The following is a 57671-nucleotide window of genomic DNA, read 5'->3' as shown; positions in this document are numbered from 1 at the left end:
CCTGGTCGCCAACTGGATGGACAGCGAGAGCGGCGCGGAAAAGGGCGTACTGACCCTGCTGAAGCCGACCACCCGGCGGGAGCGGCAAGGGCGCAGCGCGCAGCACGACTTTCTGGGGCTGCAGCAGCAAACCTATATCGAAATTGCCGGTGTGCTGCGCAATATGGGGATTGAGGCCGACGTGATTGAAGACATCAAAATCTGGTACTGGCCGGCAGGTTTGGTGACCTCCGTGATTGGGCAACAGGCGCAGGGCGTGTTCAGCGACGCCAGCCAGCCGGTTGAAAATATTCACTTCGCCAATCAGGACAGCATCGGTATCGGCAATATCGAGAGCGCGGTGCAGGCCGGCATCCAGGCCGCAGGGGCGGTGCAGGCGCGTTTGAACGCAGAGCTGCGGCTGACGGCTCCCGTGATGGAGGTGGCGCGATGAGCAACGCGTTAGTGGTTGAACTGTCTGGCGACCAGGCGCTGGAACAGCATCGCCTGGGTGGTAAAGCCTACTCGTTAAATCATTTGATTCAGGCGGGTCTGCCGGTACCGCCCGCCTTCTGCGTCACCGCGCAGGCTTACCGGCAATTTATCGACGATGCGGTGCCCGCAACGCTGCTGAACGCCGGTGAATCAGGCAACGTGCGCGATATGATTTTAAACGCCAGCATGCCTGAACCGCTCAGCCAGGCGATCCGGGATGCCTGCCGGCGGCTCGGCGGCGATGTCTCGCTTGCCGTGCGTTCCTCGGCGCTGGAAGAAGACGGCCTGAGCCAATCCTTCGCGGGTCAGTATGACACCTTCCTGCATGTTAACGGCGCCGAAGACGTGCTGCGCAAAGTACGCGCCTGCTGGGCGTCGCTGTGGGCTGAACGGGCGGCGCAATACAGCCGGGTTAATGCCGCGCACAGCGACATTGCCGTTGTTTTACAGGTGATGGTCGACGCCGACGCGGCGGGCGTGATGTTTACGCAGGACCCGCTGACCGGAGAGACGGACCGCGTGGTGATCGACAGCTGTTGGGGGCTGGGCGAGGGCGTGGTGTCCGGGCAGGTCACTACCGACAGTTTTATTCTGGATAAGGCGAGCGGCGCGCTCCGTGAACAGCAGGTTCGCCATAAGTCCCACTATTGCCAGCGTGATGAACAGGGGCAGATTGTGTTGCTGCACACCCCGGAAGCGCAACGCGATGCGCCCAGCCTGAACGCGGAACAGCTGCAGCGTCTGGCCACCCTCGGCAGGCAGGCGCGGCTGATTTACGGCACCGAGCTGGATATTGAGTGGGCGGTCAAAGACGATCAGGTATGGCTGCTGCAGGCGCGTCCGGTCACGGTACAGGCCGGGCCGGCGCAGGGCATTTACGCCAACCCGTGGGAAGAAGACCCGGCGATCAGGGATCGCGCCTTTTTCTCGCGTATGGATACCGGCGAGATCGTGACCGGGCTGATGACGCCGCTGGGGCTGTCGTTTTGCCAGTTCTATCAAAAGAACATTCACGGCCCGGCGATCAAAACCATGGGGCTGGCCGATATCAGCGACTGGCAAATCTATATGGGCTATATCCAAGGCTACGTGTATCTGAATATCTCCGGTTCGGCTTACATGCTGCGGCAGTGTCCGCCGACCCGGGATGAAATGAAGTTCACCACCCGTTACGCCACCGACGATATCGACTTTAGCCAGTACCGCAACCCTTACGGCGCCGGTGTGCAGGGCTGGGGCTATATCAAGAGCAGCTGGTACTGGCTGAAACAGCAGGTGCATAACCTGCGCAGCGCCGCCGGCATCGTGGAACAGATGATTGCGCTGCGCCAGCGTGAAACCCGGCGTTTCCTGAATCTTGATTTAACGGCCATGTCGTTGCAGGAGCTGAACGATGAGCTGCAGCGCATTGACGGTTACTTTCTTGAAAGCTGCGCGGCCTATATGCCCTTTTTCCTGCAGTCATTCGCCCTCTACGATGCGCTGGCGCTGACCTGCGAACGCTATTTAAAAGGTGAAGGGCAGGGGCTGCAGAACCGTATCAAGGCTTCAATGAATAACCTGCGCACTATTGAGGTCACGCTGGGCATTATCCGTCTGGTGGAAAAGATTGATCGGCAGCCGGCGCTGAAAGCGCTGTTCGAACGGCACAGCGTCGCTGAACTGGTGGCTATTCTGCCGGAACATACGCTGTCGCGTGACTTTTGGCAGCAGGATTTCAGCGACTTCCTGTTTGAGTTCGGCGCCCGCGGCCGTCAGGAGTTTGAACTCAGCATTCCGCGCTGGAGAGACGACCCCAGCTACCTGCTGCAGGTGATAAAAATGTATCTCCGCCACCCGGTCGACCTGCAGAAAAAGCTGAAAGAAACGGAGAAACTCCGCCACCAGGACAGTGAAAAACTGCTGCGGGGCATGCCGTGGGCGGGGCGGTTTAAACTGAAAACCCTGACCAAACTGTATGGCGTGATGGCGGAGCGGCGCGAAGCCACCAGGCCGACCTTTATTACGGAAACCTGGTTCTACCGCTGCATCATCGTGGAAGTCCTGCGGCGTCTCGAGGGGCAGGGGCTGGTCGGCGCGGCCGATTTACCTTACCTGGATTTTGAGCGCTTCCGCGCCTTTATGGCGGGAAAAATGTCTGCGCAAGAGGCGTTTGCCCCGTCGTTGATTGACCGCAACCGCCACCAGCATCTGCTGAACCTGCATGCGGAAGAGCCGCCGATGGCGATCATCGGCGCCTACACGCCAAAAATGAAGACGCATGCGTCGGGCGATGCGGCGACCGGCGCCTTAAGCGGGCTGGCGGCCAGCCCGGGCAAAGTAGTGGCCAAGGCGCGGGTGATCACCGATTTGCAGGCCCAGGTGGCTGAGGTACAGCCCAATGAGATCCTGGTGGCGCGCTTTACCGATGCCAGCTGGACGCCGCTGTTCGCCCAGGCGGCCGGTATCGTCACCGATATCGGCTCGACCCTGTCGCATAGCTGTATTGTCGCGCGTGAGTTCGGCATTCCCGCGGTCGTTAATCTGAAAGTGGCGACTCAGGTGATTAATAGCGGTGACACGCTGATTGTCGATGGTGACAGCGGGACGGTCATCATCCAGCCCGGGGAGCCACCCGATGCTACTGCATAACCCGCTCCAGGCCGGATCCGGCTGACGTCGTAGAGCGGCAACAAAAAAACTGACTCAACGATGGTGATGCACCCGGCCACGGCCGCGGGCAAACCGTTGCGGGTTCTCTCGCTCTGCGTTTGGCCCGCGACGCGTCGCCGCAACTCCCATTTGTGCATTAAGGAATTCGAGCATGACACTCATGACAGGACAAGCAAGACCCGCCAGCTGTGCTTCCTATGAGCAGGTGTGGCAGGCAGAACAACGCGCTGACGCGGCCATGGCGGCGGATACCCTCACGGTCGGCGTGGTGGTGGTGACGCGCAATCCGACATTTTTTCAAACCGGACTCAGCGTGCTGAATGATATTCGCGATTACGTCTTCAACCGCGTCCATATCCAGTCGGAATTACCGCTGCAATTGCTTGAATTGGCGAATGCGCCGCTTTATCTGGAAGCGCGTGAAAAAGCGCTGCATTTCCTGAAGCGCCAGAATAAAACCATCAATGTGCGCATTATTCAGTGCGCCAGCCTGGCCGAGGCGACGGGCAAGATCATCTATACCCATGCGCTGGAGCAGCGGCCCGAATTCCAGTTGGGGATGCTGTTTTACGATCAGACCTCGCCTGCCGGCACTGACGACAGCATTGAACAGATCGACCGCGATCTGGACGCGTTCTACAGCGCGTTGCAGCACAGCGGGATCCCGGCGTTTTACACCACCTTTTCGACCGTCGCCTTTATCCGCGAGCTGCGCTCGCCGATCCGTTACCTCCCTCAGCAGTACCGGGAGATTGTCCGCAGCGACGACCCCGCCATCTTCCAAACCGAACTGCTGTGTTTGTGGATGGACTTTTTCGAGATGAATTACACCAACCGTCGGGTTAAGCCCGTCGGGGCGCAGGCGCTGCATAATACGCTCGGCGAACAGCTGATCCGGTTTTTCGAACGCGCCACCGCGAGCCGCTGGCTGGTGTCCTACTACACCGGCTCCATCATTTCCAATCTGGTCGGCTATCTGGATCGGCATGCGGAAGCGCGCGGCGCGCTGATTCTGCGCGGCCCCAATGAGCATGCCATCGCCTGCGGCGCCATGGCGAACTGGCAGCTGTACCGCATGCCGTTTTTAGGGGTAGTGACGTCCGGCATGATGGATGAATTCAAAGGCACGCTGGCCAACCTGAAAGAAACCGCGGCCCAGGGGATAATCATTGCCGCGGAGAACCGCAACGCGCAGTGGTACAGCTTCCAGGGTACGCAAACGCCGACGGAGGATATGCGTGAAGTGCTGGCCGCCCGCCGCATTCCTTACGTCTATATCGATGAGGTTGAGGGCATCGCCGACGGCCTGACGGAGGCGTTCCGCTATTATCATCAGGGGCAGGGGCCGGTGGTGATTCTGGCGACGCAAAACGTGCTGGAGTCGACCCTGTCGCTGGAGCATGAGATCGCGGATACGTCGCCGATGCCGTCGCTGGCGGCAGATGACCTGCCGCCGATGAGCGACAGCCTGGAGCAGGCGCTGGCGTTGATCAACCACGGCCCGGAAAAACTGGTGTGGCAACTTGGCCCGGTCAGCGACGATGAATACGCCCTGATCCATGAGATTGCCGATGCCGCCGGCATTGCCCTGGTGGATTCCCTGGCGCATCCCGGTTCGGCGCCGAAATACTATCAGGGTGAGCGCAACCCCCACTATCTGGGCACGCTGGCGATTTACGGCTACAGCCCACGGGTCTACAACTTCTTACATACCAACGACAAGCTTAACCCGATGAGTGAACAGAGCCTGTTCATGATCAAGAGCCGGGTCGCCCAGATTACGACGCCGTTCTCCGACGGGCGGCTGGAGCGCAAGGTGCATCTGGTACAGCTGACGCATGATGAGCGCCATCTCTCGCCTTACGCCGATCTGCATCTGCCGATGAACTGCCTGGCTTTTTTACGCGCGGTCAAAGCCCATCTCAATGTCGACCCGGCGCTGCGGGATAAACGCAAGGCGCTGATTGCCGCCTATCTGGACTCGCCGTCCGACGTGGTCAGCCAGCTGCCCAGCCTGCCGATGTCGGCCAACTACTTCTTTTGCCAGCTGAACCGGGTGATTGAGGATCTGATCGAAACGGAAAACTATGATTTTACCGGCGTGTATGACGTAGGGCGCTGCGGCATTTCCGCCGCGCGCAATGTGGCGAAAACGCGGCGCGGGTTTTCCGGCTGGTATGGCCGGGCGCTGATGGGCGATGCGCTGCTGGCCACCGGCTATCTGGCGTATACCAGCCCGGGGCACGTGGTGGCGTTTATCGGCGACGGCGCCAGAGGCATTGTGCCGGATATTCTGCCCGCTTTTATCGACAACATCCTTACGCATCCGCAGCTGCTCGATAAAAGCATCTCGGTCTTCTATTTCTGCAACGGCGGCCTGTCCGTCATCAATACCTATCAGGAACGCATTCTCTTTAACCGTACCTCGCGCCAGATGCGGCTGGTGAACGTGGAGCAGCCTGACTTCACACAGACGGTTAACAACTTCCAGATCCAGAGCAAGACGCTGACGCACTTTGACGAAGCGGCGATCCGCCAGGCGCTGACGACGCGCCGACGGCTGAACCTGTTTTCCGTGGTGCTGGGGCACAACAACGAAGGGGACGGCATCTCGCTGGCCACCGCCAAAGGATGGCAGCGCGACCCTTGCGATTGGGAAGAGTTACAAGAGCGCAAAGCCTGGGCGGCGTTACAGCCTGAATCTACCAGCACTGCTTTTGACCAAGATCAGACACAGGAAACCACATCATGAAGTTCGGATTCATTGCACATCCCACCTCGGTAGGGCTGAAACGCTACGTTAAAATGCTGGACCTGCTGCATCGCAACTCGACCGAGCTGCACAGTGGTTACAAACGTGAGCTGTGGCGCCGGGAGAATCTGGTGCCGTTTATGAACTTCGCCAAAATCACCTCGGCCACCGGCGCCACCTGTGAAGGGGTGATTAAATACATGCCGCTGGTGGCGGACGAAATGCTGGCCGATGCCCGCACCATCGCCGGGCGGGTGCTGCAGGGGATTGACGAGCTGGTGGCCGACGGCGCCGAGCTGGTGGGTCTGGGCGGTTTCACCTCCATCGTCGGCCGCCGCGGCGAAGCCACCGCCGAAAAATCGCCGGTGCCCGTCACCTCCGGTAATTCGCTGACCACCTATGCCGGCTACAAAGCGCTGTTGCAGATCCAATCCTGGCTGGATATTCAGGCCGACCGTGAGCCGGTCGCCATCGTCGGCTATCCGGGGTCGATTTGCCTGGCGCTCAGCCGCCTGCTGCTGGCGCAGGGTTTTTCTCTGCACCTGCTGCACCGGCCCGGCCATGAGCGCGCCGAGCTGCTCAGCCACCTGCCCGAGCAGTACCACTCGCAGGTGACGCTGACCGGCGATGCCGGCGAACTCTATGCGCGCTGTAAACTGTTTATTGCCGCCACGTCGGCCGGCGGCGTGATCGATCCCGCCAGGCTGCAGCCCGGCTCCATTTTTATTGATGTCGCCCTGCCCAGGGATATCCAGGCGGACACCCGCCCCGACAGGGACGATATTCTGATTATTGATGGCGGCTGCGTCACGGCGAGCGATGCGGTCAAACTGGGCGGAGAGTCGCTGAACGTCACCATCAAGCAGCAAATGAACGGCTGTATGGCGGAAACCATCGTGCTGGCGCTGGAAAACCGCCGCGAGAATTTCTCGCTCGGCCGCTATCTGGCGCCGGAAAAAGTGTTGGAAATCGGCGAAATTGCCGAACGACACGGCTTCTTCGCCTACCCGCTGGCCTCGTATGGCGAACGTATCGACCGGCAGACCGTCAGCCACCTCAAACGTTACTACCACCATGAGATTTATGCCGGTGAACGCGGCGAAGCGACGCAGAATTCATCGCGGCTGGCGTTTGTCGACGCCATTATCGCTCAGGAGCCGGCGCGGGAAGACACGCTCGACCGCTACCACCAGTATGTAAACCCGATGATGGTGGATTTTTTAAAACTGCAGCACTGCGACAACGTGTTTCGTCATGCGGCAGGCACCCAATTATTTACCGGCGAGGGGGAAGCCTTCCTGGATATGGTGGCCGGCTACGGTTGCCTCAACCTTGGTCACAATCCGCAGCCGGTTGTCGACGCGCTGAAAAGTTACCTGGATGCGCAGGGCCCCAACTTTATCCAATATATTTCGGTGCCTGAACAGACTGCCAAACTGGCCGAAGTGCTCTGTCACCTGGCGCCCGGCAAGATGGGCAGGGTGTTTTTCAGCAATTCGGGAACCGAAGCGGTCGAAGCCGCGATGAAGATCGCCAAGGCGGCGACCGGAAAACCGGGCATCGTCTATTTGCAAAACAGCTACCACGGCAAAACGCTGGGGGCGCTGTCGATTACCGGACGCGACAAACACCGCCGCTATTTCAAACCCCTGCTGGAAGCCATGGTGGAAACGCCGTTCGGCGATCTTGATGCGCTGCGGCAGGCCCTGACGCGTGACGATATCGGCGCGGTGATGATCGAACCGATTCAGGGGGAAGGCGGGGTGCATATTCCCCCTGAAGGGTATCTGCAGGCGGTGCAGCAACTCTGCCGGCAGCATGGCGTTCTGCTGATGGTCGATGAGGTGCAGACCGGTCTTGGGCGCACCGGCAAACTGTTCGCCTGCGAATGGGAAGGAATTGAACCGGATGTGCTGATGCTGTCGAAATCGCTGTCCGGCGGCCTGATCCCGATCGGCGCCACGCTGTGCCGCGCCGATATCTGGCAGCAGGCTTATGGCACCGCGGATCGTTTCCTGGTGCACAGCTCCACCTATGGCGGCGGCAATGTGGCTTCGGTGGTCGCGCTCAGCGCATTGCGCGAGATCCTGGCGCAGGATCTGGCGGGGCATGCCGAGCGGATGGGCGCCTATTTTAAACAGGCGTTGAGCGAGGTGGCCGCCCGCTATCCCTTTGTGGCGGAGATCCGCGGCCGCGGCCTGATGCTGGGGATCCAGTTCGATCAAACCTTTGCCGGCGCCGTCAGCGCCTCCGCCCGTGAGTTTGCCACCCGCCTGCCCGGCGACTGGCACACGACCTGGAAGTTCCTGCCCGACCCGGTACAGGCTCACCTGCGCGCCGCCATGGAGCGTATGGAGCAGTCGCTCGGCGAAATGTTCTGCATGAAGTTTGTCACCAAGCTGTGTCAGGACCACAAGATCCTGACCTTTATTACCGCCAACAGCTCGACGGTGATTCGTATTCAGCCGCCGCTCATCATCAGCAAAGCGGAGATCGATCGCTTTGTCACCGCCTTCGCTGCGGTTTGCGATGAATTGTCCACCTTTTTGAAATAGGAACCAGTGCGATGTCTTTAACCAAGCAAGATGCGGTCAATCAGATGATGGGTTTTTTTCAGGCCAAGGCGCTGACCGCCGCGCTGGCGCTGAACCTGTTTGATTACCTGCGTGATGAAGATCTTGACGCGGCGCAGTTGGCGACGCGGCTTGAGGGGCCGGTCCGTTCGACCGAGCAGCTGCTGATTGCGCTGCAGGCGATGGGTTACCTCGAAAAGCGGGACGATCGCTATCACTTACCCCCAGAACACCGTGAATTTCTGGTGAGCGATGAGCCGCAGTGGCTGGGCTGGCTGGGGCGCCATATCGATACCTTCCTGTATCCGCTGTGGGGCGAGTTGAAAAGCGCGGTGCAAACCGATACCCATCAGCGTCGCGCCGTGTTCGGCGACGATCGCAGCTGGTTCGACATTTTGTACCAGAACCCGAGCGATGTGGCGGATTTTCAGGAGTTTTTGGGCAAATTCGCCATGCCCTTTATCGAAGGCTTTGTCCGCGACTATGACTTTGCGCAGCATCGCGCCTTTCTCGATATCGGCAGCGGGATCGGCAGTTTGCCGATGGCCGTCGCTGACGCTTATCCGCAGGTTCGGCTGGCGATCTGCGAACTGCCGCAGGCATCGGCATTTTTGCGCGATCGTCTGGCGCTGCAAGGCTACGGCGAAAGGATAGACGTGGTGGAGGGCGATGTGATCGCCGGCGATCTGCCGCTTGAGGATTACGATCTGATCCACCTGGGATGGATGCTGCACGACTATGCGCCGGAAACCCAGCTGGCCATTTTGCGCCATATCTATCAGGCGATGCCGGTCGGCGGCCGCTTTATCGCTTCTGAAACGCCGCTGAATGCGGACAAGTCGGGGCCGGAGTTTACCGCCTTGTTGTCGCTGAACATGTTGGTTTCCACCGACGGCGGCATTGAAAGCAGCCCGCAAGAGTACCTGGAAAGATTTCACCGCGCCGGATTCAGCAATGCCCGCATTGTGACGATATCCGGTCCTCGCACACTGATCGTCGGCGAAAAACGTGCCGCCGAGTAACGGGAGCTCATCATGCTAGAAAGCAAACTGATAAATCATATTGCCGATCAATTCCTGGATGGCGAACGGGACGGTCTGAATGCGCACACGCCGTTGTTTGAGCTGAACGTCGTCGATTCAGCCGCTATTTTTGACCTAGTGGATTTTTTGCGCCAGGAGTCTGATGTGACGATCGGCATGCAAGAGATCCATCCGGCCAACTTTGCCTCCGTGCAGGCGATGGTGACGCTGGTGCAACGGCTGCAGGGAGGTGAAGCATGAGCATGCAAGGTGTTGAGAGCGCCGCTGAGCGGCAGGCACTTCTTCGTCAGTCCGTCTTACAGACTTTCGCCCGGCTGACCGAGTATGAACCCGCGGCGCTGGCGATGAACAGCCATCTGGAGCATGACCTGGGCGTTGATTCCATTGCGCTGGCGGAGATTGCCGCGACGCTGAATCGCCAGTTTCAGCTGAACACCCCGCTGCAGGTGCAGGAAATAAAAACCATTCAGGACGCGCTGGACGGTATTTTACAGCGCGAGCCTACGCTGCCTGAAGCGCAGAAGACGGCGCCAGCTACGGCGACGCCGCAGCAGTGGCTGGGTGCTTTGTTGCGCCGCGTATTTGCCGCCCATAGCGGCTATGACGCCGAAGTGCTGACGCCGGACGCCGCCATTGAAGGCGATCTGGGTATCGATTCGGTCGCGGTGGTGACCGCGCAGAGCGAGATCTTAAAGGCGTTGCGCCTCAGCGATGACGTCGCCTTGGAACGCAGCGCGACGCTGGCGGAGCTGCAGGCATGCCTGACGGCGCGTCTGACGCAGGAAAAAGGCGCGGACTGGTTCCGCCAGCTGGCGACGAATGACGCCAGCACGCCGTCTGATGAGGTATCTGATGATGCGGATGCGCCGGCCTCCGCAGCGGCAGCCGGTGCAGCATCCCGGCTTGCCGAGCTGGGCGATTCGCGCACCATGCGCGACTTTGTCGGCATCGAACATCCGGACCTGTTCCACAAGGCGCGTGAATTCAGAGCGTTTTATCGCGACAAAAAAGAGCGTGAGCTTTACTGGTACGGCATGCCGTTGGAAACGCCGTGTAAAAACCGCGCCGTGATGTTTGACGATATCACCGGTAAAAGCCGCGAATTTCTGATGTTCGGCTCCAACAGCTATCTGGGGCTGTCGAATCACCCGGAGGTGATCCAGGCCATTCAGGACGCGGCGGGAGCCTACGGCGCCACCAATACCGGCTGCCGCATTATCGCCGGCAGCAACGTGCTGCACCTGGAGCTGGAGCGCAAACTGGCCAAGCTGAAAGGGCGCGAAGATTGCATCGTCTACCCTTCCGGCTATTCGGCCAACCTGGGCTGTATCTCTGCCCTGACCAGCCGCCATGACCTGGTGTTTACCGACGCCATCAACCATATGAGTATTCAGGACGGCTGCAAGCTGGCGGGCGCGCAGCGTAAAATTTACGACCACTCTCTGACCAGCCTGGAGAAGTCGCTGGCCAGGTACGCCGACCATCCCGGCGGCAAACTGATTGTGACCGACGGCGTTTTCAGTATGCACGGCGATATCGTCGACCTGCCGCGCCTGATGAACCTGGCGGAGCGTTACGGCGCGCGGGTGCTGGTGGATGATGCGCACTCGACCGGCGTACTGGGCAAGACCGGCTCGGGGACGGCGGAGCACTTCAATATGAAGGGCCGGGTGGATCTGGAGCTGGGCACCATGAGCAAGGCCCTGTCGGGGCTTGGCGGCTTTGTCTGTGCTGACGGCGACGTGGTTGAGTTCCTGCGTTTTTATTCCAACTCTTATGTGTTCGCCGCCACGATCCCCGCGCCGGTTGCCGCCGGCGTTATCGCCTCCATTGACGTCATGCTGCGGGAGCCGGAGCGTCTGACGATGCTCTGGGACAACATCTATTACTTCCGCACTCTGTTGCTGAACGCCGGCTTTGACCTTGAGCATTCGGCGTCGGCCATTGTGCCGATCGTCGTGGGCGATGATGCAAAGACGCTGCTTTTCGGCCGGGCGGTGCGCGCGCGCGGCCTGTTTTGCCAGACGGTGGTGTTCCCCGGCGTCAGCGTGGGGGATGCGCGCCTGCGCATCAGCATCACCAGCGAACATACCCGGGAAGATCTGGACGAAGCCTATGCCATCCTGGTGGCGGCGGCTCAGGAGGTTGGCGTTCCCGTCAATGCCTCATCGGTTCGGGAAGCGCGCCTGCACGTCGCGGAGGCCTGACCTATGGCAATCTTCTCCTCGTTTATTCTGGACGGCCTGTTCCGGCATGCGCAGCAGACGCCGGACAAAACGGCGCTGCTGTGCGGTGAAGGGCGCTGGAGCTTTCGTCAGCTGGCGGAAAATGCCGGCGCGATGGCCGCCGCTTTACGGCAAAGCGGCGTTGCCGGGCAGGCGGTATTAATCAACCTGCCTAAAAGTCTGGAGGCGGTTGCCGCTATCTATGCGACCTGGCTGAGCGGCAACCATTATATCCCTATCGATTACAGCCAGCCGGCCGCACGGCTGGAGCGTATTATCACCGCGGCCGAGCCGGCGCTGATTATCGATGAAGATTGGTTGCGCAGCTTTGCCGCCTGCGCGGACGGCAGCCCGGAATGGCCGGCGCAGCCGGTGATGTTAAGCGATCCCATTGCTGCGATCCTCTATACCTCCGGTTCGACGGGCACTCCGAAAGGGGTGCAAATCAGCCATGGCATGCTGACCTTTTTTATTCGCTGGGCGGTGGGCGATACGCAGTTGACGGCGCAGGATACTCTGGCGAACCATGCGAGTTTTGCCTTCGATCTGAGCACCTTCGATCTGTTCGCCGGCGTCAGCGTCGGCGCTGCGGTATGGATTATCCGTGAAGACGAACAGAAGGATTGCCGCGCCATTGCGCAGGGGTTGCAAACCCACGGCGTCAGCGTGTGGTACAGCGTGCCTTCCATTCTGGCGATGCTGGAAAAAAGCGGTCAGCTTACCGTAGACGGCTGTGCGGCGTTACGTCAGGTGATTTTTGCCGGTGAGCCGTATCCCGTTGCTGCACTGCGACGCCTGCTGCCGCATCTGCCTGCGCAGTGCCGCATCAGCAACTGGTATGGCCCGACGGAAACCAACGTGTGCACCGCTTACCCGATAGCGCGGGCCAGTCTGGAGCGGTTGGAGCACGTGCCGATCGGCTATCCGCTGGCGGGCGTGGATGCGCAGCTGCTTGATGAGCAAGGCCGGCGCTATCCGCTCAATCAGGCGCTGGGGATGCGCGGTGAATTGCTGATTGGCGGGCCATGCGTTACGCCCGGTTACAGTAATGTGGCCGTTTCCCGACAAAGCGACTGGCATCCCCGTCAGTTCCACGCGACGGGGGACTGGGTGGAGATGACGGCGGACGGTCTGGTGTTCCGCGGCCGTCTCGACGAAATGGTCAAGATTAACGGTTACCGGGTTGAGCTGGGGGAAATCGAGTCGGCGGTTCATCACCACCCGGCGGTTAATCAGGCCGCGCTGTACGCTGAGCTGGGCGATCTTAAACAGAAGCTGGTGGCGGTCATCAGCCTTGGTCCTGGCGCGTCGCCGCCGACCCTGCTGGAGCTGAAGCAGTTTTTACACGCCCGGCTTCCCGCTTACATGATTCCTCACCGGCTGATTATTGCCGACAGCCTGCCGGTGAATGCCAATGGTAAGGTGGATCGCCGACGGTTGGCCGAGGTGCATGCCCAATGAGTCAGGATCAAGACACAACGTCGCTGGCGGTGGTCGGCATTGGCTGTGCGCTGCCCGGTATTGGACATTTCAGCCAGCTGAACGCGCCGGCGGACTGGCAGGCATTGCTTGACGCGCCGCCGGTGCTGATGGAGCAGGAGGGCGTAGCGACGATCTACGGCCGGCGGGCTGACGATGCGACGTTTGATTTTAAAAAGTTCTCGATTCCGCCATTGTTCAAAACCGCGGTCAGCCGGGAAACCCGTCTGGCGCTGCAGGCTGCCGCAGACGCCATGCAAGGTTTGACGCTGCCGGCGGCGCTGCGGGATCGTTGCGACCAGTTCTGCGCCACGCACCTGGGCAGTGACGCGGCCTACCGCAATGCGACCAAAGTCAGCGCGCTGCGGGCGTTGGCCGAACGGCTCAGCGCCCAGGGATACGCGCCGGCGGAGGTACAGCGGCGGATTGATGAGTATAAACAGCCGCTGGCGCAGACGTTAGGCAGCACCTCACACGACCGCGTAGGGGAAATGGCATCGAGCATTCCGGCGCGTATCGCGCATTTTGCGCAAACGCGCGGCAAGTGCCAGACCCTCGACGGCGCGGATTTGGGCGGCCTGCGTTTGCTGCAACTGGCGCAGGATTGCTTCCGGCATCAGGACAGCCAGATGGCCGTGCTGACCAGCGTGCAGTGTTTTCACCATTGGCCGCAGGCGGCCATGCTGTTGGAGCAGGGCGTTTGTGCGGCGAGCTGCTGGCTGGAGGGGGCGATCAGCCTGGTGGTGTGCCCGCCGACGCTGGCCCGGCAGCATGATTGGCCGATTCTGCTCCAGCTTGGCGAATTAACCTGCGGCAGGTCTGAAGTTCAACGGCAGGCTGACGAGCGGCGACCGGCTTATTTTGCCGGCGCCAATCAGGTTTTTTGCCAGATCCTCGAGATGCTGCTGCATCAGCGTCGCGCGTGCGGCGGTGACTCCTTTACCGGCCGTCGCTGGAATATTGATACGGCGCCGGCAGCTCGCACGCCGCCGGTGGCGCAGCGCATTGCGATCGTCGACTACCAGCCGGTTACCGCTCAAGGAGACGATAAAGCACGCTTTTGGCAGACGCTGTCTCAGGGCGATGATGCATTACGCGATCACGACGCGGAGCAGCTGCACCCGGGGGCGTTTGTTCGCTCGAACCCGCAAAAACTCAGCGCGTACACCCGCCGGGCGATGGGGTTTCCGGCGCACGACCCCGGGCAGATCCCGCTGAATAAAGCGATGATGCCGGCAAAAAAGAAGCGGCTGGATGTGACACAGCTTTATGCGCTTAACGCCTGCGGCGAATGGACTGAAAAGCTGCGGTCGTTTCAGCGGGTGGCGATCGTCATCGCCAGCAACCTGTCCCTGAGCGCCGATCGGCTGCAGGGGATGGCCGCACTGTGGGCCGCCTTGCCTCCGACGACGGGGGCTATCCCTTTGCCGCCTCAGCCGGAGATCAACCGCTGGAGCTGGTACGGCGCCAGCGGCATCGGCACCGCGCAGCTGCTGGCCGAACACTTTGGCATTGACGCGGACTGCTATGCGGTGGAGGCGGCCTGCGCCAGCTCGCTGGCCGCGCTGCATAACGCGGTCAGGGCTTTGCAGACGGGGCGTTATGAGGCGGTGCTGGTCGGCGGTATCGAGACGGCGACGCTGGAGCGCGACATCGTACTGTGCAGCGCGCAAATGATGCTTTCCGCCACGCGCATTCGCCCTTTCGCCGAGAAGGCGGACGGTTTCACGCCGGGTGACGGCGGCGGCTTTTTTCTGCTGAGCCGCCAGCCGGACGCTCAGGCGCTGGCCTTTATTGAGGCGATTTCCGGCTCTTGCGATAGCTATTCCATGACCGCGCCGGATCCTGCCGGGCAGGCGTTGGCGATTGAAAAAACGCTGGGCCTGCAGACGGCCGAGCCGCAGCGCGTGCAGTATCTCGAAGCGCACGGGACGGGGACGGCGCTTGGCGATCGGGCTGAGGTGTCATCGCTGCAGCATAGCTACGGCCGGGCCGCGCACTCTCCGCTGTATCTCGGCTCGGTGAAATATAACTTCGGCCACTGTTTCGCCGGTGCGGCCGCGCTGAGCCTGTGCAAAGTATTAAGCGCCTTCGAACAGGGCCAAATTCCTCCTACGCCGGTGTCTGCGTTAAATCCCGAGCTGCCGCTGGCGGCCATTCCCGCAGAAATTCCCCAACGCGTGCTCCCCTGGCCGCTGCCGGAGGAAGGCGGCCGTTGGGCGGCGATCAACGCCTTCGGCACCGGCGGCATTAACTACCATTTGCTGCTCAATCAATCGGTTTAAGAGGATTTCATGCATACCATCGTCCATAAAATTCGTTTGAAGGATATTGCCCACCGCGCTGCATTTCGCGAGTGGGTGGAAACCGTCGATTATCCGGCCTGTTGCCGCCTTGATGCGGTGCACGCCTTTGAAGTGGTGGAGGTCAGCCGGGAGGCGGATGCGCCGTTTCACTTTATTGAAATTATTCATATCAGCGCGATGGATGCGTTTGAGCGAGAGATGCGGACGCCGCTGTTTCAAAGCCTGGTCACCCGCTTTGACCAAATGGCGGAAGTGGTGACGGAGATTGCGGGAGAAAGGATTGGCGATGGCTATCAGCAATAGTCGTCACGCGAAAGCGAGGATTAGCGTGGCGGTTGCTGAAAGCGGACGCCACAGCGCAGAGCCGGCGCTGCAGCACCGGCTGCGGGTAAGGGGCAACGCGCGCGCGCTGGCCGTAGCCTTGTTGAACCGGGTATGGAGTGCGGATGACGCGTCGGCTGAGGCCGGCGGCTTCACGCTGCGGGCGCGGCCCGGCGGCCAGCCGGTTGGCGAACATCCGCTGCGGGGGGCGCGGTGCGTATCGCTCAGCCATTCGCAATCGTGGTATGCCGGCGCGACCGGCGACGGCGCAGTCGGTATTGATCTGCAGCACTATCGCCCCTTTGGCGTCGCCGCGCATCGTCAGGCGTTTACCGTTGGCGAGCGTGGGTTGGGGCCGGTTCAGTCCTGCGCTGCCTGGGCGATCCGCGAGGCTTTTTTAAAAAGCCATGGCCGCGGTTTGCCCTACCGGCTGAGCGATATTCATATTGACTGGCGCAATCAGCAGGTGGTGAGTGCTGCAGGTGGCCTGACGCGGCGGCGTTTTTGGCTGTGGTACAGCCTGGAGTGGGTATGCGCGCTGTGTTACTCGGGGGATGCCTCTTTGACGCCATGGGTGGAGATACTACCGTTGGAGGTGCGTGATGACGCATGAACCCTTTGAACGGGCGCTGCAGCGCGCGCTGGATATTGCGCGCCTGGCGCCGTCATCGCATAACTGCCAGCCCTGGTTGGTGCACTATGATGCCGCAACGCGCAGCGGGACGCTGGCCATTGACCGACGACGCGCGCTGCGTGGATTACCGTCGCTGGAGCGTGAAATGCTGATGAGCTGCGGGATTTTCTTTGAATACCTTAGCGCGCTGCTTGGCTATGCCGGCCGGCCGATCGACTGGCGCTGGGTCGGGGACGGGCGCCATGCCGCGTCGGATACGCTGATCGCGTTTTCCCCTGCGGCGGAGTTGGCTCCGGACGCGGATGCACACCGCCTGTTGGCGCAGGCGATAACGCAACGGCACACGGCCCGCTCGGTCTATCAGCCAACGCGCATCGACGATGAGCAGTACATGCAGCTGAACGCGTTGTTTGCCGGTACGGCGGCAACCCTCAGCATTGAGCCGGACGTGCCGCAGCGCGCTGAAATTGCCCGGCTGATTGCCCGCCATGCTGCGCTCGATTTTGCCGACCGGCGCGCCTGGCAAGAAACGTATCAGTTTATTCGGTTCGACGAGCGGCGTCCTGCCGACGACGGTTTTTGCCTCCATCACCTGTTCGGACCGGTATCGACTTCATTCAAGTACACATTCCGCCTGGCATTTCATCCGCGCCTGCATTGGCTAACCACCGGTTTGCGCCTGCCTGAACGTATGGCGAAAGGGTTGGCCGACCTTGTGGCGCAGGGGCCGCAATACCTGGCGATTGGCCTGCAAGAGGAGAGCCGCGAAGCGCTGTTTATGGTGGGGATGCGCCTCGGTCGGCTGTGGCTGGTGCTGCAGGACTGGGGCTGGGGGCTGCACCCGCTCAGCGTCCTGGTGCAGCATGCCGCGCCGCGCCGCGAACTGGCCGCCGCATTGGCGCTTGATGAACAGCCGGTATTTTTTGCGCGTTTTGGTCATCTGCAGCAGCCGGGCAGCGCCACGCCGAGGCGTAGCTGGCAAAACATTTTAACCGCGTCGCGTTCGGCACCGCCGACAGGGATCGACACTTTATAACTGACCTTAGAAAAGGAGTACGCAATGAACGTTTGGATTGCATTGGCGATCGTATTACTGATTCTCTCCGTGCTGGCTTTTATCTCCAGCCGCAATGCTCAGGACACCCGGCCGATGTTTTTATGGGGGTTCAACGCCATGGGGCCGGTTGCTTTGGTGTATTGCTATTTCGGTGCCGGCGATATCTCCCACAAGGCATTGATTCTGATCCTGGTGGGCCTCTATCTGCTGCGGATGAACATTGTGCTGACGCGCTGGTACGGCAATACCGCCGCCTCCAAGCTCAAAGAGGTGATGCCGACGCAACAGGTGCCCTGGCTGGCGGTGATGATGGTTAATATTTTCGGCTGGCTGTATTGCCTGCCTTTTTACTGGGGCAGCCAGGCGCAGGGGCCTTGGGGAGTACCGCAGTGGCTGGCGATCGGTTTTTATCTGGTCGGCACCTGTTTTCACTTTGGCAGTGACTATCAAAAACGGCGCTTCAAACAGGATCCAAAGAACAAGGGACGCATTCTCGACGTCGGTTTTTGGTCGATGGCGCGCCACCCCAACTATTTTGGCGACTTTTTAATTTTCGTCAGTTTCGGGCTGCTGGCCGGCAACTGGTTTGGCATTGTCGCGCCGCTGACCAACCTGGTGCAATATTTTGCCGATGCGATTCCCAAAAGCGAGAAAATGGCCGAAAAACGCTACGGCGAAGCCTGGCTGGACTATAAGCGTAAAGTGAAATGTTTTATTCCCTTTATTTTTTAGCCGCAGTCTGAAAGCCGGAGCAATCCGTACGATGGAGCCGCTCAGGCTCCATTTTTGATCGGTGGTTAGCGCGGTGCGGCTAAAACGCGCCCCGGCGGCGCCTGTTGCGCCATCAGCGCCACTACCCAATCAATAAATACGCGCAGCTTGGCGCTGACGTGCCGGTTGGGACGAAAGGCGATATAGAGCGGCATCGGTTCAAAACGCCAGTCGCTGAACAGCGGCGTCAGCTCGCCGCGCGCCAGGGCGGGAGCGGCCATATAATCGGGCAACCACAGAATGCCCAACCCCGCCAGACCGGCGGCCAGATAGGCGTTGCCGTCGTCAACGGCGAGGATATAGCGCCCGTGGACCTCCAGCCGTTCATCGTCGCGGCGCATGGCGTAGGGCAGCGCTTTACCGCTGCGCGCCCAGAGAAAGCCGACGATGCGGTGATGGCTCTCTTCCAGTTCGCGCGGATGGGCGGGTACGCCGGCCTGCGCCAGATAGGACGGTGCGGCATAGGCGCCCAGCTGTAAATCCGCCACGTGGCGCGCCACCAGGGACTGGTCGCTGATTTCCCCGCCGCGCACCACGCAGTCCACCTGCTCGCCAATTAAATCCACGATACGATCGCTGACGCCCATATCAATCTGAATATCCGGGTATTGTGCGTGAAAGGTGGGGAGCGCCGGCACTAAAATCATCCGTGCCAACGGGCTGGGCACGTCGATCCGCAGCCGGCCGCGCGGCGCAGCGGCGGCGCCGGACAGGCTGGTTTCCGCATCGTCCAAATCGGCCAGCAAACGCACGACACGTTCGTAGTAGGCGGCGCCGTCGGCGGTAAGGTGAACCCGGCGGGTGGTGCGGTTGAGTAATTTAACGCGCAGCCGTGCTTCCAGCTGTTGCACCAGCTGGGTCACCGTTGTTCTGCTGACCTGCAGGTTTTCTGCGGCCTTGGTAAAGCTGCCGCTGTCCACCACGCGGACAAAGGCCTGCATTGCATCGAATCGATCCATATAGCCTGGAGCCTCCGCGATTGTTTGTGTTTTACAAACAGTGATGGTGCTTTTTGCCAGTTTATTCGCCAGGCGGCGGACTTTAAAGTCTTTGTTCACCGAACTTTATGGGTGAATCAACCCGCACAGGAGATCGATCATGGCGAAGCGAGATGTGGTATTCCCCGCAGGGCGTCAGGCGCTGTATGAACGTAACCGTTATTCCCCGGCGATTCGCGCCAATGGCCTGCTGTTTGTGTCAGGCCAGGTCGGCAGCCGTGAGGACGGCTCGCCGGAGCCGGATTTGACGGCGCAGGTGCGCCGTGCCTTCGACAACCTGAATGCGGTGTTGCAGGCTGCCGGATGCACCTTTGATGACGTTATCGACGTCACCGTCTTTATGGTGGATCCGCAATCCATCTTCCACACCGTCTGGGAGGTGGTGCCGGAGTATTGGGGCAGCGCGCCGCACCCGACGCTAACCGCCGTCGGGGTGACCTGGCTCTATGGTTTTCAGTTTGAAATCAAGGTGATTGCCAAGCTGCCGTCGGAGGCGGAAAGCTGACAACGCCGGCGTATTATGCCGCCTGCGCCGGCACAGACACCGGCTGGCGCAGGCGCGCGTTTGGCGCAAACTCTCGTATTGTTTGCTAATAGCAATTTGCCTGGCGGATTTCCGGCACCCTATACTGACCATTCATCGTACGTAATGAATGGAGTCATAATGAAGGAAGGTAATAACATACTGATATTGGATGATATCCATTATCAAATAGATGACTCGGTAATTCTGGATTCGGTCTCTTTGACGCTAAAATCCGGTGAGTTCAAACTCATCACCGGCCCCTCCGGCTGTGGCAAAAGTACGCTGCTGAAAATTGTTTCCTCACTGATTAGCCCAACCCGCGGCGCTATTATTTTTGACGGCAAGAATATTAACGAGCTGTCGCCTGAGCACTATCGTCAGCAGGTTTCCTACTGTTTCCAGACGCCGGCTCTGTTTGGCAGTTCGGTATTTGACAATCTGGCGCTGCCTTACCAGATTCGCCACGTCAAACCGGATGAGGAAAAAATGAAGCGGGATCTGCAGCGCTTTATGCTGCCGGAGAGCCTGCTGCAAAAAAGCATTAACGAACTGTCCGGCGGGGAAAAACAGCGGGTTTCGCTGATCCGCAACCTGCAGTTTGTGCCTCAGGTCCTGCTGCTGGATGAGGTCACCAGCGCGCTGGATGAAGAGAATAAGCATAACGTTAATGAAATTATCCGCCAGCTGGTTGCACAGCAGAATATGGCCGTGCTGTGGGTGACGCACGACCGGGATGAAATTGCGCATGCCGACGATATTATCGAGCTGCAGGCGCATCAGGCACGGGAGACAGCCAATGAACCAGCATAACATCACCAATGAATCACTGGGGCTGTCGATGATTCTGGTGCTGGTGGCGATTTTAATCAGCCATAAAGAAAAGCTGGCGCTGGAAAAAGACATTATCTGGAGCATCTGCCGGGCGGTGGTGCAGCTGATTATTGTCGGCTATGTGCTGAAGTATATTTTTGCCTTGAATAACGAGGCGCTGACGGTGTTGATGGTGCTGTTTATCTGCTTCAATGCGGCCTACAACGCCAAAAAGCGCAGCAAATATATTGAGCATGCTTTTGTAACGTCGTTTATCGCCATTACCACCGGCGCGGCGCTGACGCTGATTGTGCTGGTGCTGACCGGGTCGATTGAATTTACGCCGATGCAGGTGATCCCGATTTCCGGCATGATCGCCGGCAACGCCATGGTGGCGGTCGGGCTGTGTTACAACAACCTGGGGCAGCGTTTCAAAAGCGAACAGCAGAAGATCCAGGAGATGCTCAGCCTGGGCGCTTCACCGAAGTTTGCGTCCGCCGCGCTGATTCGCGACAGCATTCGCGCTTCGCTGATCCCAACGATTGATTCGGCCAAAACGGTGGGGCTGGTCAGCCTGCCGGGCATGATGTCTGGTTTGATCTTTGCCGGTATCGATCCGGTGAAGGCGATCAAATACCAGATAATGGTGACGTTTATGCTGCTGTCTACCGCCAGCCTGTCGACCATCATCGCCTGCTACCTGGCGTACCGTAAGTTTTATAACCAGCGTCATCAGCTGGTGGTGACCACGCTGAAGTAAAAAAGAATACGGCCTCTCAAAAGAGGCCGTTATTTTATCGGCTACGGCGTCTGCAGCAGCGCGATGCTTTGGTGAATTTCCCGTTCAATATCCGCTTCCGTCCAGCTGTTCAGCTGTGAAGAGAAAGGCTCGAAGGCGTAAATGCCCCGGTAGCCCAGGCGTTCCAGATTCTGCACCTGCTTTTTACTCTCCAGACGATCCCGTTCGCTCAGCATAATGCGTTCCTCATCGCCCAGCGTCTCCTTGGCGCGCGGATCTTCGACGCCGGAGAGGTGCACCAGACCGATCCGATCGATCTGGATCTGCGCATCAAATTCCTGCTGAGCAGGCTCGCTCAGGTAATGGTGGAAGGTATCCAGCACGATCTGATAGGGAGCGCCGGCATCGCGGATAATGGCCTGGCTCAGCAGTGATGAGCGCAGAGAGCTGATGCCGAAGCCGAGCGGCTCCACATAGCCTTCAACGCCGTAATGCCGGAACAGCGGCGCCAGCAGCCGCAGCGCGGCCAGCGTGTCCTGCTGCTTTTGCTCATCGCTGCGGCGATCGTCCTTGCTGCAGTGCGGGCACAGCACCAGCGCCCTACTGTGAATGGCCTGCGCCTGCGCCAGCAGCGCGTGCGCATTGCCGAGCAGCGTCTCTTCATCGTCCGGCAGGTTGAACATGCCGAGCGCATTGATGGTGATGATTTCAATGCCGTACTTCGCTGCCAGCGCGTTGAGCTGCTCATTGCTCAAGTCGTCGGTTACTTTGCCGCTGGGCATATCGTTGCGCAGCTCAACCTTGCTAAGGCCGCATTTTTTTACCAGTTGGAAAAAACGTTCCAGATCGAGATTCGGGGCTATCTTTCGATTGATACAGAAACGATCCAGCGCAATGGCCATGGTGTCGGACTCCCACAAATAAAGGTTAGGGTTTTTCATTGGGTAACGATAAGGATTTGGCCGTAGCGACAGGCTGGCGGTAGCGCTTGGCCATCACCACCTGTTCCATTTTTTCCAGCGATACGCCTTTGGTCTCCGGCACGAAGCGGCAGATAAACCAGTAGCTGAACACGCAGCAGGCGGCGAACACCCACATCGGGAAGGCGCCGTGGAAGGTGGAGAACAGGTAAGGGTTGTCATTGATCATCGGGAAGGTTTGCGAGACGGCGAAGTTGGCGACCCACATACAGCCGACGGCGATGCTCATACCTTCCGAACGCATCCGGTTGGGGAAGATTTCGGAGATCAGCACCCAGCAGCCGACGCCCCAGGAGAGCGCGTAAAACAGCATAAAGAACAGCATGCCGAACAGGGCGAAGTAGCCGGTGGTTTCGCTATAGAGCGCGTAGGAGGTGATCAACAGGCCGATAATGGCGCCGAGGGTGCCGAAGCGCATCAGCGGCAGGCGGCCGATGCGGTCCATCAGCATGGCCCCGATCACCGAGCCGACCAGCTGCAGCACGCCGATCCAGATGGTCTGGAACAGGGCTTCCTGCGCGTTGCTGGTGACGGTTTTCAGCACCACGGGGGCGTAGTACATCATCACGTTGACGCCAGTGACCTGCTGCAGCATGGCGATCATGCAGCCGACGAACAGAATGAAACGCACGCGCTTGTCGTGGAAATTGAGCTTTTGCTTGGCCTGTTGCAGGTCTTCCTGCAGGGACGCTTTAATTTCTTTCAGGACGTTGCGCGCGTGGGCCTCGTTGGAGACGCGGGTCAGCATCGCCAGCGCCTTGTCTTCCTGGCCCACCATCACGTTCCAGCGCGGTGACTCAGGGATAATAAACACCAGAATGCAAAACAGAATGCAGGGCACTACTTCCGAGCCGATCATCCAGCGCCAGCCCATCTCGGTCAGCCAGGCTTCCGAGGCGTAGCTGGCGATTTTAAAGTTGACGTAAAAGATCAGGATCTGGCCGAACACGATGGCGAACTGCTGCATGCTCAGCGCGCGGCCGCGCATGTCCTTGGGAGACACCTCCGACATATACATCGGAGAGACGGTGGCGGCGATGCCCACCGCCAGCCCGCCGATCATGCGGTAGATGATGAACCAGGTGAAGGTGGTCGCCAGCGCGGCGCCCACGGCGGAAATGGTGAACAGCAGCGCCGCCAGCACCAGCGCTTTTTTGCGTCCGTAGCGGCCGGCCAGCGGCCCGGCGCCGAATGCGCCCAGCACGCAGCCGAGCACCACGTTGGACACCGCCCAGCCGGTTTCCGCCGGGGTGAGGTGGAAATAGGCTTTCAATGCTTCGATGGCGCCGGAGATTACGGCGGTATCGTAGCCGAACAAAATACCGCCGAGCGCCGCGATGCCGCATATCCGCAGTACGTACCCTGTATTATGTTTTCGCTGATGTGACATATGTTGCTCCGATTTTTATCCATGTTTCCGTCCGCAATGCGCGTCGTCAGGGGAAGGCGGGCGGAAGGTGTGAACCGTGCCTGTCATCAAGGCGTGTTTATTCGGGTAATTCAGCGATTGAGAAGAACATTTATTTCATAATTACGGAATAATGAAATATTGATTTTTAGACGCAGTTCAAAAAAATCACTGGAAAAGAAAAGTGCCATACCCGTTTCTTGCGAGCTGCGAAGCAAGAAAACCAGCCGCGCCGGCAGGCGTTAGCGGGTGCTGTTAAGGGTTTTTACGCCATTTGGCGGGAAGGGACGTTTTCCTGTTTGTTGGACATGGCGATGTAACGTTACCTTAAAAATTGCGATCGGCTACGCCAAAAATAAAATTTCCAAAACGTTTTATTTGAAACTTTTTTTTCAATGGAATAAGGTTTACTTCATTCGGCCAGGGTTAAGCCTGTCTGCAGGTGCCGTAAGGCACCGCGCTATCTGAGGGCTCTCCTGGTCATCGCGGCATGTTGAAAAGAGGGTGGAACATGAAAATCGTGGGTAACTTTATTGATGGGCAGGTGTGTCCGAGCAGCAGCAACCAAAGCGTGGACGTGCATAACCCGGCGACCGGGCAGGTTGAGCGTCAGGTGACGCAAAGCACCGCCGCCGAGGTCAAACAGGCGATTGATGTCGCGCACCGGGCGTTCGCCGGCTGGTCGCAAACCACCCCGCTGCGCCGCGCACGCATCATGTTTAACTTCAAGGCGCTGTTGGAGCAGCACCGGGAAGAGCTGGCGCAGCTGATCGTCAGTGAGCACGGCAAGGTGTATTCGGACGCGCTGGGTGAGCTGACGCGCGGTATGGAAGTGGTGGAGTTCGCCTGCGGCATTCCTCACCTGATGAAAGGGGAGTATTCCGCCGACGTCGGCACCGGCGTCGACAGCTTTTCCCTGATGCAGCCGCTGGGCGTGGTGGCCGGCATCACGCCGTTCAACTTCCCGGCGATGGTGCCGATGTGGATGTTCCCGATTGCGCTGGCCTGCGGTAACACCTTTGTGCTGAAGCCGCCGGCGCTGGCGCCGTCGGCGTCGGTGCGCATGGCGGAGCTGCTGAAAGAGGCCGGCCTGCCGGACGGCGTTTTCAACGTGGTGCACTGCGCGAATGAAAATGCCGCGCAGCTGTGCACCGACCCGCTGATCCAGGCGGTCAGCTTTGTCGGCTCCTCCACCGTCGCCGAGCATATCTACACCACCGCCAGCGCCCACGGCAAACGGGTGCAGGCCTTCGGCGCCGCGAAGAATCAGGCGATTATCATGCCGGACGCCGATCTGGACGCCACGGTGAACGCCCTGATGGGCGGCGCATTCGGCTCCGCCGGCGAGCGTTGCATGGCGCTGCCGATTGCGGTGGTGGTGGGCGACGATACCGCCGATACGCTGATCGCCAAGTTGAAACCGCTGATTGCTCAGTTGCGCGTCGGGCCAGGCCTGCAGCAGGGCGGCGAAGAGAATGAAATGGGGCCGCTGGTTTCTTCGGCGCACCAGCAGAAAGTCCTGGGCTATATTGATGTGGGCGTCGAAGAAGGCGCGACGCTGGTGGCGGACGGCCGCAACTACAGCGTGCCGGGGCATCCGGACGGTTATTACGTCGGGGGCACGCTGTTTGATCACGTGACGCCGCAGATGCGTATTTATCGTGAAGAGATCTTCGGGCCGGTGCTGGGCATTGTGCGCGTCGCCAGCTATCAGGAAGCGATTGACACGGTGAACGGCCATGAGTTCGGCAACGGCAGCGCCATCTTTACCAGCAATGGCCACTATGCGCGCCAGTTTGTGCATGAGGTGCAGGCCGGCATGGTCGGGGTCAACGTGCCGGTACCGGTGCCGATGGCGTTCCACAGCTTTGGCGGCTGGAAGCGTTCGGTATTCGGCGCGCTCAACGTACACGGCGCCGACGGGGTGCGTTTCTATACGCGTATGAAGACGGCGACGGCGCGCTGGCCTTCCGGCCAGCAGACGGTATCCGAATACAGCATGCCGACATTAGGCTGAGCAACCATGCGCGGGGGCGGCCGGGACAGGTAAGGCTACCCCCGTTGCGATAACAACGGCCATACGCGCCGCCGGCGGGTATGGCTTGACGACAACGGGAGGAGTTCATGTCTTCATTGCTTGCGAAATGCCAGCAACCCGATAGCCAGGGGCGTATTCAGCATGTTACGCCGGAAAACGCCGACTGGCGTTTTGTCGGTTTTGACGTTTATCGCCTTGAAGCGGGGAAAACGCTGACGCTGAGCAGCGACGATAAAGAGCTGTGCCTGGTATTGGTGGCCGGCATTGCCTCCGTCGCGACGCAGCACGCCGAATATCCCCATATCGGCAAACGTATGAGTCCGTTTGAACGGACGCCGCCCTATGCGGTTTATGTGCCGCATCATGACCAGGTTATCGTGCGTGCCGAAAGCGATCTGGAGCTGGCGGTATGCAGTGCGCCGGGAAGTGGTCACCTGCCTTCGCGGCTGATTACACCGGCGGACGTTGGTGTTGAGCGCCGCGGCAAGGGCCGCAACCAGCGCTTGGTGCACAATATTTTGCCGGATGATAAGCCGGCGGACAGCCTGTTGGTGGTGGAGGTTTACACCGACGAGGGGAATACCAGCTCCTACCCCAGCCATAAGCACGATCGGGAAGACTCTGCGGATGAAACCTATCTGGAAGAGACCTACTACCACCGTATTCAGCCGGAGCAGGGGTTCTGCATGCAGCGCGTGTACACGGATGACCGCTCGTTGGATGAGTGTATGCCGGTGTACAACCGCGACGTAGTCAAGGTGCCGCGCGGCTATCATCCGGTCGCCACCCTGGCCGGCTACGATAACTACTATCTTAACGTGATGGCCGGGCCGACGCGCCTGTGGAAGTTTACCTGGGAAAAAGATCACGCCTGGATTAACGGGGATGATTACCCGCAGAAATAGCAGCGTCGCCACGGAGTGACGACGACGAAGGAGGGCGAACCAGGTGTTCGCCCTTTATGCTATGCGTCTTTAGCGTTATTCAGCGCCAGTGAAACGGCCAGCGTCTGCGCCAGGCACATGGAAGCCACCTGCGAACGGAACCCGTCCACCTGCGCTTCTCTGACCACGAAACACACGTCGCTAAAGGCCGCCAACGGGCTTACCTGGCTGTCGGTAATGGCGATTTGCTGCGCGCCCTGTTTGGCGCCCAGTTCCACCAGTTCCAACGCTTCTCTGGCGTAAGGCGAATAGCTAATGGCGATCACCACGTCTTTTGGCTTCACCATGCCCAGCTGTTCGGTAAACATGCCGCCCAGGCCGTCAATCAGGAAAGCGCGACGCTCCAGATGGCGCAGGGCGTAGGTCAGATAGGAGGCGACGCTGAACGAACGGCGCAGGCCAATCACGTAGATATTCTCTGCGTTCTTCAGCAGTTCTACCGCTTTCTCCAGCTGTGCGGCGTCGATTTGCGCCGGCAGCTGCTGCAGCGCCTGTGCATTCACCATGGTGAAGACATTGAGAATTTCGGCCGGGTTCTCCGGTGCGGCGTTGTCATCCGTCGAAGTCTGACGGAACAGCCGGGCGCGCTCGGTATAGTTAACCGTCTCTTCCATCAGGTGCTGACGAAAGACCTGTTTCATCTCATTGAAGCCGCTGAAGCCGAAGGCGTTGGCAAAGCGGATCAGGGTTGATGGCGGTACGCTGGCCTGTGCGGCGATGGAGGCCACGGTGTCGAACGCAATGCTGTTGCTGTTATCCAGAATATAACGCGCGACCTGCTTCAGACGTTTGCTGAGCGTTTCATAACGGTGGCGGATTTCGTCTTGTAATAGCGAAAGTTGAGTTGGGTTATTCATCCATTCGGCTCACAGTATTGGCTAAAGCGCTAAAAGGCCTGCGCCTGGAGTATTTATTCGTCATTCTAACAGACGGAGCGGAAGTTTCATTTCATCAAAAAGCGATTTATTTCAACGCAGGCTGCGTTAGTTCACAGAAAATGGGCAAAAAAGCCCCCTAAAGTCGTAAACATGCTTTAAGGGGCGGGAGGATATTGTTTTAAGGACGGCGGGTTACGCCATCATGTTGCGGGCGATATAACCGCCAGAAACCGATGAGCGTAAGATATTTCTGTTTAACTTGAGAAATTAAAGAAGAATCATCTAGCTCACCCCGCAGCCAGAGCCGCGACGGCTGGCCGAAAATGGTGCGGCCTACCGCAAATCCTTTCACCCAGCGTTCGTCGGCGGCGGCGGCAAACCCGGCCTTCAGCGCGTCTTCCGGCGCATCGAGACCCAGAATGACCACGCCACGGCAGTCGGGATCGGCGGCATCGATCAGTTCGCCGACCTGGCGCCAGCTCGCTGCGCTCAGCGGCGGCAGTTTCCACCAGTCGGGCTTTATCCCTAACTGATAGAAATGCGACATAATTTCCAGATAATAGCTTTCCTCTTTATCGCTGCTGTCCTCGGGTAAAATCACTTCCAGCAGCAGCTCATGGCCGGTTTTACAGCATCCCTGATAAACGTCGTTAATCAGCGCATCCTGCTCATTGCGCAGTTCGACGGCGTCGTGAGGATGATAAAACACCAGGCATTTCACCACGTGCTCCAGCGGCCAGTCGACCAGCTGAGAGCCGATGTTGCCATGCTCCAGGCGTAGCGGCCGTGAGCTGGGCAGCTCGATCGGGCGGCCGATCCACCACCCCTGGCCGGTGATTTCATTCAGCGCCGCCTGACCATATGTGGTGTCGGCCAGAATACCGCTGTTGCCCTGCAGGCCGGCCTCGTCCGCCGCCTCTTTGGCGGCGGTCAGCAGCAGGGACTTCAGCTGTGGAATGCGCGCTTCATCCACGCCGGCTTCGCGTGCCATATCCGCCAGCTGTTTGCGGTGGTCAAAGGCGAAGACGCACAGCTCCGGCCACTGCTGCTTGCGCGTGGTGACGCGGTGCAGGTGGTTCAGGCGCGCATCGCGATCGGGGCGCGGCACCTGTTGTTCACGCGCCAGGTAATCGTCCAGTTCGCGCCTGGTCGGCATCGCCGGGGCGCAGCCGTGGCGTGAGACCACCAGCGCGCCGCAGGCGTTGGCGTAGCGACATGCCTGATCCCAGCCCTCGTCATTCAGATAGCCGCGCAGCAGGCCGGACATAAAGGCATCGCCGGCGCCGAGCACGTTAAGCACTTCAACCCGCACGCCGCTGTGCAGTTTCACCGCCTGCCAGTCGCCCGGAATCGCCCCTTCAAAGACCGAACACCCTTGTGCGCCGCGTTTGCATACCAGCGTCGCCTGGCTGACTTTGCGCACGTTGGCCAGCGCGGTCAGCGTATCGGTGCTGCCGCCGGCAATATGAAACTCTTCTTCCGTGCCGACGATCAGGTCAAAGTGGTGCAACACTTCCTGCAGCTCGCGGGTGACCGTGTCGGATGCGACAAAGCGCGTTTCACCGTCGCCCAGCGACGTCAGCCCCCACAGTACCGGGCGGTAGTCAATATCCAGCGCTTTACGCAGCCCGTGGCGCTGCGCATATTCCAGCGCCTGCAGCACGGCGGCGCGCGTATTGGGGTGGGACAGGTGGGTGCCGGTGATTGCCAGCGCGCGCGACGAGGCAATATAGGATTCATCAATGTCTTCAGGCGTTAACGCCATATCGGCGCAGTTATCGCGGTAGAAAATCAGCGGAAAGGTTTCCTGATCCTTAATGCCGAGGATCACCAGCCCGGTCAGCCGCTGCTTGTCGGTGATCAGACAGCGGGTGTCCGCCCCTACGCGCTGTAGCTCTTCGCGTAGAAAACGTCCCATATGTTCATCGCCGACGCGGGCCAGCATGCCGGACTTCAGCCCCTGAATCGCCGTGCCGTAGGCAACGTTGCCGGAAGACCCGCCGAGGTATTTGGCGAATGTGCTGGCATCTTCCAGACGCGCGCCGATTTGCTGCGCGTAAAAATCGACGGCGATGCGGCCGAGACAGATGACATCAAGCGGTTTTTGTTGTGAAACCATAGCTCTTTCCTTCTGTATTAAGCAAAAGCCGACTGCGACCCGATAAGCGGAGGTTAGCAGGAATCATTGCGTCGAGTATGGGGAATAAAAATTCCAATTTCAATATTAAATGAAATTTACCAGCCGTAAAGGGCATGCAGTGACGGTGGGGCAGGCCTACGACGCCGTCCGGCGCCGGTACTGCGGGCTTATGCGCAGATTTGTTTCGTATTGATGTCCGTCTTTTATCGCCGTGCGCGGCGTCTGGCGCCGGTGCTGATAACCCGCCTGCAGGCGTTGACGCTGTGGGGAAAGCGCGCGTTGCACCGGCTTTGAAATAGGGTTTTCATTAGAATGCGATCTTTATCGCAAAATGAAATGTTTTTTCTGATGTGTGATTTTATGAAAAATATATTTGTTTATAATCGCTGCATGTTTCAGGTTGCCGAAGGTTTGAGCAATCTGTCCGCACCCGGCCCAAGATATCAGCGAATTCAGGGCAGGAAAACCGTTCCGTAATCTCAGCGGTGATGCCGGCGAGAAGTTAACCGGGCATCAGGCCATCATTAGGGGGAGAGAATGAGTAAGATCAGATTGACCATGGCGCAGGCGCTCGTCAAGTTCCTCGATAACCAGTATTTGCTGGCGGATGGCGTCGAAATCAAATTCGTGAAGGGCATCTTTGCGATTTTCGGCCATGGCAATGTGCTGGGCCTCGGGCAGGCGCTGGAGCAGGATCGCGGTCAGTTAACCGTGCTGCAGGGGCGCAATGAGCAGGGGATGGCCCACGCGGCGACCGGCTTTGCCAAGCAGAAGCTGCGCCAGCAGATTTACGCCTGCACCTCTTCCGTCGGCCCCGGCGCGGCCAATATGGTCACCGCCGCCGCCACGGCGACCGCCAACCGTATCCCTCTGCTGCTGCTGCCCGGCGACGTCTTTGCCTCGCGCCAGCCGGATCCGGTGCTGCAGCAGATCGAGCAGTCCTACGATTTGAGCATCAGCACCAATGACGCGTTTCGCGCGGTCAGCAAGTACTGGGATCGCATCACGCGTCCGGAGCAGCTGATGAGCGCCTGCATCAACGCCATGCGCGTGTTGACCGATCCGGCGGAAACCGGCGCGGTGACGCTGTGCCTGCCGCAGGATGTGCAGGGCGAAGCCTACGACTACCCGGAATACTTCTTCCAGAAGCGTCTGCATCGGCTGGAACGCCGGCCGGCGACGGCCGGGGCGCTCGGCGATGCGCTGGCGCTGCTGACCGGCAAGAAAAAACCGCTGCTGGTATGCGGCGGCGGGGTGAAGTATTCCCAGGCGGGCAAGGCGCTGCAGCAGTTCGCCGAGCGTTTCCGCATTCCCTTCGCAGAAACCCAGGCCGGCAAAGGGGCGGTGGTTTCCGACCACCCTTATAACGTCGGCGGCATCGGCGAGACCGGCTGCCTGGCCGCCAATACGTTGGCGAAGCAGGCCGATCTGGTGATTGGCGTCGGCACCCGTTATACCGATTTCACCACCTCTTCCAAATGGCTGTTCCAGAATCCGGACGTCGATTTCCTGAATATTAACGTCAGCGCGTTTGATGCCGGCAAGCTGGACGGCGTGCAGCTGCTGGCCGATGCGCGTGAGGCACTGCAGGCATTGGACGAGCTGGCGACGCAGCAGGATTACCGCGCAGATTGGGGCGATGCCGTTGAGCAGGCGCAGGCGGCGCAGCAGCAGGAAACCGAACGGGTTTATGCCGTCGCCTACACCGGCGCCGAGTTCGTGCCGGAAATTGACGACCACCTCGATCGTGAACGGGTGTTTGCCGAATTTATTGCCCAGACGGGCTCCTCGCTGACTCAAAGCCGCGTGCTGGGGGTGCTGAATCAGCAGCTGCCGCAGGACAGCGTGATCGTGGCGGCGGCCGGCAGCCTGCCGGGGGACCTGCAGCGGGTATGGCGCAACCGCGGTGAACACGGCTACCACGTGGAGTACGGCTACTCCTGTATGGGGTATGAAGTGAACGCCGCGCTGGGCGTCAAACTGGCCGAGCCGCAGCGGGAGGTGTACGTCATGGTGGGGGACGGGGCATTTATGATGCTGCACTCCGAGCTGGTCACCTCCATTCAGGAAGGCTGCAAAATCAACGTGGTGCTGTTCGACAACATGACCAATGGCTGCATCAACAATCTGCAGATGGAACACGGCATGGACAGCTATACCACCGAGTTCCGCTTCCGCCAGGACGGGGAGCTTAACGGCGGCTTGGTGCCGGTGAATTTCGCCATGCTGGCGGCAGCTTACGGCTGCAAAACCTACAGCATCACCACCGAGCAGCAGCTGATTGAAGCGCTGGCCGATGCGCGCCAGCAGACGGTTTCTACGCTGTTGGACATCAAGGTGCTGCCAAAAACCATGGTGCACAAATATCTCAGCTGGTGGCGCGTGGGCGGAGCCCAGGTGGCGGACAGCGACAAGATCGTTGCGGTTGCCCGGCAGCTGCAGGAAAACATCGACAAGGCCCGTGATTACTGATGATTACGGCTTGTATCCAGTTCTAAATCCAGAGGATAGCGAAAATGACATTAAACATTGGGGTTATCGGTGCCGGTGCGATTGGTCGCGATCATATTCGTCGCTGCAGCCAGGTGTTGCAGGGGGCCCGCGTGGTCGCCGTCAACGATATCAACCGCGACAACGCGACGGGCGTGGTGGAGCAGCTGCGTCTGGATGCGCGCGTTTATGATGACGGCCACGCGCTGATTAATGCTTCAGACGTGCAGGCGGTGCTGGTGACCTCCTGGGGGCCTAGCCACGAGGAATTTGTGCTGGCTGCAGTTGCCGCCGGCAAGCCGGTATTTTGTGAAAAGCCGCTGGCGGTGACCGCGCAGGGCTGTAAAAACATCGTCGAGGCGGAAGCGAAGCACGGGAAACGGCTGGTGCAGGTCGGCTTTATGCGCCCGTACGATCGGGGCTATCGCGCGCTGAAACAGGTGCTGACCAGCGGCCAGATCGGCGAGCCGCTGATGCTGCACTGTGCGCACCGTAACCCGAGGGTGGGTGAGGCCTACACCACGGATATGGCGATTACCGACACCCTGATCCACGAGATCGACGTGCTGCGCTGGCTGCTGGATGACGACTACGTGTCGGTGCAGGTGGTGTTCCCACGTAAGAGCAGCAAGGCGCTTGCCCATCTGCGCGACCCGCAGATTGTGCTGTTTGAAACGGCGAAGGGTACGCGTATCGACGTGGAGATCTTCGTGAACTGTCAGTACGGCTACGACATTCAGTGCGAGGTCGTCGGGGAGACGGGGATCGCCAAGCTGCCGGAGCCTTCATCCGTACAGATGCGCAGCAATGCCAGGCTGTCCAATGAGATCCTGACGGATTGGAAAGAACGTTTTATTGATGCCTATGACGTTGAGCTGCAGGGCTTTATCAATGACGTGCTGGCCGGGCAGCTGCAAGGACCGTCGGCCTGGGACGGTTATGCCGCTGCGGTAACGGCCGATGCCTGCGTCGCCGCGCAGCTCAGCGGCGAGGTGGTGCCGGTTTCTCTGCCGCCGCGTCCTTCTTTCTACGGCAAATAATCGCCTGATTCACTTTTCATATATCCGGAGCCGCCAGGGGGCACGCGGTGAACAAGGATGTTGAACATGTCGGCGAGGATGCCGGAGGCTGGCGGCCCGGGTATATCTGCTTTACGGGGGAATAACGATGAAGATCGCGTTTGATGTGGATGTCATTAAAGATTTAGGCGTCACCCAGATGGTGCAGCAGGTTGCAGACTGGGGATATAAATATATCGAACAGTCGCCCCATCCGCAGATCAACCCATTCTATAAACATCCGAAGGCCAGCCGTGAAATCATGGCGGAGTACAAAAATGCGCTGAAGGCCACCGGGGTGGAGATCTCCTCATTTATCGTGGTTTATCGCTGGTCCGGTCCGGGTGAAGATCGCCGTCAGGCGGCGGTGAAAAATTGGCGCCGGATGATTGAGATTGCGGTGGAGATGGGCGTACAGGTGATTAACACCGAGCTGGCGGGTGACCCTAATGAGCCGGAAATCTGCGAAGAGCTGTGGTACAAATCCATGGAAGAGCTGCTGCCCATTATTGAGCGCGAAGGCATCCGCATGGAAATTCAGTCCCACCCGTGGGATTTCTGCGAGCTGAATAATGAAACCGTCGATATGGTGAAGTCGCTGCGCAGCGACCACGTGAAGTATTTATACAGCGTGCCGCACTCGTTCTATTACGACAAAGGCAAGGGCGACGTGGCGAATATGCTGCAATATGCCGGGGATGACCTTTCCCACGTGTTGATCGCCGATACCATGAACCACACCCGCCATTGCCGTTATATCGTCAACCCGCCCGGCGTTGACGCCGCGGTGCATCAGCATGTCGGCATCGGCGAAGGCGAAATCGATTTTGACGCGCTGTTCCAGACCCTGCGCGATATGGAGTTCGCCAACCGCAACTTTAAGGTGGGTGGCGAATCGATTATTTGCACCTCCCTGTTTGGTTATCCGGAAAAGATGAAAACCCAGGCGGTTGAAACCCGGGAACGCATCGAAAGAGAACTGTTAGCTAAATAACGCTGCCGGCGACGCCCTTGATGGCCTGTCGTGCTGCTGCACGGGTTGCGTGATGCAGGGCGGGAGCAGGGTAAAGCGCCGATTTAATGACTGAGGCCCAAAATGAATAAAGACTATGTGAAGCTGGCGATCGCTCCGATTGGCTGGACCAATGACGATATGCCAGATCTCGGTAAAGAGAACACCTTCCAGCAGTGCGTCAGCGAAATGGCGCTGGCAGGATTTAGCGGTAGCGAAGTCGGCAGCAAATATCCGCGCGATCCGCAGGTTTTAAAACCGATGCTGGATATTCGCGGCATTCAGATTTGCAACGCCTGGTTCAGCACCTTTTTTGCCGATGGGCAGAAAGAGAAGACTATCGATGAGTTCGTTAACCATATGAACTTTTTGCATGATATGGGCGCCAGAGTGATTGGCTGCTCCGAGCAGAGCAAAAGCATTCAGGGCACCGACAAGGCGATATTGGAAGAGAAACCCTGCTTTACCGATGAAGAGTGGCAGCGCGTTGCCGACGGGTATAACGAACTGGCGAAAATCGCCGCCGGTAAAGGTATGCAGGTGTGCCTCCACCACCATATGGGAACGGGGATTCAGACCGCGGAGGAGGTCGACCGCTATATGAGCATGGTGAACGACGATGTGTATCTGCTGTTTGATACCGGCCATGCCTATTATTCCGAAGGCAGCCAACAGGCGATGCTGGCTATTTTGGAGAAATATCTGCCGCGCATTAATCATGTTCACCTGAAAGACGTGCGCGACGAGGTGGTTGCCGAGGTGCGGGCGAATCGCCTGAGCTTCCTGGACGGGGTGAAGAAGGGCACCTTCACCGTACCGGGAGACGGCGTGATTGATTTCCGTCCGGTGTTTAAACTGCTGGACGACTATGGTTACCGGGGATGGATGGTGGTGGAGGCCGAGCAGGATCCGGCCATCGCCAACCCGTTTGAATATGCGGTTAAGGCGCGCCGCTATATCAAAGAGACCGCCGGCATTTAGTGGCTCTGGCGCTTCCTGTGGCTATGCCGCAGGAAGCGTTATCCGTTTGGGAGCGTGCTGTTCAGACGCCGTGAAAGCGCGCCATATGATAAGCATCGACCAGTTTGCCATCGCGCATGGCGTAATGCCGGCTGGTGCCTTCTATCTCAAAACCAAATTTCTTATACAGCGCAATAGCGCCCTGATTGTCGGTGAATACCGTCAATTCAATTCGCTGGATCGCCGCCCAGTTATCGCAGAGCTCAATCATCGCGCGCATGAGCGCGCCGCCGACCCCTTTGCCTTGCTGCGCGGGATCGACGCCGATGCCAAAGGTGGCGACGTGACGCCGGCGTAGCGACTGATGCAGCTGGATAACGATCTGGCCAACGACCTGCTCGTCGATGCAGGCGACCAGGTTGTGTAACCCAGGTTTGGCGTCGGTCAGCCGTTGCTGCCAGTGTGCGAGTGAGGGCAGCGGAAGCTGTAGCGTATCGCGATAGACGTTGGGATGGGCATACAGTTGTTGCAGCGCCTGTGCATCGGCGGTTTCAACATGGCGGACGATGATTTCTCCCATTCCCTTATCCCTATGATTATCAGCAATATTTCCCTTTAAATTATCGGGTCTTCGCCTTGAGTCAATAAAATTTTAGCTTGGTTAAAAAAACGCTTTACAGATGCGAATGATAATGATTATTATTGTCATGCGTTCTCGGCAGGCGGTGCAGCTAACCGCTCTGACTTGAAGGCACGACATTGCTCACATTGCTTCCAGTGTTTACTTAGCCAGCTCGGGTGCTGGCTTTTTTTTTGCCCTCAATCATCCACCTTTGACGCTCAACAAATCTTCTGCGGCTCCTCTGTTTATTTCATCGAAAATTTTGAACAGAGGGGTGAGTTTTTTACGCTTTCTTATTCTGCTGTCAGGTCTAGACTGTAAAAAACATTGAGGAGAGTTGAACATGATCTATTTACGCAAAGCGAAAGACCGCGGCCACGCTAACCATGGCTGGCTGGACAGCTGGCATACCTTCTCTTTTGCCAATTATTACGATCCGAACTTTATGGGGTTCTCCGCTCTGCGGGTTATCAACGAAGACCGGATCGACGGCGGTCAGGGGTTCGGCACCCATCCGCATAAAGATATGGAAATCCTGACCTACGTGCTGGACGGCACCGTAGAGCATCAGGACAGCATGGGTAATAAAGAGCAGATCCAGGCTGGGGAGTTCCAGATTATGAGCGCCGGTACCGGGGTGCGCCATTCTGAGTACAACGCCAACAGCGACAAGCTGCTGCATCTGTACCAAATCTGGATTATTCCGGATACCAACGGTCTGCCGCCGCGTTATGAGCAGCGCATGTTTGATGCGCCGCAGGGACGTCAGCTGGTGCTGTCGCCGGATGCCCGCGAAGGCTCGCTGAAGGTGTTCCAGGATATGACGCTGTCGCGCTGGGCGCTGAATAAAGACGAACAGGCGGAGTATACGATTGAAGCCGGCCGCCGCGTCTGGGTGCAGGTGGTGCGCGGTTCCATTACCATTAATGACAACCGGGCAGGCACCAGCGATGCGCTCGCCATCTGGGATGAAACGGCGCTGTCGCTCCATGCCGATGAGGACAGCGAAATTCTGCTGTTTGATTTGCCTCCGGTGTGATCGCTAAACGTTAGCGGGGCTCAATCTGGCGATTGAGCCCTTTTAGCGCCCGTTTGATATCAGCATTATCAGCCCGCCGTTTTTTTTGCTAAAATAACCGCCCATTCACGGTTTGTCAGCTCATTGATAATGAAGAAAAAGCGGCCGGTACTTCAAGATGTTGCAGATCAGGTTGGCGTCACCAAGATGACGGTGAGCCGCTATTTGCGCAATCCTGACCAGGTTTCCGCCGCCCTGCGGCAGAAAATTGCGATCGCGCTGGATGAGCTGGGCTATATCCCCAACCGCGCGCCGGATATCCTTTCCAACGCGACCAGCCGCGCTATCGGCGTACTGCTGCCGTCGCTGACCAACCAGGTATTCGCCGAGGTGCTGCGCGGTATTGAAAGCGTCACCGACGCGCACAATTATCAGACCATGCTGGCGCACTATGACTATCTGCCGGAACGTGAAGAAGAACGCCTGACCTCGCTGCTCTCTTATAACATCGACGGCCTGATCCTGTCCGAGCGCACCCATACCGCCCGCACCCGCAAAATGATTGAGGTTGCCGGCATTCCGGTGGTGGAGCTGATGGACTGCGTGTCGCCCTGCATCGATATGGCGGTCGGCTTCGATAACCATCAGGCCGCGCGCCAGATGACGCAGCAGATTATTGCCCAGGGCTATCGCCATGTGGTGTATCTGGGGGCGCGCCTCGATGAGCGTACGCTGATTAAACAGCAGGGCTATGAGCAGGCAATGCGTGAAGCCGGGCTGCAGCCGCGAAGCATTATGACCAATCGTGCGTCGTCCTACTCCGGCGGCGGTGAAATGCTGCGCCAGGCGCAGCGTGACTATCCGCAAATCGACAGCGTATTCTGCACCAACGATGACCTGGCGATCGGCGCCGCCTTTGAGTGCCAGCGCCAGGGGCTGTCTATTCCGCAGGATATGGCGATCGCCGGTTTCCACGGCCACGATATTGGCCAGGTGATGATGCCGAAACTGGCCAGCGTGCTGACGCCGCGTGAGACCATGGGGCAAATCGGCGCGGAGCGGCTGCTGGCGCGCCTGCGGGGCGAAACCGTCAGCCCGGCGATGGTCGACGTTGGTTTTACCATTATCCCCGGCGGCAGCATTTAAGCCGTACGCTGCTTTTCACCTTCCTATTCGCTTTCTCTTTTTCTCCCTTTTTCGCCTTTGTTCGAACGCTGACTATAATTCCTTGCTGGTCGAGATTTGACCGCCGTAATTTGACTTCCTTCACAGTTACGGGATGTCATTTCGCCGGTTTGTTGCTTAATTCCAGCGCGACAAAGACAATGTTACCGATAACCTGTTACCAGTAACATTTAGCGCCTGGGACTCTTGAGAGCATAAAAATTATGAATAATCCACAACACCACGTTTTCATCCTGATGGGGGTGTCCGGCAGCGGGAAATCTGCCGTCGCCAATGCTGTGGCGCATGAACTCAATGCCGCCATGCTGGATGGCGATTATCTGCATCCCCGCGGCAATATCAATAAAATGGCCGGCGGCCATGCGCTGAACGACGACGATCGGGCGCCTTGGCTGGCGGCGCTGAACGACGCCATTTTTGCCATGCAGCGCACCAATGACGTAGCGCTGCTGGTGTGCTCCGCGCTGAAAAAGCGCTACCGCGACCGCCTGCGTGAAGGTAACAGCAACCTGCACTTTATCTACCTCGAAGGGGAAAAAGAGGTGATTGAAGCGCGTCTGAAACAGCGCAAAGGACACTTCTTCAAGCCGCAGATGCTGGTTTCCCAGTTTGAAGCGCTGGAAGTGCCGCAGGCGGATGAGTCAGATGTGCAGGCGATTGACATCGACCAGCCGTTGGACAACGTGGTTGCCGACGTCGTCTCTCATATTCAATCCGTAACCAACCAGGGGTAAACGATAATGGATACATTAACGCTGGTGCTGACCGCCGTCGGTTCGGTGCTGCTGCTGCTGTTCCTGGTGATGAAAGCGCGGATGCATGCGTTTATCGCCCTGATGCTGGTGTCGATGGGCGCCGGCCTGTTCTCCGGCATGTCGCTGGAGAAGATCACCGACACCATGCAAAAAGGCATGGGCGGCACGCTGGGCTTCCTGGCGATTGTGGTGGCGCTGGGCGCGATGTTCGGCAAAATTCTGCATGAAACGGGCGCGCTGGACCAGATTGCCGTCAAAATGCTGAAAGGCTTTGGCGAACAGCGCGCGCACTATGCGCTGGGGATCGCCGGCCTGATTTGCGCCTTGCCGCTGTTCTTTGATGTGGCGATCGTGCTGCTGATTGGCGTGGCCTTCGCGGTAGCGCGCCGTACCGGCGGCAATCTGGTGAAGCAGGTGATCCCGCTGTTTGCCGGCGTTGCCGCGGCGGCGGCCTTCCTGCTGCCGGGGCCGACGCCGATGCTGCTGGCGTCGCAGATGAATGCGGATTTCGGCTGGATGATCCTGATCGGTTTGGCGGCCGCTATCCCGGGGATGTTGCTGGCTGGCCCGCTGTTCGGTTCATTTATCAGCAAGCACGTCACGCTGGAACTGCCGAAGGATATCGAAGAGCCAAGCATCGACAAGAGCAAGCTGCCTTCGTTCGGCTTTAGCCTGGCGCTGGTGCTGTTCCCGTTGGTGCTGGTGGGGCTGAAAACCATCGGCGCGCGCTTTACTGAGGAAGGCAGCTCGCTGTATCAGTGGCTGCAGTTTATCGGCCACCCGTTCACCGCGATTCTGATTGCTTGCCTGGTGGCGATTTACGGTCTGGCGATCCGCCGCGGGATGAGCAAAGAGAAAGTGATGGAAGTCTGTTCGGCAGCCATTCAGCCGGCGGGGATTATCCTGCTGGTGACCGGTGCGGGCGGCGTGTTCAAGCAGGTGCTGGTGGATTCCGGCGTTGGCCCGGCACTGGGTAATGCGCTGATTGGCGCCGGCCTGCCGATTGCCGTTGCCTGCTTTGTGCTGTCGGCGGCGGTTCGCGTGATTCAGGGTTCGGCAACCGTGGCCTGTCTGACCACCGTCGGCCTGGTGATGCCAGTGATTGGCGAGCTGGGCTACTCCGGTGCACAGATGGCGGCGTTGTCGGTATGTATCGCCGGTGGTTCCATCGTCCTGAGCCACGTCAACGACTCCGGCTTCTGGCTGTTCGGCAAGTTTACCGGCGCCACCGAAGCGCAGACGCTGAAAACCTGGTCGGTGATGGAAACCATCCTCGGTACCACCGGTGCGGTGGTGGGGATGATCGCCTTTACGATGCTGTAATTATTTCTGAGCTGATTAAGGCGCCTGCGGGCGCCTTTTTTTATGGCGTCCGGCAGCAGCAACCGCCGCGCGATCCGCCTTTATAAGCAGGATTGCTAACAATTGCGCTGGCATCGAATAAATTCACTTTTCGCCCGCGCTGACATTTTGTAAGGTGTGGGGATATTGCTCATCAATGACTCAATAAGTCGTATCCTCCAAGGCAGGACAGTTTTATGAAAAACGTTGGTTTAGTCGGTTGGCGCGGTATGGTCGGCTCGGTGCTCATGCAGCGCATGACGGAAGAGCGCGATTTCGACGCCATTCGCCCGGTATTCTTCTCCACCTCACAGCATGGCGCGCCTGCGCCGGTTATTGGCGGTCAGCAGCAGGGGACGCTGCAGGACGCCTACGATATCGATGCGCTGAGCGCGCTGGATATCATTATTACCTGTCAGGGCGGCGATTATACCAATGAGGTTTACCCGAAGCTGCGCGCCAGCGGCTGGCAGGGTTACTGGATTGATGCAGCGTCCTCCCTGCGGATGGACGACGAGGCGATTATTATTCTGGATCCGGTCAACCGCGCGGTGATTCAGCAGGGTCTGGATAAAGGCGTTAAAACCTTTGTCGGCGGCAACTGCACCGTCAGCCTGATGCTGATGTCGCTGGGCGGCCTGTTCGCCAACGATCTGGTGGAGTGGGCGTCCGTGGCAACCTACCAGGCAGCCTCCGGCGGCGGCGCGCGCCATATGCGCGAACTGCTGACGCAGATGGGCATGCTGCACGCCGACGTGGCGAAAGAGCTGCAGGACCCGGCGTCCGCCATTTTGGATATTGAACGTAAGGTGACCGAGGCGACCCGTTCCGGCAAACTGCCGACCGATAACTTCGGCGTGCCGCTGGCCGGCAGCCTGATCCCGTGGATTGACAAGCAGCTCGACAACGGCCAGAGCCGTGAAGAGTGGAAGGGCCAGGCGGAAACCAACAAGATTCTGGCCAGCTCCAGCCTGATTCCGGTCGACGGCCTGTGCGTGCGCGTCGGCGCGCTGCGCTGCCACAGCCAGGCATTTACCCTGAAGCTGAAGAAAGACGTGTCGCTGCCGGAAATCGAGCAGATGCTGGCGACGCACAACGACTGGGTGCGGGTGATCCCGAACGACCGCGAGCTGACCATGCGCGAACTGACGCCGGCGGCGGTAACCGGCACGCTGAATACGCCGGTCGGGCGCCTGCGCAAGCTGAACATGGGGCCGGAATACCTGTCCGCGTTCACCGTTGGCGATCAGCTGCTGTGGGGCGCTGCAGAACCGCTGCGCCGTATGCTGCGTATTCTGCTGTAATGTCAGCGCCATATTTGATGGCGTAATCATACTGAGCCCGCTTATTGGCGGGCTTTTTTATTTTACCCGTCATACTTTAAGCTGCTTTCAGTCACCCGAATCCCTGACCTGAGTCGGTGCATCAAATTACTTTTCTTACCGCCTTTTTGTAACTCGAATTATTTAAGCGTTATATTAATTGTTCGTGTTATTTAAATAACTCGTTATTTTCCGTCAGGAATAATGGCGCTTGGTTGTTTACATTCCGTTCGTTCAGTGATTATTATTCTGATAAAAGGATCATAATGGACGATGGCACAAGGAATGTATCACGATGACGGCATTACAATTCCCCTGCACCATATTTAAAACCAAAAACATAATGGATGATTATGGTGCAGATGATATGCGCTGCGGAGATCTATCCGCCCCCCAATTAAAAACGCATTTTCATTTAGTTGATGTATCCACCCGGGTTAATCCCTATACCCTGACGCAGATCACACCGTTTAATCAGCCGCATTCGCGCTTTTACGGCATGCGCGGGCAGGGGACTACGCTCACCCGGCAGGAGTGCGCCAGAATTCTCTTTGACGAATTCCGTCAGTTATCCCGCCTGTTTGCACTCTATGGCCCCTATAAGCATCTGATTGAGGAAATGATCGGCCATATGCAGCACGGCAATGGCACGCCGTTTAGCAGCCCACATCTGAATGCTGCGTTAAAGGCGCAGATTTTGGGGGATAAGGATACAGAAAATAGTACGCGCCTGCGCTTGGATAAAACACTTAAGCGAAATATAGATTGGGATACGCAGTGTTATCCGTTAGACAAAAGGGATAGGTTAGAGATCGAGATTCTTGATAGTAAACTACCTAAATTCGACCGTTTCCAGGATAACTTTAATGGTATGGGAATTACCGTACACGATACTTGGGTCACGCATATCACGATAAAATCACTGCAGATTGATAATGATCGCTATCGTGCACTGGTACACTACCGGTTGCAGGACCACTTTGGCCTAGATGATGGCGATATCAGGAAGTTCAAATTTAACCAGTTTCGCTTCTTCCGTATCTGGTTTGTACTTCAACGTTATAATCAGTTTGGCTTTCGGCCATTTATGACTAATATGGAAGCAACGATAGAACTTTCCGGGGGGCGTAATGAACGTAAGTAAAAGAGTGCAGTATATATTTGTGAGCATTGGTATTGTGTTATTAGGGTTTTTTTTATCGTTTTTACTACGCCCGGTGAAAATTGTTGCCGTCCATAATAATAATGAATTTAGTGCGGTTTTAGTTCACCATTTCCCTATTACAGATAAAGGTAAAATAGACTGGTGGCTAAAAAACAAAGATAGGTTAAAGAATGAGTATAAGATACCTAATCCTGCATCAGATGGTTTCTTTTCTATTACCTTTTGGGATTTTGGTGATGGTTATAAAGAAGCTGGAAAGTATGATCGGCGTTGCTTTGACGATATGCCAACCAAGAAAAACTGTATAGAAAAAAACAAGGAGTTTATTGTGTCAAATGAAAGGAATGGTGATATATCATTTATAACTAATGGTGATGAGTATCACATGAAGAGTAATGGTGACATTATAAGGATCGGCATTGATTGATAAAACATGAAAAATATTTTTATTGATTGGCCTTATATTCGCGATAAGGTCTATTGTGGGCTAGGTAATCATTTTATACGCGTTATGATATATGCCACCATGGCACTTTGTGGCTTTTTCCTTTGGTGCTCTCTACAACCGCTGGAGATCGTTGCTGTTCATCAGCGAGGGAATTATAGCGATGTGTTGGTAAATAATTTTCCTTTTACGGATAAATGGAGAATAAATTGGTGGTTAGATAATAAAGAGATTCTAAAAGAAAAACATGATATCCCTAAACCAGATTCGGATGGATTCTTTACTATTATATTTTGGGACTTTGGCGAGGGTTACAAAGAGGCAGGAAAGTATGACCGGATGTGTTTTGAAGATATGAAAGAAAAGAAAAACTGTATTGATAAAAATGTGTTGTTTATCATTTCTAATGATAGGAATAACGATATGTTATTTGTAGGGGATAATGGAACCTATCGCCTAAATAAAAACGGTGAAATAACCAAACTCAAACGCAAGTCGGATTAATTCACCGTTGATGTCGGCCGCGTATCGCGGCCAACAGTGTCCGGAGCCTTAGCGGCTTAGGAAGCCAGCGACAGCGCTTTGGCTTTTGCGCGTTCCGCCAGCCACTCGCTGACGCGCGCCTGCTGCGCCTCGTCCAGCCACATGCCGAGCTTGGTGCGGCGCCAGATAGCGTCTTTCAGCTCCACCACCCACTCTTTCTCCACCAGGTAGCGCAGCTCCGCTTCGTACAGGCCGTGACCGAAGTCTTCGCCCAGATCCGCCAGGCTGTTGGCGCCGGACAGGATCAGCTCGCTGTGGCTGCCGTAGGTGCGGGCATAGCGACGCGCCAGTGCTTCCGGCAGCCAGCCGTGTTCACGGCGCAGTTTGGCAGCGTAGCTGTCGCGGTCGCCGCCGATGTCGCCGCCCGGCAGGGTGCCGTTTTTGGTCCAGGCAGGGCCGGCTTCCGGATAGTAACGCGCCAGTTTTTCCATCGCGTGTTCCGCCAGCTTGCGGTAGGTGGTCAGCTTACCGCCGAAGACCGACAGCAGCGGCGCCTGGCCGTTATCGTCGTGCACGTCCAGCGTGTAGTCACGGGTGATGGCCTGCGGTGAGTCGGACTCATCGTCGCACAGCGGACGCACGCCGGAGTAGGTCCAGACGATATCGTCGCGGCCGTACTGCTTCTTAAAGTGGTCGTTGTACACTTTCAGCAGGTAGTTGATTTCGTTATCGTCAATTTTCACGTCTTTCGGATCGCCGTGATATTCCACGTCGGTGGTGCCGATAATCGAGAACTCATCCATCCACGGGATTACGAAGACGATACGGTTGTCTTCGTTCTGCAGAATGTACGACTGCGGCTGGTTATGCGCCTTCGGCACCACGATATGGCTGCCTTTGATCAGGCGGATGCCGTACGGGGATTTCAGCTTGAGGCCGTCGTCGAAGAAGTTTTTCACCCACGGGCCGGTGGCGTTAACCAGACCTTTGGCGCGCCAGGTGAAGGTTTTGCCGCTGTCGATATCGGTCGCTTCCACCATCCACATGCCGTTTTCACGCCATGCGCGGGTCACTTTGGTGCGGGTGCGCACTTCGCCGCCGCGTTCCACCACTTCCTGCGCGTTCAGTACCACCAGACGCGCATCGTCAACCCAGCAGTCGGAATATTCGAAACCGCGCTTCAGTTCCGGCTTCAGTACGGATTCTGGGCCAAAACGCAAACTCTTGCTGCCCGGCAGGCTGGTGCGCTTGCCCAGGTGATCGTACAGGAACAGGCCGGTGCGGATCATCCAGGCCGGACGCAGGTGCGGCTGGTGCGGCAGGCGGAAGCGCATCGGGAAGGCGATATGCGGCGCCAGTTTCAGCAGCACTTCACGTTCCGCCAGCGCTTCGCTGACCAGACGGAATTCGTAGTGTTCCAGGTAGCGCAGGCCGCCGTGGATCAGTTTGGAACTGGCGGAAGACGTAGCACAGGCCAAGTCTTGCGCTTCCAGTAGCAGTACGGACAGCCCGCGCCCGGCAGCATCCGCCGCGATGCCGGCACCGTTGATGCCGCCACCGATAACGATCAAGTCTTTGGTTTCCACGTCATCTTCCTCCAGATGTTCGAAATAGCTCTTTTATGTTCGTTTTCGCTCATCATTGTAATCAAAAACCAACAAACAAGCCAAGAGTTAACCAAACAAAAACATTCACGCGTGATAAAGGTAACAGTTTGGCGGCAATAGACATATAAACAGCAGGGTTTTAACCCGCAGGGTAAAGCGCCGGCAGGCGGAGGAGAGAGGGAAAGCGGAGGCGTTGCGCAGGCCCCCTTCCGGGCGGAAGGGGGAGGTTAAAAGCGGGGCAGAAGAATCAGCACAGCTCCAGCTGTACGTCGTACTGCTCGATAATTTTCATTACCCCGGGCGGCGGCAGCTGGTCGGTGAACAGGTAGTCGATCAGATTCATATTGCCCAGGTTGACCATCGCGTTGCGGCCGAATTTGGAGTGGTCGGTAACCAGCATCACGCAGCGTGAGTTTTCAATAATGGCGCGCTTGGTGCGCACCTCATGGTAGTCGAATTCGAGCAGCGAGCCGTCCATATCAATGCCGCTGATGCCGAGAATGCCGTAATCGAGGCGGAACTGTGAGATAAAGTCCAGCGTTGCTTCGCCCATAATGCCGCCGTCGCGGGTACGCACCTCGCCGCCGGCCAGAATCAGACGAAAATCCTCTTTGGCGGTGAGCAGGGTGGCGACGTTCAGGTTGTTGGTGACGACGCGCAGGTTTTTATGGTTCATCAGCGCGTGCGCCACGGCTTCCGGCGTGGTGCCGATATCGATAAACAGGGTGGCGCCGTCCGGGATCTGGCTGGCGACGCGCTGGGCGATGCGGTCTTTTTCCTCTGACCACATCACCTTACGGTCATGGTAGGCGGTGTTCACCGAGCTGGATGGCAGCGCGGCGCCGCCGTGGTGGCGCTGAATTTTATTTTGATCGGCCAGGTCGTTCAGATCGCGGCGAATCGTTTGCGGGCTGACGTCAAAATGTTCCACCAGTTCTTCAGTGCTGACGTAACCTTGCAGACGGACCAGCTCGATAATTGCGTCATGACGCTGTGTTTGTTTCACGGTAATCCCCTAATACGCCGATATACCCGTCGGGTGCAGTTTGCCGAATTTCTACCCGTAATCTTTTGATCTGTAAAGGTATAGTCTTATTGAGCGTTATTGTTCGTTATGCGCGCGATGACGCGTGTCCCAAAATGCCATCAGCAACCCTAACACTAAACCGGCCACGTGTGCCGCGTTGGCGATCGACATTCCTAAAATATCGAAGTAGCCGGCGACCAGCCACAGCACGGAAAATACCATCAGGCCGCGCGGCAGCATCAGCCCGCGCTCCGGCGCCCGCTCACCGCTGAGCCAGCTGTAGCCCATCAGCGCATACACCACGCCGGACAGGCCGCCAAACAGCGCGCCGCTGAACAGCGATTGTGCCCAGCCGCTGAAGAAGGCCGACACCACCGCCAGCACAAACAGTTTACCGGCGCCGAGGCGTTTTTCCATCGGCCCGCCGAGGTACCACCACCAGAGCAGGTTAAAGGCGATATGCAGCAGTGAGAAGTGCAGAAACGCGTGGCTGATCCAGCGCCACAGCTGAGTATATTGTTCGCCGTTCTGCGGCCAGGAAAGCCAGTACATCACGCTGTCGTCGCCGATGACCTGCATCAGGACATACACCAGAATGCACAGCGCCATCACGCTCAGCGTCAGCGGGCCGGCCTTGCTGCGAATAATCTGCAGGTAGGAGTCGTGCGGGTAGTGCAGTTCGGCGGCGGTGCCGCCGGTCTGCCAGCTGGCGGCCTGATAGCGGCGGTTGAGCGGGTCGCGCATAAACTGCTGCAGTTCGTGTTGCACCTGTTCCAGCCGCTGTTCATCCGCCAGCCAGATCTCCGCGGCGTCCTGGCCGTGGCGCAGTTCCAGCGTAATGCCCTGCGTTGCCATATAGTCGACAAACGCCAGAGCCAGGCGTGGGTTGGATACGGCGATCACTCTAATCATAAGTAGGGAGTTTCCGTCTTGCGTGGATGCGTTGTGGCCGCTGCAGCTGCCGGCGATGGCTGATTATAACGTTGAAAACCGACGTCGCAGCACCGACCTGTGGAAAATCGTGCGGACAGCGGGGGAAGAACAGGGCGCGACGCGCCCTGGGGATTAGTCGGCGCTGCTTTCCACGTCCTGCGGGTATTGACGCAGCCAGGCCTCAAAGCCGCCGTCGATGCTGTACACCGCGTCAAAGCCTTGATTCAGCAGGTACTGCGCGGCGCCGCGGCTGCTGTTGCCGTGGTAGCACATCACCATCACCGGACGATCGAAATCGTTTTGCTGCATAAAGGTTTGCAGCGTGGCGTTGGTGAGGTGAAATGCGCCCGGCGTATGCCCGGCGGCGAAACTTTGCGGATCGCGGATATCGACCAACGCCGCGCTGCCGTCTTGCCAGCGGCCGTGCGCCTGCTCAACGTTGATCGCTTCAAACTGTTCCATGACTTCCAATTGCCTCGTAATTAGGGGACGCCGCTATTGTAACCAATTCCGCGCGCATAAAGACCAGAGCAATACTGTGTCTTTATGCGCCGTAGCCCATCATCTGCAACAGCCGCTGCGCCTGCTGCACCGCCTCCTGCCGGTGGGCGACCCCCAGCTTCTGATACAGGTTGCGGATGTGCGTCTTGATGGTGGTGGCCGCCACCGCCAGCTCGCCGGCGATCTGGTCGTTGCTGTAACCGGAGTAAATCAGTCCGAGCACCTGCCATTCGCGCTGGGTGAGCGGGCTGGTGCGGATAAGTTCGGGCACCTGCGGGTGCGTCAGCAGCTTATCGACGAAGTTCTCGTCAAAATGCGCGAACTTATGCCGGTGATGCTGGTTGATATCGCGCAGGATGCGCTGGGCGCGGTGCTGTTCCAGCTCCGGCAGCGTGTTGAGCTGTATCAGCTGGCGCAGCTGCTGCGCCATGGCTTCGCCCTCAATCACAAAGTGGCTGATAAAGCCGGTGCGGTTGGCCAGCGTCAGCGCTTCAATCAGCACGCGCTGGGCGTCGCTTTTACGCTCGGTCTGCCAGTACAGCTGGTTGCTCAGCAGCAGATTGCGGTTGAGATCGCTGGTCAGGCGCAGCCGGCGGGCGTTGTCGTTCAGCTCGTCCAGCACCACTTCGGCTTCCTGATAGCGGCCGAGCAGGATCTGCACCCGGGCGATATTGCGCCATTGCCCCTGGGTGAAGTGGTTGTCCGCCATGGCGGGCTTTTCGGTATGGCTCAGCCAGCGCGCGGCGGCGGTGACGTCACCGGTCATCTGCCAGTGGATAACCCGCGGTTTGTCGGCGTTGGTCAGCCAGTCGCGGTGGTACTGCGCGCCGTGCTGCAGGGTTTCGCAGCGCTGCAGGTAGGCGTGGGCGTTATCCAAATCGCCGCGCGCCAGTGAACACTTCGCCAGCATGGCGAGACACTGCAGCTGCTGCTGGGGCTGGTAGTTGGCCAGCACCGTCAGGCCCAGCCTGGCGGTGTCTTCCGCTTCGTCCAGCCGCGACCACGACCACAGGATCTGCGCCCGGATGCGCAGCAGGAACTCATGCATCGGCAGCTGCTCCAGATGCTGTTCGCGGATCAGTTCGAACGCTTTGTCCTGGGTTTCGTACGCCGCCTGCAGGAATCCCTGGGCGATCAGAATTTCGCTCTGCTGCAGCAGCGCCCACAGCGCGTAATGATAGGTCTGATGGCGACGGGCCATCTGTTCGGTCTGCTGCATCATCGGCAGGGCGCGCGTCAGCTCGCCTTTACAGTGGTGGATTTCGCCGGTGACCGAGGTGGCGACGATACGGCTGTAGTAACTGGATAGCGGCAGGTGCTTCAGCGCCTGCATCGCCAGCCGCTCCGCCTCTTCCGGCTTGCCGGCGTTGATCGCCACCTGCGCCCGCAGCGCATCAAACTCGGCGCGCAGCGTCGCGTCAACGGCGATCTGCTGGTCGCGCATCGCCTGTTCGGCCCGCTCCAGCTGGGTGTTGACCTCGATATAGCGGTGCTGGCTCTGCGCCAGCCAGGCCTGCAGCAGCGCCAGCTTGGGGTTCTGGATCAGGCGATCGTAAGGCAGGGCGTTCAGGCACTCTTCCAGCAGCGCCAGCTCGCTGTGATGGAACAGCGACCAGGCGTGCTGCAGCAAAATGTCGCGCAGCATGCTGACGTCGTTGGCCGCCAGCGCGTGGTGAATGGCTTCGGCCGGGTAGCCGAGCGCCAGCCAGCCTTCGGCGGCGGCGCGGTGCAGCCCCGGCAGCTCCAGCGCCAGCTCCCACTGGCAGCGCTGGCGCAGGAAAGAGGCAAACAGCGGGTGGAAGTTAAACCACTCGCCGGTATCGTCCATGCGGTGGATAAACATGCCCTGCCGCTCCAGCTCCTCCAGCCGCTGCTGGCCGTTGTCTTCGCCGGTCAGGCGCACGATCAGCGCGTCGTTCATGGAGCGCAGCACCGAGCAGCGCAGCAGGAAGGCGCGCGCGCCGGCGTCGACGTGATCCAGCACCTCGTCCACCAGATAGTCGGCCAGATGGCTGGCGTTCAGCCCGGCCAGCCGCTTCGCCGACTGTTGCGCCGAGGCGCTGGACTGGCGGGCCGACAGGGCGATCAGCTGCAGCGCGGTGGCCCAGCCGGCAACCTCGTCGCACAGGCGGCTGCTGTCCTGCTGCGCCAGCGGCGCCGGCAGACGACAGTCAAAGAACTGCTTGGCTTCCAGATGATTGAACGCCAGCTGTTGGCTGCCCAGCTCCAGCAGCTGGTCGCGCACGCGCAGGTTGGCGATCCCCAGCGGCGGCAGCGTGCGGGACAGCAGGATCAGCGTCAGGTTTTCGGGCTGATGGCGCAGGAAAAAGCGCATGGCTTCATGGATGACGTCGTTGGTGATCAGGTGGTAATCGTCAATCACCATGTACAGCGGCTGGTGCCAGTCCGCCAGTTCGATAAACAGCTGGCCAAACAGCGCGGACAGGCTGGCGTACTGATGCTTTTGGCTGAGGGCCTCGCTCTTGACGCACTGCCCGCCGGTCGCCTGCTGTAGCGCGGCGATCAGGTAGCTGGCGAAGCGTTCCGGCTGGTTATCGCTCTCATCCAGCGAATACCAGCCCAGCTCGGCTTTATCCGCCGCCCACTGGGCGATCAGGGTGGTTTTCCCGTAGCCGGCCGGGCTGTTGACCAGCGTCAGGCGATAGTTTGCCGCGCCGGCCAGTTTCGTCAGCAGGCGATCGCGTACCACGGTATTTTGCAGCCGTACCGGGCGGCTCAGTTTTGATGGGATCAGCATAGTCGTCCAGATATAAAGCGCGGTTCCTGCCGCCGAAACCTGCCCGCAGGGGCCGTTGAAACGCGTTGTGCCCGCCGGGATTGGAGAGACGATTAATTATTTTATAGCGCGTAATTAATCACCCCGTTTAACTTCTGCCAACGATAAGCGTAATGCAACAAGCTTCCGTTTTGACTTGGCGGTAAGTTGCAGTCGATCACACTTTTTTACATCTCGGCGTCAGCGTTTTTCATCCTCTTTGACGTCAGGCAGAGTGCCGCAGATCACATTTTCAGCTACGCCCCAATCCTCCTCCCCAGCTAATCCCCGGGCGGGAGGATGTTCCGATTTTCTCCGCCCGGCAGGATAGCCGACATTGACTTACTTATCGGATAGAGAGCCTCCTATGTCACAGCCTACGCTTAAAAAGGACGTTTTTCTGGCGGCACTGACCCGCCAGTGGCAGCACTTCGGACTGAGTTCCGCCCAGCAGATGACGCCGCACCAGTGGTGGCAGGCGGTCAGCGGCGCGCTGGCGGAACAGCTGGCGGCGCAGCCCGCCCCCGTGCGGCAGGACAGCGCACAGCGTCATGTGAACTACATTTCGATGGAATTTCTGATTGGCCGGCTGACGGCCAATAACCTGATCAACCTGGGCTGGTATGACGAAGTAGCGGCGGTGCTGGCGGAGCAGGGCGTCCAGCTGGCGGACGTGCTGGAGCAGGAAACCGATCCGGCGCTGGGCAACGGCGGGCTGGGGCGGCTGGCCGCCTGCTTCCTCGATTCGATGGCGACGGTGGGGCAGCCGGCGACCGGGTACGGGCTGAACTATCAGTACGGGCTGTTCCGCCAGTCGTTCCGCGACGGGCAGCAGCAGGAAGCGCCGGACGACTGGCAGCGCGAGAGCTATCCGTGGTTCCGTCACAATGCCGCGCTGGCGGTGGAGGTCGGCATCGGCGGCGAGCTGGAAACCCTGGCGGACGGCCGCGAGCTGTGGCGACCGGCGCAGGTGCTGCGCGGCGAAGCCTGGGATCTGCCGGTGGTGGGCTACCGCAACGGCGTCAGCCAGCCGCTGCGCTTGTGGCAGGCCACGCATGCGCAGCCGTTCGATCTGGGCGCGTTTAACGACGGCGACTTCCTGCTGGCGGAGCAGCAGGGGGTAGACGCCGCCAGTCTGACCAAGGTGCTGTACCCGAATGATAACCATCAGGCGGGTAAACGCCTGCGCCTGATGCAGCAGTATTTCCAGTGCGCCTGCTCGGTGGCGGATATTCTGCGGAAACACCATCTGGCCGGCCGCCGTATTGAGGAGCTGGCGGACTATGAGGTGATTCAGCTCAACGATACTCACCCGACCATCGCCATCCCGGAAATGCTGCGCATTCTGCTGGACGAACACCAGCTGGAGTGGGATGACGCCTGGCGCATCACCAGCAACACTTTCGCCTATACCAACCATACGCTGATGCCGGAGGCGCTGGAGTGCTGGGATGAAGAGCTGGTGCGCAGCCTGCTGCCGCGCCACTTCTCGATCATCATGCGGATCAACGCCAACTTCCGCCAGTTGGTGGAGCAGCACTGGCCGCAGAACGAGGCGGTGTGGGCCAAGCTGGCGGTGCACTACGACCGGCAGGTGCGTATGGCCAACCTGTGCGTGGTCAGCGGCTTTGCGGTCAACGGCGTGGCGCAGCTGCACTCGGATTTGGTGGTTAAGGATCTGTTCCCGGAGTATCACCGCCTGTGGCCGCAAAAATTCCATAACGTCACCAACGGCATTACGCCGCGCCGCTGGCTGAAGCAGTGTAATCCGGCGCTGTCGGCGCTGATTGACAGCCGGCTGCAGGTGGAGTGGGCAAATGACCTCGACGCGCTGCAGGGGCTGGAGCAATACGCTGACGATGCGTCGTTCCGCCAGCAGTACCGGCAGATCAAACGCGATAACAAAGTCGCGCTGGCCAACTATGTGCACGGCGTGATGGGGCTGAAACTGGACCCGGACGCGATTTTCGACGTGCAGATCAAACGGCTGCACGAATATAAACGTCAGCATCTGAACCTGCTGCATATTCTGTCGCTGTATCGCCAACTGCGCGATAACCCGAATCTGGACATCGCGCCGCGCGTGTTCCTGTTCGGCGCCAAGGCCGCGCCGGGCTACTACCTGGCGAAAAACATCATCTATGCGATCAATCAGGCGGCGGAGAAGATCAACAACGATCCGCGGGTGAAAGATCGTCTGAAGGTGGTATTTATCCCGGACTATCGCGTCTCCGTGGCGGAGCTGATGATCCCGGCGGCGGATCTTTCCGAGCAGATCTCCACCGCGGGCAAAGAGGCCTCTGGCACCGGCAATATGAAGCTGGCGCTGAACGGCGCGCTGACCATCGGCACGCTGGACGGCGCCAACGTGGAGATTGCCGAACAGGTCGGCGCGGACAATATCTTTATCTTCGGCAACACGGTCGAACAGGTGAAGGCGCTGCAGGCCGGCGGTTACGACCCGCTGCGTTACCGGCAGCAGGATGCGCAGCTGGATGCGGTTCTCGCCGAGCTGGAAAGCGGCGCGCTGAGCCACGGCGACCCGCAGGCGTTTGACATGATGCTGCACAGCCTGCAGGCCGGCGGCGACCCTTATCTGGTGCTGGCGGACTTCGCCGACTATTGCCAGGCGCAGCAGCGCGCCGACCGGCTGTATCGCGATGCAGAGGCGTGGACGCGCAGCGCCATTCTCAATACGGCGCGCGTCGGCATGTTCAGCTCGGATCGTTCGATCCGCGATTATCAGCAGCGTATCTGGCAAACCCGGCGTTAAAGGAGAGCGAATGGATCGTAACAGCATCGACCAGGCGGCGGCTCAGGCGGGCATTATGGCCGACTATGTCAATGCCCATGGCCAGCAGCAGGCTATCACGCCGGAGAGCAAGCGCGCCTTGCTGGCGGCGATGAACAGCAAGGCGGCGTCGGCCGACGCCGCGCCGCTGCCGCCGGTAAAAGTGTTTTTCCAGCGTCAGCCGATTGTCCTGCCGCTGGCGGGCAGCGGCGAGTATGGCTGGGAATTGATCCGCGAAGACGGCGGCCGGCTGCAGGGGCGCGCCGGCGCCGGCAAGACGTTCACCTTACCCGCCGGCGAACTGCCGCTCGGCTATCACCAGCTGCGCCTGACGCAGCAGCAGCAGAGCTGGCAGTGCCGGCTGATTATTGCCCCCCGACGCTGTTATGAGCCGGACGCGCTGCTGACCGGCAAAAAGCTGTGGGGGGCCTGCGTGCAGCTGTATACGCTGCGCTCCGACAGCAACTGGGGCATCGGCGATTTCGGCGACCTGCGGAGGATGGTGGCGGAGGTGGGCGAACGCGGCGGCGCGTTCGTCGGGCTTAACCCGATTCATGCGCTCTATCCGGCGGACCCGGACAGCGCCAGCCCGTACAGCCCGTCGTCGCGACGCTGGCTGAACGTGCTGTATATCGACGTCAACGCCGTGGAGGATTTCCAGCGTAGCGCCGCGGCGCAGCGCTGGTGGCGTCAGGCGGCGACCCGCAAGCGGCTGGCGGCGGCGCGCGACAGCGAATGGGTCGACTATGCGGCGGTGACCGCGCTAAAGCTGCAGGGGCTGCGGCTGGCCTTCAGCCAGTTCCAGACGCGGGCGGCCGATGACCCGCAGCGCCACGCGCTGCGTCTGTTTGTCGCCGAGAGCGGCGACAGCCTTTATCAGCAGGCGGTGTTTGACGCGCTGCACGCCCACCTGTGCGAACAGGATCCGGCGCTGTGGGGCTGGCCGGTCTGGCCGTCGGCGTACCGCCAGAGCGACGGCGAGGCGACGGCGGCGTTCTGCCGCGATCATCAGGAGGAGGTGGAGTTCTACCTGTGGCTGCAGTGGCTGGCCGCGGTGCAGTTTGCCGACTGTTTTGCCTGCTGCCGTCAGCAGCAGATGCCGATCGGCCTGTATCGCGATCTGGCGGTCGGCGTGGCGCAGGGCGGGGCGGAAACCTGGTGCGACCGCGAGCTGTATTGCCTACAGGCGTCGGTTGGCGCGCCGCCGGATATCCTCGGCCCGCTGGGGCAGAACTGGGGGCTGCCGCCGATGGATCCGCACGTGATGGCGGCGCGCGGCTATCAGCCGTTTATCGACCTGCTGCGCGCCAATATGGCCGACTGCGGCGCGCTGCGCATTGACCATGTGATGGCGTTGCTGCGTCTGTGGTGGATACCCGCCGGCGCGACCGCCGACCGCGGCGCCTATGTCAAATACCCGGTGGACGATCTGCTGGCGGTGCTGGCGCTGGAGAGTCAGCGTCAGCGCTGCATGGTGATCGGCGAAGATTTGGGGACGGTGCCGCTGGAGATCGTCAGCAAGCTGCGCGACAGCGGCGTGTACTCTTACAAGGTGCTGTATTTCGAACGGGATGATGAAAACCGTTTCCGCGCGCCGCAGGCCTACCCGGTGCAGGCGATGGCGACCATCACCACCCATGATTTGCCGACGCTGCGCGGTTACTGGCAGGGGGATGATTTACGGCTGGGCGCCTCGCTCGGCCTGTACCCAGACGCCGAGGTGCTGGCGGAGCTGTACGCCGATCGCGAGCGGGCCAAGCAGGGGCTGCTGGACGGGTTGCACCATTACGGCTGCGTGCCGCAGAAGGTGGGCGGCAAGGCGGCGCGTCTGGCGATGAGCCCGCTGCTGAACCGGGGATTACAGCGCTATGTGGCGGACAGCGCCAGCGCGTTGCTCGGCCTGCAGCCGGAAGACTGGCTGGATATGGCGACGCCGGTGAATGTGCCGGGCACCAGCACGGAATACCCGAACTGGCGACGTAAGCTGTCGCAGACGCTGGAGGAGATGTTTGCCGATCGGCGGGTGACGCTGTTGCTAAAAGATCTGGACCGTCGGCGGCGCAACGGTTCGGTGGGGTAGGCGCTCATCACCATGCCGCCGCGGCGGCATGGTGTCGGCAGGCTTAGTAGTAAGAGTGCTCGCCGCGCTGGTGTTCGGTCAGATCGCGCACGCCCTTCAGTTCCGGGAACTTCTGCAGCAGCTCTTTTTCGATCCCTTCCTTCAGCGTTACGTCGACCATGGAGCAGCCGTTGCAACCGCCGCCGAACTGCAGGATGGCGAAGCCTTCGTCGGTGATCTCCATCAGCGTCACGCGGCCGCCGTGGCCGGCCAGCTGCGGGTTGATTTGCGATTGCAGGACGTACTCGACGCGCTCCAGCAGCGGCGCATCGTCGTCCACTTTACGCATTTTGGCGTTCGGCGCCTTCAACGTTAACTGCGAGCCCAGCTGGTCGGTGACGAAGTCGATTTCAGCGTCTTCCAGAAACGGCGCGCTGATCTCATCAACGTAGGCCGACAGTTTGTCGAACTTCAGTTCGGTGTCCGTCGCTTCTACCGCGTCAGGCGGGCAATAAGAAACGCCGCATTCGGCCGTCGGCGTACCCGGGTTGATCACGAATACGCGGATCTGGGTGCCTTCTTCTTGATTTGCCAGCAGTTTGGTAAAATGTTCCTGTGCTGCATCTGTTATACGAATCATAGCATTAGCTCAATAGTTGACTTCTATAGTAGGTTATAATACGCCCATTATTCCGGCACTACAATGTGCGGCAAATACACCATATCTGCAATGAAGCGACGCCCTGCGCCTGCAGCAGCGCGGCGATTTCCGCCGCCGTGCTGCCGGTGGTCACCACATCATCCAACAGGGCGACGTGCCGCCCGGCCAGATCCTCATCGCAGCGAAAGGCGCCGCGCAGGTTGCGCCTGCGCTGCCGTGCCGTCAGGCGCTGCTGTGCGGCGGTGGCGCGTATGCGCCGCAGCGCCCGCGGACGATACTCGCAGCCCAGCCAGCGGGCCAGCGGCGTCGCCAGCAGTTCGCTTTGATTATAGCCGCGTCGCCAGCGACGCATTTTCTGTAAGGGTACCGTTAAAATCAGCTCGGGTCTGTTCAGATATTGCTCTCGGCGCAGCTGTAGCCAGCGCAGCAGAAGCAGCCTGGCCAGCAGCAGCGCCAGCTCCGGACGCCGCTGAAACTTGAGGCGTTTGACCAGCTGGCTCAGCGGGCTGACATAGTCGGTGACGAACACCAGCCGCCGCCAGGGCGGCATTTTTTGCAGGCAGCGGCCGCAGGGATAACGGCTGTCGCCGGCGGGCAGGCCGCAGCACGGGCAGCAGGTCGGCGGCGCGGGCAGCCGGCGCAGGCAGTAGCTGCAGATGCCGTGCTGGGCCAGGCATAAAGGCTGCCGGCATAGCCAACAGCGGCTGCGGATTGTTAGCATAGCGTCCTCCGTGACGAGTCAAACAAGGACAATAACTGATGACAGCGTTGTACTGGCAAACAATGGGTGAAGGCGATCGCGATCTTGTGCTGCTGCACGGCTGGGGGCTGAACGCCGAGGTGTGGGGTTGCGCGCTGACGCGACTGGCGCCGCATTTCCGGCTGCATCTGGTGGATCTGCCCGGCTATGGCCGCAGCCAGGGCTTTGGCGCGCTGACGCTGGCGCAGATGGCGGAGATCCTGCTGGCGCAGGCGCCGCAGCAGGCCTGGTGGCTTGGCTGGTCGCTCGGCGGACTGGTTGCCAGCCAGATCGCCCTGACGCAGCCGCAGCGGGTCGACGGCCTGATTACCGTCGCGTCGTCGCCGTGTTTCTCCGCCCGTGACGACTGGCCGGGGATTCGTCCCGAAATATTAAGCGGCTTCCAGCATCAGCTGAGCGAGGATTTTCAGCGTACCGTGGAGCGTTTTCTGGCGCTGCAGACGCTGGGCACCGAAAGCGCCCGTCAGGACGCCCGCACCCTGAAGTCGGTGGTGCTGAATCAGCCGATGCCGAGCGTGGAGGTGTTGAACGGCGGGCTGGATATTCTGCGTACCGCCGATTTGCGGCGCCGGCTGGCCGAGGTGCGCAGCCCGATGCTGCGCATCTACGGCTATCTGGACGGGCTGGTGCCGCGCAAGGTGGCGACGCTGGTGGATGAACTGGCGCCGGCCTCCCGCTCGGTGGTGGTCGCCAAGGCGGCGCATGCGCCGTTTATTTCGCATCCCGATGAGTTTGCCGAGCTGATCCTGCGCTTTGTCGGCGACGGCGCACTTTGATCCACCGCAATCGCCCGGTTAAAAAATTTGGCGATTACTGGCTAAAAAACCAAGCTGTCCGATACTGAATAAGTCAATGTGTTGGCTGCAAATGGAAGCGCTCTGCACCCGTTCTTTTACTGCGGCGCTCAGTCTCTGGGTGAGGGGGAACGTCAGGGAAATGGCGAACCCCCGGG

47 protein-coding genes (1 of these 47 running past the window's edge) are annotated in these 57671 nt (G+C 59.2%); 34 read left to right on the top strand and 13 right to left on the bottom strand.

The features are described 5' to 3' along the window. From I6G83_RS05850 to I6G83_RS05790, 13 genes are all read left to right on the top strand, one after another. A protein-coding gene (locus I6G83_RS05850) for an FAD-dependent oxidoreductase (RefSeq protein ID WP_054305717.1) crosses the window boundary here: on the top strand, positions 1–433 show its end. It extends 1589 nt beyond the left edge of the window; the window shows 433 of its 2022 coding nt (coding positions 1590–2022); its start codon lies beyond the left edge, outside the window; it ends in the stop codon at positions 431–433. Further along, positions 430–3105 carry a PEP/pyruvate-binding domain-containing protein gene (locus tag I6G83_RS05845; RefSeq protein ID WP_054305718.1) on the top strand — a complete coding sequence of 892 codons (2676 nt, stop codon included), beginning with the start codon at positions 430–432 and terminating at the stop codon, positions 3103–3105. The genes I6G83_RS05850 and I6G83_RS05845 overlap by 4 nt, the downstream gene beginning before the upstream one ends. Positions 3106–3277: 172 nt before the next feature. Next, entirely contained in the window at positions 3278–5878 is a 2601-nt protein-coding gene (locus I6G83_RS05840; protein WP_054305719.1) for a hypothetical protein, read from the top strand. Further along, positions 5875–8433 carry an aminotransferase class III-fold pyridoxal phosphate-dependent enzyme gene (locus I6G83_RS05835; protein WP_054305720.1) on the top strand — a complete coding sequence of 853 codons (2559 nt, stop codon included), beginning with the start codon at positions 5875–5877 and terminating at the stop codon, positions 8431–8433. The genes I6G83_RS05840 and I6G83_RS05835 overlap by 4 nt, the downstream gene beginning before the upstream one ends. An 11-nt stretch (positions 8434–8444) precedes the next feature. Further along, positions 8445–9473: a methyltransferase gene (locus I6G83_RS05830; RefSeq protein WP_054305721.1), complete on the top strand. Its 1029-nt coding sequence runs from the start codon at positions 8445–8447 to the stop codon at positions 9471–9473. A 12-nt stretch (positions 9474–9485) separates the two neighbouring features. Beyond that, a complete protein-coding gene (locus I6G83_RS05825; protein ID WP_054305722.1) occupies positions 9486–9734 on the top strand; it encodes an acyl carrier protein in 249 nt (82 codons plus the stop codon). Next, on the top strand, positions 9731–11701 hold the full coding sequence (locus I6G83_RS05820; RefSeq protein ID WP_054305723.1) for an aminotransferase class I/II-fold pyridoxal phosphate-dependent enzyme: 1971 nt from the start codon (positions 9731–9733) through the stop codon (positions 11699–11701). The genes I6G83_RS05825 and I6G83_RS05820 overlap by 4 nt, the downstream gene beginning before the upstream one ends. 3 nt (positions 11702–11704) lie before the next feature. Continuing rightward, a complete protein-coding gene (locus I6G83_RS05815; RefSeq protein ID WP_054305724.1) occupies positions 11705–13180 on the top strand; it encodes a D-alanine--poly(phosphoribitol) ligase in 1476 nt (491 codons plus the stop codon). Next, a complete protein-coding gene (locus I6G83_RS05810; protein WP_054305725.1) occupies positions 13177–15483 on the top strand; it encodes a polyketide synthase in 2307 nt (768 codons plus the stop codon). The genes I6G83_RS05815 and I6G83_RS05810 overlap by 4 nt, the downstream gene beginning before the upstream one ends. A 9-nt stretch (positions 15484–15492) precedes the next feature. After that, positions 15493–15807, top strand: a complete 315-nt coding sequence (locus I6G83_RS05805; protein WP_054305726.1) for a RedY — start codon at positions 15493–15495, stop codon at positions 15805–15807. After that, on the top strand, positions 15791–16438 hold the full coding sequence (locus I6G83_RS05800) for a 4'-phosphopantetheinyl transferase superfamily protein (protein ID WP_152972182.1): 648 nt from the start codon (positions 15791–15793) through the stop codon (positions 16436–16438). The genes I6G83_RS05805 and I6G83_RS05800 overlap by 17 nt, the downstream gene beginning before the upstream one ends. Beyond that, complete coding sequence (locus I6G83_RS05795; RefSeq protein ID WP_054305728.1) at positions 16428–17495, top strand: hypothetical protein; 1068 nt, start codon at positions 16428–16430, stop codon at positions 17493–17495. The genes I6G83_RS05800 and I6G83_RS05795 overlap by 11 nt, the downstream gene beginning before the upstream one ends. Before the next feature lie 24 nt (positions 17496–17519). After that, a complete protein-coding gene (locus tag I6G83_RS05790; RefSeq protein ID WP_054305729.1) occupies positions 17520–18248 on the top strand; it encodes a DUF1295 domain-containing protein in 729 nt (242 codons plus the stop codon). Positions 18249–18313: 65 nt separating this feature from the next. Here the strand turns inward: I6G83_RS05790 and I6G83_RS05785 are convergent, their stop codons facing one another. Continuing rightward, positions 18314–19246 (bottom strand): LysR family transcriptional regulator, encoded by a 933-nt coding sequence (locus tag I6G83_RS05785; RefSeq protein ID WP_054305730.1) that lies wholly within the window; start codon positions 19244–19246, stop codon positions 18314–18316. Positions 19247–19385: 139 nt separating this feature from the next. On the opposite strand from I6G83_RS05785, the gene I6G83_RS05780 reads away from it, so the two are divergent. The 3 genes from I6G83_RS05780 (at position 19386) to fetB (ending at position 21381) form a co-directional block, all read left to right on the top strand. Further along, the gene (locus I6G83_RS05780; protein ID WP_015962251.1) at positions 19386–19790 is read left to right on the top strand and encodes a RidA family protein; all 405 of its coding nucleotides are present in this window, start codon (positions 19386–19388) and stop codon (positions 19788–19790) included. Between the two features lie 159 nt (positions 19791–19949). Continuing rightward, positions 19950–20621 carry an iron efflux ABC transporter ATP-binding subunit FetA gene (gene fetA, locus I6G83_RS05775; RefSeq protein WP_015962250.1) on the top strand — a complete coding sequence of 224 codons (672 nt, stop codon included), beginning with the start codon at positions 19950–19952 and terminating at the stop codon, positions 20619–20621. Continuing rightward, positions 20608–21381 carry an iron efflux ABC transporter permease subunit FetB gene (gene fetB, locus I6G83_RS05770; protein ID WP_015962249.1) on the top strand — a complete coding sequence of 258 codons (774 nt, stop codon included), beginning with the start codon at positions 20608–20610 and terminating at the stop codon, positions 21379–21381. Before fetA ends, fetB begins: the two co-directional genes overlap by 14 nt. A gap of 41 nt (positions 21382–21422) precedes the next feature. Here the strand turns inward: fetB and I6G83_RS05765 are convergent, their stop codons facing one another. Then, positions 21423–22262, bottom strand: a complete 840-nt coding sequence (locus I6G83_RS05765; RefSeq protein WP_054305731.1) for a TIM barrel protein — start codon at positions 22260–22262, stop codon at positions 21423–21425. A gap of 25 nt (positions 22263–22287) precedes the next feature. Further along, a complete protein-coding gene (locus I6G83_RS05760; RefSeq protein ID WP_054305732.1) occupies positions 22288–23730 on the bottom strand; it encodes a sugar porter family MFS transporter in 1443 nt (480 codons plus the stop codon). A 529-nt stretch (positions 23731–24259) separates the two neighbouring features. Here I6G83_RS05760 and I6G83_RS05755 point away from each other — a divergent pair. After that, positions 24260–25765 (top strand): CoA-acylating methylmalonate-semialdehyde dehydrogenase, encoded by a 1506-nt coding sequence (locus I6G83_RS05755; RefSeq protein ID WP_054305733.1) that lies wholly within the window; start codon positions 24260–24262, stop codon positions 25763–25765. Between the two features lie 107 nt (positions 25766–25872). Then, positions 25873–26691 (top strand): 5-deoxy-glucuronate isomerase, encoded by an 819-nt coding sequence (gene iolB / locus I6G83_RS05750; RefSeq protein WP_015962245.1) that lies wholly within the window; start codon positions 25873–25875, stop codon positions 26689–26691. Between the two features lie 59 nt (positions 26692–26750). Here iolB and I6G83_RS05745 read toward each other — a convergent pair whose 3' ends face one another. Beyond that, on the bottom strand, positions 26751–27587 hold the full coding sequence (locus tag I6G83_RS05745) for a MurR/RpiR family transcriptional regulator (protein ID WP_015962244.1): 837 nt from the start codon (positions 27585–27587) through the stop codon (positions 26751–26753). 199 nt (positions 27588–27786) lie between these two features. Further along, positions 27787–29727 carry a bifunctional 5-dehydro-2-deoxygluconokinase/5-dehydro-2-deoxyphosphogluconate aldolase gene (locus tag I6G83_RS05740; protein WP_054305734.1) on the bottom strand — a complete coding sequence of 647 codons (1941 nt, stop codon included), beginning with the start codon at positions 29725–29727 and terminating at the stop codon, positions 27787–27789. Between the two features lie 558 nt (positions 29728–30285). On the opposite strand from I6G83_RS05740, the gene iolD reads away from it, so the two are divergent. The 4 genes from iolD to iolE all read left to right on the top strand — a co-directional run bounded on the left by iolD (position 30286) and on the right by iolE (position 35289). Continuing rightward, positions 30286–32220: a 3D-(3,5/4)-trihydroxycyclohexane-1,2-dione acylhydrolase (decyclizing) gene (gene iolD, locus I6G83_RS05735; RefSeq protein ID WP_054305735.1), complete on the top strand. Its 1935-nt coding sequence runs from the start codon at positions 30286–30288 to the stop codon at positions 32218–32220. A gap of 44 nt (positions 32221–32264) precedes the next feature. After that, entirely contained in the window at positions 32265–33278 is a 1014-nt protein-coding gene (locus I6G83_RS05730) for a Gfo/Idh/MocA family protein (RefSeq protein ID WP_015962241.1), read from the top strand. A 127-nt stretch (positions 33279–33405) separates the two neighbouring features. Beyond that, complete coding sequence (locus I6G83_RS05725) at positions 33406–34290, top strand: sugar phosphate isomerase/epimerase family protein (protein WP_015962240.1); 885 nt, start codon at positions 33406–33408, stop codon at positions 34288–34290. 102 nt (positions 34291–34392) lie between these two features. Then, positions 34393–35289 (top strand): myo-inosose-2 dehydratase, encoded by an 897-nt coding sequence (gene iolE, locus I6G83_RS05720; protein ID WP_015962239.1) that lies wholly within the window; start codon positions 34393–34395, stop codon positions 35287–35289. A 61-nt stretch (positions 35290–35350) separates the two neighbouring features. On the opposite strand, the gene I6G83_RS05715 is transcribed toward iolE, so the two are convergent. Continuing rightward, on the bottom strand, positions 35351–35848 hold the full coding sequence (locus tag I6G83_RS05715; RefSeq protein WP_054305736.1) for a GNAT family N-acetyltransferase: 498 nt from the start codon (positions 35846–35848) through the stop codon (positions 35351–35353). Positions 35849–36233: 385 nt separating this feature from the next. Between I6G83_RS05715 and I6G83_RS05710 the strand changes: the two genes are divergently transcribed. The 8 genes from I6G83_RS05710 to I6G83_RS05675 all read left to right on the top strand — a co-directional run bounded on the left by I6G83_RS05710 (position 36234) and on the right by I6G83_RS05675 (position 43625). Further along, the gene (locus I6G83_RS05710; RefSeq protein WP_015962237.1) at positions 36234–36929 is read left to right on the top strand and encodes a pirin family protein; all 696 of its coding nucleotides are present in this window, start codon (positions 36234–36236) and stop codon (positions 36927–36929) included. Between the two features lie 129 nt (positions 36930–37058). Beyond that, on the top strand, positions 37059–38054 hold the full coding sequence (gene gntR / locus I6G83_RS05705) for a gluconate operon transcriptional repressor GntR (protein ID WP_054305737.1): 996 nt from the start codon (positions 37059–37061) through the stop codon (positions 38052–38054). Positions 38055–38296: 242 nt separating this feature from the next. Then, positions 38297–38827 carry a gluconokinase gene (gene gntK / locus I6G83_RS05700; RefSeq protein WP_054305738.1) on the top strand — a complete coding sequence of 177 codons (531 nt, stop codon included), beginning with the start codon at positions 38297–38299 and terminating at the stop codon, positions 38825–38827. Positions 38828–38833: 6 nt separating this feature from the next. After that, on the top strand, positions 38834–40171 hold the full coding sequence (gene gntU, locus I6G83_RS05695) for a gluconate transporter (protein WP_054305739.1): 1338 nt from the start codon (positions 38834–38836) through the stop codon (positions 40169–40171). Positions 40172–40386: 215 nt separating this feature from the next. After that, positions 40387–41493 (top strand): aspartate-semialdehyde dehydrogenase, encoded by a 1107-nt coding sequence (asd, locus tag I6G83_RS05690; RefSeq protein ID WP_015962233.1) that lies wholly within the window; start codon positions 40387–40389, stop codon positions 41491–41493. A 313-nt stretch (positions 41494–41806) separates the two neighbouring features. After that, a complete protein-coding gene (locus tag I6G83_RS05685; RefSeq protein WP_054305740.1) occupies positions 41807–42655 on the top strand; it encodes a YPO3983 family protein in 849 nt (282 codons plus the stop codon). Continuing rightward, positions 42642–43103 carry a DUF943 family protein gene (locus I6G83_RS05680; RefSeq protein ID WP_054305741.1) on the top strand — a complete coding sequence of 154 codons (462 nt, stop codon included), beginning with the start codon at positions 42642–42644 and terminating at the stop codon, positions 43101–43103. Before I6G83_RS05685 ends, I6G83_RS05680 begins: the two co-directional genes overlap by 14 nt. Positions 43104–43187: 84 nt before the next feature. Continuing rightward, positions 43188–43625, top strand: coding sequence for a DUF943 family protein (locus I6G83_RS05675; RefSeq protein ID WP_054305755.1), 438 nt, complete (start codon positions 43188–43190; stop codon positions 43623–43625). Positions 43626–43681: 56 nt separating this feature from the next. Here the strand turns inward: I6G83_RS05675 and glpD are convergent, their stop codons facing one another. The 3 genes from glpD to glpG form a co-directional block, all read right to left on the bottom strand. Beyond that, entirely contained in the window at positions 43682–45190 is a 1509-nt protein-coding gene (gene glpD, locus I6G83_RS05670; protein ID WP_015962229.1) for a glycerol-3-phosphate dehydrogenase, read from the bottom strand. Between the two features lie 268 nt (positions 45191–45458). Then, positions 45459–46217 (bottom strand): DeoR/GlpR family transcriptional regulator, encoded by a 759-nt coding sequence (locus tag I6G83_RS05665; RefSeq protein WP_015962228.1) that lies wholly within the window; start codon positions 46215–46217, stop codon positions 45459–45461. A gap of 96 nt (positions 46218–46313) precedes the next feature. Continuing rightward, positions 46314–47150: a rhomboid family intramembrane serine protease GlpG gene (gene glpG, locus I6G83_RS05660; protein WP_015962227.1), complete on the bottom strand. Its 837-nt coding sequence runs from the start codon at positions 47148–47150 to the stop codon at positions 46314–46316. Between the two features lie 22 nt (positions 47151–47172). Between glpG and I6G83_RS23645 the strand changes: the two genes are divergently transcribed. Then, positions 47173–47307: a hypothetical protein gene (locus tag I6G83_RS23645; protein WP_255265502.1), complete on the top strand. Its 135-nt coding sequence runs from the start codon at positions 47173–47175 to the stop codon at positions 47305–47307. On the opposite strand, the gene glpE is transcribed toward I6G83_RS23645, so the two are convergent. Both glpE and malT read right to left on the bottom strand, forming a co-directional pair. Next, positions 47304–47633: a thiosulfate sulfurtransferase GlpE gene (gene glpE, locus I6G83_RS05655; protein ID WP_015962226.1), complete on the bottom strand. Its 330-nt coding sequence runs from the start codon at positions 47631–47633 to the stop codon at positions 47304–47306. The genes I6G83_RS23645 and glpE overlap by 4 nt on opposite strands. An 82-nt stretch (positions 47634–47715) precedes the next feature. After that, positions 47716–50430, bottom strand: a complete 2715-nt coding sequence (malT, locus tag I6G83_RS05650) for an HTH-type transcriptional regulator MalT (protein WP_054305743.1) — start codon at positions 50428–50430, stop codon at positions 47716–47718. Positions 50431–50815: 385 nt separating this feature from the next. On the opposite strand from malT, the gene malP reads away from it, so the two are divergent. Both malP and malQ read left to right on the top strand, forming a co-directional pair. Next, positions 50816–53221 (top strand): maltodextrin phosphorylase, encoded by a 2406-nt coding sequence (malP, locus tag I6G83_RS05645; RefSeq protein ID WP_054305744.1) that lies wholly within the window; start codon positions 50816–50818, stop codon positions 53219–53221. 10 nt (positions 53222–53231) lie between these two features. Beyond that, positions 53232–55319 carry a 4-alpha-glucanotransferase gene (gene malQ, locus I6G83_RS05640; protein ID WP_054305745.1) on the top strand — a complete coding sequence of 696 codons (2088 nt, stop codon included), beginning with the start codon at positions 53232–53234 and terminating at the stop codon, positions 55317–55319. A 43-nt stretch (positions 55320–55362) separates the two neighbouring features. Here the strand turns inward: malQ and nfuA are convergent, their stop codons facing one another. Continuing rightward, a complete protein-coding gene (gene nfuA, locus I6G83_RS05635) occupies positions 55363–55938 on the bottom strand; it encodes a Fe-S biogenesis protein NfuA (protein WP_015962222.1) in 576 nt (191 codons plus the stop codon). Positions 55939–55996: 58 nt separating this feature from the next. Beyond that, the gene (gene gntX, locus I6G83_RS05630) at positions 55997–56680 is read right to left on the bottom strand and encodes a DNA utilization protein GntX (protein ID WP_054305746.1); all 684 of its coding nucleotides are present in this window, start codon (positions 56678–56680) and stop codon (positions 55997–55999) included. Positions 56681–56718: 38 nt separating this feature from the next. Between gntX and bioH the strand changes: the two genes are divergently transcribed. Continuing rightward, on the top strand, positions 56719–57495 hold the full coding sequence (bioH, locus tag I6G83_RS05625) for a pimeloyl-ACP methyl ester esterase BioH (RefSeq protein ID WP_054305747.1): 777 nt from the start codon (positions 56719–56721) through the stop codon (positions 57493–57495). Positions 57496–57671 lie beyond the last annotated feature (176 nt).

This window comes from Serratia rubidaea (assembly GCF_016026735.1).
Taxonomy (GTDB): domain Bacteria; phylum Pseudomonadota; class Gammaproteobacteria; order Enterobacterales; family Enterobacteriaceae; genus Serratia_B; species Serratia_B rubidaea.
This window is presented reverse-complemented; position numbering and strand designations above follow the sequence as displayed.

What these genes read in the sequence shown, in the direction of transcription:
- I6G83_RS05710 (WP_015962237.1), top strand. Translation starts at nt 36,234, where the DNA reads ATGATCTATTTACGCAAAGCGAAAGACCGCGGCCACGCTAACCATGGC.
- I6G83_RS05830 (WP_054305721.1), top strand. Translation starts at nt 8,445, where the DNA reads ATGTCTTTAACCAAGCAAGATGCGGTCAATCAGATGATGGGTTTTTTT.
- I6G83_RS05740 (WP_054305734.1), bottom strand. Translation starts at nt 29,727, where the DNA reads ATGGTTTCACAACAAAAACCGCTTGATGTCATCTGTCTCGGCCGCATC.
- malQ (WP_054305745.1), top strand. Translation starts at nt 53,232, where the DNA reads ATGGATCGTAACAGCATCGACCAGGCGGCGGCTCAGGCGGGCATTATG.
- I6G83_RS05760 (WP_054305732.1), bottom strand. Translation starts at nt 23,730, where the DNA reads ATGTCACATCAGCGAAAACATAATACAGGGTACGTACTGCGGATATGC.
- bioH (WP_054305747.1), top strand. Translation starts at nt 56,719, where the DNA reads ATGACAGCGTTGTACTGGCAAACAATGGGTGAAGGCGATCGCGATCTT.
- I6G83_RS05680 (WP_054305741.1), top strand. Translation starts at nt 42,642, where the DNA reads ATGAACGTAAGTAAAAGAGTGCAGTATATATTTGTGAGCATTGGTATT.
- I6G83_RS05755 (WP_054305733.1), top strand. Translation starts at nt 24,260, where the DNA reads ATGAAAATCGTGGGTAACTTTATTGATGGGCAGGTGTGTCCGAGCAGC.
- glpG (WP_015962227.1), bottom strand. Translation starts at nt 47,150, where the DNA reads ATGATTAGAGTGATCGCCGTATCCAACCCACGCCTGGCTCTGGCGTTT.
- I6G83_RS05725 (WP_015962240.1), top strand. Translation starts at nt 33,406, where the DNA reads ATGAAGATCGCGTTTGATGTGGATGTCATTAAAGATTTAGGCGTCACC.
- I6G83_RS05685 (WP_054305740.1), top strand. Translation starts at nt 41,807, where the DNA reads ATGACGGCATTACAATTCCCCTGCACCATATTTAAAACCAAAAACATA.
- gntX (WP_054305746.1), bottom strand. Translation starts at nt 56,680, where the DNA reads ATGCTAACAATCCGCAGCCGCTGTTGGCTATGCCGGCAGCCTTTATGC.
- malP (WP_054305744.1), top strand. Translation starts at nt 50,816, where the DNA reads ATGTCACAGCCTACGCTTAAAAAGGACGTTTTTCTGGCGGCACTGACC.
- I6G83_RS05805 (WP_054305726.1), top strand. Translation starts at nt 15,493, where the DNA reads ATGCATACCATCGTCCATAAAATTCGTTTGAAGGATATTGCCCACCGC.
- I6G83_RS05815 (WP_054305724.1), top strand. Translation starts at nt 11,705, where the DNA reads ATGGCAATCTTCTCCTCGTTTATTCTGGACGGCCTGTTCCGGCATGCG.
- I6G83_RS05715 (WP_054305736.1), bottom strand. Translation starts at nt 35,848, where the DNA reads ATGGGAGAAATCATCGTCCGCCATGTTGAAACCGCCGATGCACAGGCG.
- I6G83_RS05780 (WP_015962251.1), top strand. Translation starts at nt 19,386, where the DNA reads ATGGCGAAGCGAGATGTGGTATTCCCCGCAGGGCGTCAGGCGCTGTAT.
- I6G83_RS05785 (WP_054305730.1), bottom strand. Translation starts at nt 19,246, where the DNA reads ATGGATCGATTCGATGCAATGCAGGCCTTTGTCCGCGTGGTGGACAGC.
- fetB (WP_015962249.1), top strand. Translation starts at nt 20,608, where the DNA reads ATGAACCAGCATAACATCACCAATGAATCACTGGGGCTGTCGATGATT.
- fetA (WP_015962250.1), top strand. Translation starts at nt 19,950, where the DNA reads ATGAAGGAAGGTAATAACATACTGATATTGGATGATATCCATTATCAA.
- iolB (WP_015962245.1), top strand. Translation starts at nt 25,873, where the DNA reads ATGTCTTCATTGCTTGCGAAATGCCAGCAACCCGATAGCCAGGGGCGT.
- gntR (WP_054305737.1), top strand. Translation starts at nt 37,059, where the DNA reads ATGAAGAAAAAGCGGCCGGTACTTCAAGATGTTGCAGATCAGGTTGGC.
- gntK (WP_054305738.1), top strand. Translation starts at nt 38,297, where the DNA reads ATGAATAATCCACAACACCACGTTTTCATCCTGATGGGGGTGTCCGGC.
- I6G83_RS05840 (WP_054305719.1), top strand. Translation starts at nt 3,278, where the DNA reads ATGACACTCATGACAGGACAAGCAAGACCCGCCAGCTGTGCTTCCTAT.
- I6G83_RS05835 (WP_054305720.1), top strand. Translation starts at nt 5,875, where the DNA reads ATGAAGTTCGGATTCATTGCACATCCCACCTCGGTAGGGCTGAAACGC.
- I6G83_RS05765 (WP_054305731.1), bottom strand. Translation starts at nt 22,262, where the DNA reads ATGGCCATTGCGCTGGATCGTTTCTGTATCAATCGAAAGATAGCCCCG.
- gntU (WP_054305739.1), top strand. Translation starts at nt 38,834, where the DNA reads ATGGATACATTAACGCTGGTGCTGACCGCCGTCGGTTCGGTGCTGCTG.
- iolD (WP_054305735.1), top strand. Translation starts at nt 30,286, where the DNA reads ATGAGTAAGATCAGATTGACCATGGCGCAGGCGCTCGTCAAGTTCCTC.
- I6G83_RS05675 (WP_054305755.1), top strand. Translation starts at nt 43,188, where the DNA reads ATGATATATGCCACCATGGCACTTTGTGGCTTTTTCCTTTGGTGCTCT.
- I6G83_RS05845 (WP_054305718.1), top strand. Translation starts at nt 430, where the DNA reads ATGAGCAACGCGTTAGTGGTTGAACTGTCTGGCGACCAGGCGCTGGAA.
- I6G83_RS05730 (WP_015962241.1), top strand. Translation starts at nt 32,265, where the DNA reads ATGACATTAAACATTGGGGTTATCGGTGCCGGTGCGATTGGTCGCGAT.
- iolE (WP_015962239.1), top strand. Translation starts at nt 34,393, where the DNA reads ATGAATAAAGACTATGTGAAGCTGGCGATCGCTCCGATTGGCTGGACC.
- I6G83_RS05745 (WP_015962244.1), bottom strand. Translation starts at nt 27,587, where the DNA reads ATGAATAACCCAACTCAACTTTCGCTATTACAAGACGAAATCCGCCAC.
- I6G83_RS05825 (WP_054305722.1), top strand. Translation starts at nt 9,486, where the DNA reads ATGCTAGAAAGCAAACTGATAAATCATATTGCCGATCAATTCCTGGAT.
- malT (WP_054305743.1), bottom strand. Translation starts at nt 50,430, where the DNA reads ATGCTGATCCCATCAAAACTGAGCCGCCCGGTACGGCTGCAAAATACC.
- I6G83_RS05800 (WP_152972182.1), top strand. Translation starts at nt 15,791, where the DNA reads ATGGCTATCAGCAATAGTCGTCACGCGAAAGCGAGGATTAGCGTGGCG.
- glpE (WP_015962226.1), bottom strand. Translation starts at nt 47,633, where the DNA reads ATGGAACAGTTTGAAGCGATCAACGTTGAGCAGGCGCACGGCCGCTGG.
- I6G83_RS05790 (WP_054305729.1), top strand. Translation starts at nt 17,520, where the DNA reads ATGAACGTTTGGATTGCATTGGCGATCGTATTACTGATTCTCTCCGTG.
- I6G83_RS05795 (WP_054305728.1), top strand. Translation starts at nt 16,428, where the DNA reads ATGACGCATGAACCCTTTGAACGGGCGCTGCAGCGCGCGCTGGATATT.
- nfuA (WP_015962222.1), bottom strand. Translation starts at nt 55,938, where the DNA reads ATGATTCGTATAACAGATGCAGCACAGGAACATTTTACCAAACTGCTG.
- I6G83_RS05810 (WP_054305725.1), top strand. Translation starts at nt 13,177, where the DNA reads ATGAGTCAGGATCAAGACACAACGTCGCTGGCGGTGGTCGGCATTGGC.
- asd (WP_015962233.1), top strand. Translation starts at nt 40,387, where the DNA reads ATGAAAAACGTTGGTTTAGTCGGTTGGCGCGGTATGGTCGGCTCGGTG.
- I6G83_RS05820 (WP_054305723.1), top strand. Translation starts at nt 9,731, where the DNA reads ATGAGCATGCAAGGTGTTGAGAGCGCCGCTGAGCGGCAGGCACTTCTT.